The 53714-nt window shown below is 71.2% G+C and carries 64 protein-coding genes and 2 pseudogenes (1 of these 66 only partly in view); 43 read left to right on the top strand and 23 right to left on the bottom strand.

All coding sequences use genetic code 11. The annotated features are described in order from the left end of the window. Both AC0HS0_RS07725 and fliN read left to right on the top strand, forming a co-directional pair. Positions 1–834: flagellar motor switch protein FliM (locus AC0HS0_RS07725; RefSeq protein ID WP_472962917.1), on the top strand; the 834-nt coding region annotated here is incomplete at its 5' end. A 5-nt stretch (positions 835–839) separates the two neighbouring features. Then, positions 840–1556 (top strand): flagellar motor switch protein FliN, encoded by a 717-nt coding sequence (fliN, locus tag AC0HS0_RS07730; protein WP_472962919.1) that lies wholly within the window; start codon positions 840–842, stop codon positions 1554–1556. A 23-nt stretch (positions 1557–1579) separates the two neighbouring features. On the opposite strand, the gene AC0HS0_RS07735 is transcribed toward fliN, so the two are convergent. Further along, entirely contained in the window at positions 1580–2518 is a 939-nt protein-coding gene (locus AC0HS0_RS07735; RefSeq protein WP_472962920.1) for an Lrp/AsnC family transcriptional regulator, read from the bottom strand. Between the two features lie 212 nt (positions 2519–2730). Between AC0HS0_RS07735 and AC0HS0_RS07740 the strand changes: the two genes are divergently transcribed. The 5 genes from AC0HS0_RS07740 to AC0HS0_RS07760 are packed head-to-tail and all read left to right on the top strand — an operon-like array spanning position 2731 to position 9403. Beyond that, positions 2731–4080, top strand: a complete 1350-nt coding sequence (locus AC0HS0_RS07740) for an MFS transporter (RefSeq protein WP_472962921.1) — start codon at positions 2731–2733, stop codon at positions 4078–4080. Between the two features lie 3 nt (positions 4081–4083). Then, entirely contained in the window at positions 4084–5748 is a 1665-nt protein-coding gene (locus AC0HS0_RS07745) for an amidohydrolase (RefSeq protein ID WP_472962922.1), read from the top strand. Positions 5749–5783: 35 nt separating this feature from the next. Then, positions 5784–7406: a thiamine pyrophosphate-binding protein gene (locus AC0HS0_RS07750; protein ID WP_472963539.1), complete on the top strand. Its 1623-nt coding sequence runs from the start codon at positions 5784–5786 to the stop codon at positions 7404–7406. Positions 7407–7449: 43 nt separating this feature from the next. After that, positions 7450–8421: an agmatinase gene (speB, locus tag AC0HS0_RS07755; protein WP_472962923.1), complete on the top strand. Its 972-nt coding sequence runs from the start codon at positions 7450–7452 to the stop codon at positions 8419–8421. Next, positions 8414–9403, top strand: coding sequence for a C-terminal binding protein (locus AC0HS0_RS07760; protein WP_472962924.1), 990 nt, complete (start codon positions 8414–8416; stop codon positions 9401–9403). The genes speB and AC0HS0_RS07760 overlap by 8 nt, the downstream gene beginning before the upstream one ends. A gap of 73 nt (positions 9404–9476) precedes the next feature. Here the strand turns inward: AC0HS0_RS07760 and AC0HS0_RS07765 are convergent, their stop codons facing one another. After that, positions 9477–10226, bottom strand: a complete 750-nt coding sequence (locus tag AC0HS0_RS07765; RefSeq protein WP_472962925.1) for a formylglycine-generating enzyme family protein — start codon at positions 10224–10226, stop codon at positions 9477–9479. Positions 10227–10286: 60 nt separating this feature from the next. Here AC0HS0_RS07765 and fliO point away from each other — a divergent pair, with 60 nt between their 5' ends. From fliO to AC0HS0_RS07820, 11 genes are all read left to right on the top strand, one after another. Further along, positions 10287–10802, top strand: a complete 516-nt coding sequence (fliO, locus tag AC0HS0_RS07770) for a flagellar biosynthetic protein FliO (protein WP_472962927.1) — start codon at positions 10287–10289, stop codon at positions 10800–10802. 56 nt (positions 10803–10858) lie between these two features. Next, positions 10859–11698, top strand: a complete 840-nt coding sequence (gene fliP / locus AC0HS0_RS07775) for a flagellar type III secretion system pore protein FliP (protein WP_472963540.1) — start codon at positions 10859–10861, stop codon at positions 11696–11698. Beyond that, entirely contained in the window at positions 11695–11970 is a 276-nt protein-coding gene (locus AC0HS0_RS07780) for a flagellar biosynthetic protein FliQ (protein ID WP_295125222.1), read from the top strand. Before fliP ends, AC0HS0_RS07780 begins: the two co-directional genes overlap by 4 nt. Next, complete coding sequence (locus AC0HS0_RS07785; RefSeq protein WP_472962928.1) at positions 11970–12731, top strand: flagellar biosynthetic protein FliR; 762 nt, start codon at positions 11970–11972, stop codon at positions 12729–12731. Before AC0HS0_RS07780 ends, AC0HS0_RS07785 begins: the two co-directional genes overlap by 1 nt. Further along, entirely contained in the window at positions 12728–13891 is a 1164-nt protein-coding gene (locus AC0HS0_RS07790) for an EscU/YscU/HrcU family type III secretion system export apparatus switch protein (protein WP_472962930.1), read from the top strand. The genes AC0HS0_RS07785 and AC0HS0_RS07790 overlap by 4 nt, the downstream gene beginning before the upstream one ends. After that, positions 13888–15936 carry a flagellar biosynthesis protein FlhA gene (locus tag AC0HS0_RS07795; protein WP_472962932.1) on the top strand — a complete coding sequence of 683 codons (2049 nt, stop codon included), beginning with the start codon at positions 13888–13890 and terminating at the stop codon, positions 15934–15936. Before AC0HS0_RS07790 ends, AC0HS0_RS07795 begins: the two co-directional genes overlap by 4 nt. Next, positions 15914–16690 carry a hypothetical protein gene (locus AC0HS0_RS07800; protein ID WP_472962933.1) on the top strand — a complete coding sequence of 259 codons (777 nt, stop codon included), beginning with the start codon at positions 15914–15916 and terminating at the stop codon, positions 16688–16690. Before AC0HS0_RS07795 ends, AC0HS0_RS07800 begins: the two co-directional genes overlap by 23 nt. Before the next feature lie 45 nt (positions 16691–16735). Further along, positions 16736–16969, top strand: coding sequence for a carbon storage regulator CsrA (csrA, locus tag AC0HS0_RS07805; RefSeq protein WP_472962935.1), 234 nt, complete (start codon positions 16736–16738; stop codon positions 16967–16969). Between the two features lie 77 nt (positions 16970–17046). Then, a complete protein-coding gene (locus tag AC0HS0_RS07810; protein WP_472962936.1) occupies positions 17047–18075 on the top strand; it encodes a serine hydrolase domain-containing protein in 1029 nt (342 codons plus the stop codon). A gap of 59 nt (positions 18076–18134) precedes the next feature. After that, positions 18135–18539 (top strand): DUF6855 family protein, encoded by a 405-nt coding sequence (locus AC0HS0_RS07815; RefSeq protein WP_472962937.1) that lies wholly within the window; start codon positions 18135–18137, stop codon positions 18537–18539. A gap of 24 nt (positions 18540–18563) precedes the next feature. Beyond that, positions 18564–19139 (top strand): cysteine hydrolase family protein, encoded by a 576-nt coding sequence (locus AC0HS0_RS07820; RefSeq protein WP_472962939.1) that lies wholly within the window; start codon positions 18564–18566, stop codon positions 19137–19139. 47 nt (positions 19140–19186) lie between these two features. On the opposite strand, the pseudogene AC0HS0_RS07825 reads toward AC0HS0_RS07820, so the two are convergent. Beyond that, positions 19187–19612, bottom strand: a pseudogene (locus AC0HS0_RS07825) (NUDIX hydrolase); the annotation flags it as partial. Positions 19613–19637: 25 nt separating this feature from the next. On the opposite strand from AC0HS0_RS07825, the gene AC0HS0_RS07830 reads away from it, so the two are divergent. Both AC0HS0_RS07830 and AC0HS0_RS07835 read left to right on the top strand, forming a co-directional pair. Further along, positions 19638–20267, top strand: coding sequence for a TMEM175 family protein (locus AC0HS0_RS07830; protein WP_472962940.1), 630 nt, complete (start codon positions 19638–19640; stop codon positions 20265–20267). A 16-nt stretch (positions 20268–20283) separates the two neighbouring features. After that, complete coding sequence (locus AC0HS0_RS07835) at positions 20284–20472, top strand: hypothetical protein (RefSeq protein WP_472962941.1); 189 nt, start codon at positions 20284–20286, stop codon at positions 20470–20472. 13 nt (positions 20473–20485) lie between these two features. On the opposite strand, the gene AC0HS0_RS07840 is transcribed toward AC0HS0_RS07835, so the two are convergent. After that, entirely contained in the window at positions 20486–20704 is a 219-nt protein-coding gene (locus AC0HS0_RS07840) for a hypothetical protein (RefSeq protein WP_472962942.1), read from the bottom strand. A gap of 99 nt (positions 20705–20803) precedes the next feature. Here AC0HS0_RS07840 and AC0HS0_RS07845 point away from each other — a divergent pair, with 99 nt between their 5' ends. From AC0HS0_RS07845 to AC0HS0_RS07860, 4 genes are all read left to right on the top strand, one after another. Next, positions 20804–23635: a hypothetical protein gene (locus AC0HS0_RS07845; RefSeq protein ID WP_472962943.1), complete on the top strand. Its 2832-nt coding sequence runs from the start codon at positions 20804–20806 to the stop codon at positions 23633–23635. A 63-nt stretch (positions 23636–23698) separates the two neighbouring features. Further along, positions 23699–25951 (top strand): glycoside hydrolase family 3 C-terminal domain-containing protein, encoded by a 2253-nt coding sequence (locus AC0HS0_RS07850; RefSeq protein WP_472962944.1) that lies wholly within the window; start codon positions 23699–23701, stop codon positions 25949–25951. A gap of 67 nt (positions 25952–26018) precedes the next feature. Next, the gene (locus AC0HS0_RS07855) at positions 26019–26231 is read left to right on the top strand and encodes a hypothetical protein (RefSeq protein ID WP_472962945.1); all 213 of its coding nucleotides are present in this window, start codon (positions 26019–26021) and stop codon (positions 26229–26231) included. Continuing rightward, the gene (locus AC0HS0_RS07860; RefSeq protein WP_472962946.1) at positions 26228–26554 is read left to right on the top strand and encodes a hypothetical protein; all 327 of its coding nucleotides are present in this window, start codon (positions 26228–26230) and stop codon (positions 26552–26554) included. The genes AC0HS0_RS07855 and AC0HS0_RS07860 overlap by 4 nt, the downstream gene beginning before the upstream one ends. Before the next feature lie 107 nt (positions 26555–26661). Here AC0HS0_RS07860 and AC0HS0_RS07865 read toward each other — a convergent pair whose 3' ends face one another. Further along, positions 26662–26862 carry a hypothetical protein gene (locus AC0HS0_RS07865; RefSeq protein WP_472962948.1) on the bottom strand — a complete coding sequence of 67 codons (201 nt, stop codon included), beginning with the start codon at positions 26860–26862 and terminating at the stop codon, positions 26662–26664. A 56-nt stretch (positions 26863–26918) separates the two neighbouring features. Beyond that, positions 26919–27218, bottom strand: a complete 300-nt coding sequence (locus AC0HS0_RS07870) for a hypothetical protein (RefSeq protein WP_472962949.1) — start codon at positions 27216–27218, stop codon at positions 26919–26921. Positions 27219–27307: 89 nt separating this feature from the next. Here AC0HS0_RS07870 and AC0HS0_RS07875 point away from each other — a divergent pair, with 89 nt between their 5' ends. Beyond that, positions 27308–27679 carry a cupin domain-containing protein gene (locus AC0HS0_RS07875; RefSeq protein WP_472962950.1) on the top strand — a complete coding sequence of 124 codons (372 nt, stop codon included), beginning with the start codon at positions 27308–27310 and terminating at the stop codon, positions 27677–27679. Here AC0HS0_RS07875 and AC0HS0_RS07880 read toward each other — a convergent pair. Beyond that, a complete protein-coding gene (locus AC0HS0_RS07880) occupies positions 27676–28326 on the bottom strand; it encodes an HAD family hydrolase (RefSeq protein ID WP_472962952.1) in 651 nt (216 codons plus the stop codon). The genes AC0HS0_RS07875 and AC0HS0_RS07880 overlap by 4 nt on opposite strands. Positions 28327–28413: 87 nt before the next feature. Between AC0HS0_RS07880 and AC0HS0_RS07885 the strand changes: the two genes are divergently transcribed. Then, a complete protein-coding gene (locus AC0HS0_RS07885; protein WP_472962954.1) occupies positions 28414–29232 on the top strand; it encodes an SDR family oxidoreductase in 819 nt (272 codons plus the stop codon). 15 nt (positions 29233–29247) lie between these two features. On the opposite strand, the gene AC0HS0_RS07890 is transcribed toward AC0HS0_RS07885, so the two are convergent. From AC0HS0_RS07890 to AC0HS0_RS07905, 4 genes are all read right to left on the bottom strand, one after another. Then, entirely contained in the window at positions 29248–29964 is a 717-nt protein-coding gene (locus tag AC0HS0_RS07890; protein WP_472962955.1) for a hypothetical protein, read from the bottom strand. A gap of 43 nt (positions 29965–30007) precedes the next feature. After that, positions 30008–30256, bottom strand: coding sequence for a hypothetical protein (locus tag AC0HS0_RS07895; RefSeq protein ID WP_472962956.1), 249 nt, complete (start codon positions 30254–30256; stop codon positions 30008–30010). A 115-nt stretch (positions 30257–30371) separates the two neighbouring features. Then, complete coding sequence (locus AC0HS0_RS07900) at positions 30372–31391, bottom strand: Gfo/Idh/MocA family protein (protein WP_472962958.1); 1020 nt, start codon at positions 31389–31391, stop codon at positions 30372–30374. A gap of 97 nt (positions 31392–31488) precedes the next feature. Further along, positions 31489–32487, bottom strand: coding sequence for a Gfo/Idh/MocA family protein (locus AC0HS0_RS07905; RefSeq protein ID WP_472962959.1), 999 nt, complete (start codon positions 32485–32487; stop codon positions 31489–31491). A 129-nt stretch (positions 32488–32616) separates the two neighbouring features. On the opposite strand from AC0HS0_RS07905, the gene AC0HS0_RS07910 reads away from it, so the two are divergent. Both AC0HS0_RS07910 and AC0HS0_RS07915 read left to right on the top strand, forming a co-directional pair. Continuing rightward, positions 32617–33375, top strand: a complete 759-nt coding sequence (locus AC0HS0_RS07910; protein ID WP_472962961.1) for an alpha/beta fold hydrolase — start codon at positions 32617–32619, stop codon at positions 33373–33375. 82 nt (positions 33376–33457) lie between these two features. Then, complete coding sequence (locus AC0HS0_RS07915; protein ID WP_472962963.1) at positions 33458–33772, top strand: DUF7882 family protein; 315 nt, start codon at positions 33458–33460, stop codon at positions 33770–33772. 3 nt (positions 33773–33775) lie between these two features. Here the strand turns inward: AC0HS0_RS07915 and AC0HS0_RS07920 are convergent, their stop codons facing one another. The 6 genes and pseudogenes from AC0HS0_RS07920 to AC0HS0_RS07945 form a co-directional block, all read right to left on the bottom strand. Next, positions 33776–34648, bottom strand: coding sequence for a hypothetical protein (locus AC0HS0_RS07920; protein WP_472962964.1), 873 nt, complete (start codon positions 34646–34648; stop codon positions 33776–33778). 57 nt (positions 34649–34705) lie between these two features. Further along, positions 34706–34970 (bottom strand): annotated as a pseudogene (locus tag AC0HS0_RS07925) (DUF7218 family protein). 134 nt (positions 34971–35104) lie between these two features. After that, the gene (locus AC0HS0_RS07930; RefSeq protein ID WP_472962966.1) at positions 35105–35836 is read right to left on the bottom strand and encodes a hypothetical protein; all 732 of its coding nucleotides are present in this window, start codon (positions 35834–35836) and stop codon (positions 35105–35107) included. Between the two features lie 79 nt (positions 35837–35915). Continuing rightward, positions 35916–37403, bottom strand: coding sequence for an FAD-dependent oxidoreductase (locus tag AC0HS0_RS07935; protein WP_472962967.1), 1488 nt, complete (start codon positions 37401–37403; stop codon positions 35916–35918). Between the two features lie 22 nt (positions 37404–37425). Further along, on the bottom strand, positions 37426–37698 hold the full coding sequence (locus AC0HS0_RS07940; RefSeq protein WP_472962969.1) for a hypothetical protein: 273 nt from the start codon (positions 37696–37698) through the stop codon (positions 37426–37428). 88 nt (positions 37699–37786) lie between these two features. Next, positions 37787–38125: a hypothetical protein gene (locus AC0HS0_RS07945; protein ID WP_472962970.1), complete on the bottom strand. Its 339-nt coding sequence runs from the start codon at positions 38123–38125 to the stop codon at positions 37787–37789. Between the two features lie 87 nt (positions 38126–38212). On the opposite strand from AC0HS0_RS07945, the gene AC0HS0_RS07950 reads away from it, so the two are divergent. The 5 genes from AC0HS0_RS07950 to AC0HS0_RS07970 all read left to right on the top strand — a co-directional run bounded on the left by AC0HS0_RS07950 (position 38213) and on the right by AC0HS0_RS07970 (position 42122). After that, positions 38213–38845, top strand: a complete 633-nt coding sequence (locus AC0HS0_RS07950) for a flavodoxin family protein (RefSeq protein ID WP_472962971.1) — start codon at positions 38213–38215, stop codon at positions 38843–38845. Between the two features lie 37 nt (positions 38846–38882). Then, positions 38883–39659: a putative protein N(5)-glutamine methyltransferase gene (locus AC0HS0_RS07955; RefSeq protein WP_472962973.1), complete on the top strand. Its 777-nt coding sequence runs from the start codon at positions 38883–38885 to the stop codon at positions 39657–39659. 96 nt (positions 39660–39755) lie between these two features. Then, positions 39756–40598 (top strand): tryptophan-rich sensory protein, encoded by an 843-nt coding sequence (locus AC0HS0_RS07960; protein WP_472962974.1) that lies wholly within the window; start codon positions 39756–39758, stop codon positions 40596–40598. 47 nt (positions 40599–40645) lie between these two features. Further along, a complete protein-coding gene (locus tag AC0HS0_RS07965; RefSeq protein ID WP_472962975.1) occupies positions 40646–41149 on the top strand; it encodes a VanZ family protein in 504 nt (167 codons plus the stop codon). A 52-nt stretch (positions 41150–41201) separates the two neighbouring features. Next, positions 41202–42122 carry an AEC family transporter gene (locus AC0HS0_RS07970; RefSeq protein WP_472962976.1) on the top strand — a complete coding sequence of 307 codons (921 nt, stop codon included), beginning with the start codon at positions 41202–41204 and terminating at the stop codon, positions 42120–42122. Between the two features lie 11 nt (positions 42123–42133). Here the strand turns inward: AC0HS0_RS07970 and AC0HS0_RS07975 are convergent, their stop codons facing one another. Both AC0HS0_RS07975 and AC0HS0_RS07980 read right to left on the bottom strand, forming a co-directional pair. Continuing rightward, positions 42134–42643, bottom strand: coding sequence for a tetratricopeptide repeat protein (locus AC0HS0_RS07975; protein ID WP_472962978.1), 510 nt, complete (start codon positions 42641–42643; stop codon positions 42134–42136). A gap of 26 nt (positions 42644–42669) precedes the next feature. Beyond that, entirely contained in the window at positions 42670–43296 is a 627-nt protein-coding gene (locus tag AC0HS0_RS07980; RefSeq protein ID WP_472962980.1) for a TOPRIM nucleotidyl transferase/hydrolase domain-containing protein, read from the bottom strand. Between the two features lie 53 nt (positions 43297–43349). Here AC0HS0_RS07980 and AC0HS0_RS07985 point away from each other — a divergent pair, with 53 nt between their 5' ends. Then, complete coding sequence (locus AC0HS0_RS07985) at positions 43350–43619, top strand: hypothetical protein (RefSeq protein ID WP_472962981.1); 270 nt, start codon at positions 43350–43352, stop codon at positions 43617–43619. A 19-nt stretch (positions 43620–43638) separates the two neighbouring features. Here the strand turns inward: AC0HS0_RS07985 and AC0HS0_RS07990 are convergent, their stop codons facing one another. Further along, positions 43639–44169 carry a hypothetical protein gene (locus AC0HS0_RS07990; protein ID WP_472962982.1) on the bottom strand — a complete coding sequence of 177 codons (531 nt, stop codon included), beginning with the start codon at positions 44167–44169 and terminating at the stop codon, positions 43639–43641. Next, complete coding sequence (locus tag AC0HS0_RS07995) at positions 44162–44482, bottom strand: TetR family transcriptional regulator (protein ID WP_472962984.1); 321 nt, start codon at positions 44480–44482, stop codon at positions 44162–44164. The genes AC0HS0_RS07990 and AC0HS0_RS07995 overlap by 8 nt, the downstream gene beginning before the upstream one ends. Positions 44483–44581: 99 nt before the next feature. Here AC0HS0_RS07995 and AC0HS0_RS08000 point away from each other — a divergent pair, with 99 nt between their 5' ends. Beyond that, positions 44582–45511, top strand: coding sequence for an aldo/keto reductase (locus AC0HS0_RS08000; RefSeq protein ID WP_472962985.1), 930 nt, complete (start codon positions 44582–44584; stop codon positions 45509–45511). Positions 45512–45616: 105 nt separating this feature from the next. After that, positions 45617–46822 carry a GDSL-type esterase/lipase family protein gene (locus AC0HS0_RS08005; protein WP_472962986.1) on the top strand — a complete coding sequence of 402 codons (1206 nt, stop codon included), beginning with the start codon at positions 45617–45619 and terminating at the stop codon, positions 46820–46822. Positions 46823–46836: 14 nt separating this feature from the next. On the opposite strand, the gene AC0HS0_RS08010 is transcribed toward AC0HS0_RS08005, so the two are convergent. Next, positions 46837–47754 (bottom strand): 5'-3' exonuclease, encoded by a 918-nt coding sequence (locus AC0HS0_RS08010; protein WP_472963542.1) that lies wholly within the window; start codon positions 47752–47754, stop codon positions 46837–46839. Positions 47755–47802: 48 nt separating this feature from the next. Here AC0HS0_RS08010 and AC0HS0_RS08015 point away from each other — a divergent pair, with 48 nt between their 5' ends. Both AC0HS0_RS08015 and AC0HS0_RS08020 read left to right on the top strand, forming a co-directional pair. Then, positions 47803–48252 carry an SRPBCC family protein gene (locus AC0HS0_RS08015; RefSeq protein WP_472962988.1) on the top strand — a complete coding sequence of 150 codons (450 nt, stop codon included), beginning with the start codon at positions 47803–47805 and terminating at the stop codon, positions 48250–48252. A gap of 121 nt (positions 48253–48373) precedes the next feature. Continuing rightward, positions 48374–49210 carry an alpha/beta fold hydrolase gene (locus AC0HS0_RS08020; protein ID WP_472962990.1) on the top strand — a complete coding sequence of 279 codons (837 nt, stop codon included), beginning with the start codon at positions 48374–48376 and terminating at the stop codon, positions 49208–49210. Between the two features lie 48 nt (positions 49211–49258). Here AC0HS0_RS08020 and AC0HS0_RS08025 read toward each other — a convergent pair whose 3' ends face one another. Continuing rightward, entirely contained in the window at positions 49259–49618 is a 360-nt protein-coding gene (locus AC0HS0_RS08025; RefSeq protein ID WP_472962991.1) for a nuclear transport factor 2 family protein, read from the bottom strand. Positions 49619–49672: 54 nt separating this feature from the next. On the opposite strand from AC0HS0_RS08025, the gene AC0HS0_RS08030 reads away from it, so the two are divergent. The 5 genes from AC0HS0_RS08030 to araA all read left to right on the top strand — a co-directional run. Next, positions 49673–50077, top strand: a complete 405-nt coding sequence (locus tag AC0HS0_RS08030; RefSeq protein WP_472962992.1) for an NUDIX hydrolase — start codon at positions 49673–49675, stop codon at positions 50075–50077. An 89-nt stretch (positions 50078–50166) separates the two neighbouring features. Then, positions 50167–51168, top strand: a complete 1002-nt coding sequence (locus tag AC0HS0_RS08035) for a LacI family DNA-binding transcriptional regulator (RefSeq protein ID WP_472962994.1) — start codon at positions 50167–50169, stop codon at positions 51166–51168. Positions 51169–51332: 164 nt separating this feature from the next. After that, positions 51333–52964, top strand: coding sequence for a xylulokinase (locus AC0HS0_RS08040; RefSeq protein ID WP_472962996.1), 1632 nt, complete (start codon positions 51333–51335; stop codon positions 52962–52964). Beyond that, positions 52961–53665 carry an L-ribulose-5-phosphate 4-epimerase gene (locus tag AC0HS0_RS08045; protein ID WP_472962997.1) on the top strand — a complete coding sequence of 235 codons (705 nt, stop codon included), beginning with the start codon at positions 52961–52963 and terminating at the stop codon, positions 53663–53665. Before AC0HS0_RS08040 ends, AC0HS0_RS08045 begins: the two co-directional genes overlap by 4 nt. Further along, positions 53665–53714, top strand: the 5' portion of a protein-coding gene (araA, locus tag AC0HS0_RS08050; RefSeq protein ID WP_472962998.1) for an L-arabinose isomerase. The gene runs 1468 nt beyond the window's last position; 50 of the gene's 1518 nt are visible here — the first part of the coding sequence; the start codon lies at positions 53665–53667; its stop codon lies off the right edge, out of view. Before AC0HS0_RS08045 ends, araA begins: the two co-directional genes overlap by 1 nt.

Below are 53714 nucleotides of genomic sequence, written 5' to 3' on the forward strand. Positions count from 1 at the left end.
GACTTCCGGCGGCCGACCACGCTCGCGCGCGAGCACTCGCGTGTGCTCGAGCTGGCGTTCGAGACGTTCGCGCGGCAGTGGGCGACCCAGCTCACCGCGAAGGTGCGCGTGCTCAGCCAGGTCACCTGCGATTCGGTCGCCATGCAGACCTACGACGAGTACGCGGCCTCCCTGCCGGCGACGACGGCGATGGTGCTGTGCGAACTCGAGGGGGTCGCCCCGAAAGGCGTCATCCAGTTCCCGACCGTGGCGGCGCTCTCGTGGGTGAACGCGATGCTCGGCGGCTCCGGGGTCCCGGTCGCCGAGGAGCGCACTTTCACCCAGATCGAGCACGCGCTGGTGCGCAAGCTCATGGACGACGCGCTGGAGGACCTCCGCTACTCGCTGGGGAGCATCCTGGCGACGACGATCACCGTGGACGCCATCCAGTACAACTCGCAGTTCGCGCAGGCCGCGGCGACCGCCGAGCTCATGATCGTGGCGGGATTCCAGCTGCGCGTGGGCGAGTCCACGGCTCCCGTGACGCTGGCGCTGCCCGCCTCCGTGCTGCTGCCGCAGCTGGGGGAGACCAACCCGACCTCGAGCACCGAGAACGCGCGCGAGCTGGTGGACGCGCAGCTCTCGCGGGTGCCCGTCGACGTGTCGCTACGACTGACCCCGGCCGTCGTGAAGCCGAGCGTGGTGCTCGGCCTGGCGGTCGGCGACCTCCTGCCGATCCCGCATCCGCAACACCGACCGTTCGATCTCGCCGTGGGGGGACACCCCGTGGCCGGCGCAGCACTGGGATCCAGCGGATCCCGGCTCGCGTGCGTCGTCGTCAAGACAGAGGACTGACTCTCATGACCATGACTTTCGCCTCCGGCACAACTCTCTCCCTCGCCCAGGCCCAGGCAGCGGCGGAGGCCCTGGCCGGCGTGCTGCCGACCGGAGCGCCGCTGACCGCGCTGCTGCACACCGCGGGCGGCTTCGCCGGCCGCACGGCGAACGCGGTCGTCGCGACCTTCGTCGGGGCGACGTCCGTCGACCTCGGCGTCGTGCTGCTGGAGGCGCCGGCGCTCGTCGACGAGGGTGCGGACGGCTCGCCCGTCGTCGCCCTCCAGGACGTACTGCAGCCGGCCCTGGAGGCCGCGAGCGACACCTTCGGCGCGGGCGTGCTCGACGACGCCCGGGTGGAGGATGCGGAGGAGTTGTTCGGCGACGGCACTACGACGGTGTTCGAGCTGAGCGGGTCGGCCGGAGTCGTGGGCTGGTTCGCGGTGCGGGGACGCGCGGGCGTGCCGGAGCGTGCGGCCTCCGGTGCGATCGCGGGCAAGCTGGCGCGCATCAGCAACGTGGAGATGGCGCTGACGGTCGAGATCGGCCGCACCCGCATGGCAGTGCGCGACGTGCTCGCGATGGAGCCGGGCGCGGTGATCGAGCTCGACCGGTCGGCCGGGTCGCCCGCCGACGTGCTGCTCAACGGTCGCCTGATCGCGCACGGCGAGATCGTGGTCGTCGACCAGGACTACGCGGTGCGCATCACCAAGATCCTCGACGCGGCCGAAGACCTCGACTGACGCCGAGGGGCGCCGCGCGTGCGCTAGGGCCGCACGATGCGGCCGAGCGTGCGCGTGTAGTCCTCCTTGATGATGTCGAGGTGCGCCCACGTCTCGAGCGACCCGACCTCCGGGAGGGAGCGCAGCTCCTCGATGACCGCGAGGACGCTTCCCGTCGTGCTGCCGACGATCGTCGCGATGGCGTCGTAGGCGCCGTGGGCGTCGGCCGCGAGGTCGACCGCCGGCGTGGCGACGAGGTACCGGTGCACCGGCTCCGCGGGTCCGCGGAGGGCGATGCCGACGCCGACCGCCACACGGTTGCGTGAGAGGCCTCCCGTGTCGATCGCGGCGATCCGGATGACGCCCGCGTCGAGGAGCCGGCGCACGCGGGCACGCACCGACGACGGCGAGAGGCGTACCGTGTCGGCGAGGGTGCGGTAGCTGGCGCGGCCGTCCTCCTGGAGCACCGCGATGAGGTCGTGGTCCAGGCGGTCGAGCCGGGCTTCGTGCACGGAGGCGGCGGTGATGAACTCCTTCAGCAGCGCGTCGTATGTGCTCACGCGCAGCTGCCGCACGCCAGGGATCCCGCGGATGGCGGTGAGGGTGGCGTGCAGCTCAGCGGTGTCGCCGTGGCGGGACTCGAACACCACGGGGGAGGACCCGCTGACCATGGACACGAACACCGTGTCGGCGAGCTCGGCGATGCGATCGGCGACCGGCCGAGCCGGTCCGTCGACACCGACGAGCCCGTGGATGAGGACGTTGAGGCCGGCGAAGCCCGGGTCGAGCGCGGCGACGACGCGCAGCCCCTCCTGGCCGATGAGCGTGCCCAGCCGCCGCGAGACGAGGTCGCGGGACACGCCCAGGGTGCGGGCCAGCTCGTGGATGGTCGCCCGACCGTCCGTCTGGAGGGCGCGGACCAGGCTGCTGTCGAGTGCGTCGGCGTCGCGGTCCTGGCTGGTTCTGTCGTGGCGGATCGGCACATCTCGGAGAATACCCGGATTCGTCAGCTCTCGGGCGCATATCGACGGTGCCAGGTTCTCGCCAGCCGCCGATCACGCTTCAATTGATCCGATCAGCACGCATTACGATTGTCTGTCGCCCCCTTCGACGCCGATGTGCGCTTGCGCAGACCAGTGGACGGGATGAGACTTCACGACGAACTTCACGACAAATACGAGCAAAGGAGCTGTGTGTGTCTGCTACCGCCATCCACCCCGTCGGAGGCCACCGCCGCGCGCTGAGGGCCGGCCTCGCCTCCGTGGTCGGCACGACCATCGAGTGGTACGACTTCTACGTCTACGCGACGGCCGCGGCCATCGTCTTCCCGCAGGTGTTCTTCCCCGAGGTCAACCACGCGCTGGGCACGCTCGCCTCGTTCGGCACCTACGCGGTCGCCTACTTCATGCGTCCGCTCGGCGGCATCATCTTCGGCCACATCGGCGACAAGCTCGGCCGTAAGCGCGCGCTGACGCTCACGCTCTTCATCATGGGCGTCGCGACCGTGCTGGTCGGCTGCCTGCCCGGCTACGCCGCCATCGGCTTCGCAGCCCCGATCCTCCTCATCGTGCTGCGAATCGCCCAGGGTCTCGCCGTGGGCGGCGAGTGGGGCGGCGCGAGCCTGATGTCGGTCGAGAGCGCACCGCCGAAGTTCAAGAACTTCTACGGCGGTTTCACGCAGCTCGGCAACCCGCTCGGTGCGCTGCTGGCCTCCGGCGCGTTCTGGATCCTCGCCGCGGCCGGCGACGACGTGCTGATGACGTGGGGGTGGCGCGTGCCGTTCCTGTTCAGCATCGTGCTCATCGGTGTGGGCATCTGGGTGCGCTACCGGGTGGAGGAGACCCCGGTCTTCGAAGAGAAGATCGAGGGCCACACGCAGTCGACCCCGATCCTCTTCGCCCTGCGCAACAACTGGTTGCCGATCCTGCTGGGCTTCTGCATCATCGCGATGTCGTCCGGCGGCTATGTGATCGCGACGGTCTTCGTGCAGAACTTCGCGACCAGTCCGGAGATCGGCCTCGACGCCGGCGTCATCCTCGGAGCCATGACGATCGCATCGTTCATCGAAGCGCTGGTCACCCTCCCGCTGGCGATGCTCGGCGACAAGTGGGGAGGCAAGCGGGTCATCATCCTGGGGTCGGTGCTGTCCTTCCTGGCCGTCATCCCGCTCGTGCTGGTGATCCAGAACCACCAGGTCGCCCTCATCTACGTGTTCGTCAGCGTCATCCGCATCACGCTGAGCGGTGCGTGGGCTCCGCTGTCCACCGTGATGACCCAGATGTTCCGCCCGCAGGCGCGCTACACGTCGATGTCGCTCTCCTACGGGATCGGTGCGGCCGTCTGGGGCGGACTGTCCCCGGCGATCGCGACCGCGCTCATCGCCCTCACCGGCAGCTTCTGGTCGGCGATCTGGTTCTTCGGGGCGCTCGCGCTCATCGCCGTCATCGGCACCTGGTTCGCCCCGCAGCACTCCGACTCGGCGCCGGTCACGGCCTCGTTCAACCCGCGCGTCGACACCACCGCCATCAAGACCACGAGGATCTGACCCATGCGACACCTGGCCACCTTCGACGCGCGCGACTCGGCGCCGACCATCGTGACGGCGGAGACCATCCTGACCGTCGACGACGGCGCCCCGCGGGCCGAGGCGATGCTCACGGCGGGCGGCAGCATCCTCGCTGTCGGTTCGCTCGAGCACGTGGAGGCCGCGGCCCGCGAGCGCGGCGTCGAGGCGGTGCGCGCCGACTTCCCCGGCGCCACGATCGTGCCCGGATTCATCGACGCCCACGCGCATCCACTGATGTTCGGGCAGCTGCTCACCTGGGTGGACATCAGCCCCGCGAAGGCGGGCACGATCCCCGAGATCGTCGAGCTGATGCGCGAGGGCGCCGAGCGGCTGCCCGCGGGCGTGCCGCTGCGCGGCTACGGGTACGAGCAGCGCAACCTGGCCGAGCGGCGCCACCCCGCCAAGGAGGAGCTGGACGCGATCGCCACCGACCGCGAGGTGTACATCATGAACGCCTCCGGCCACGGGGGAGTGGTCAACACGTTCACGCTCGAGAAGTACGGGATCACGCGCGACACCCCGAACCCGGAGGGCGGCGAGTTCTTCCGCGACGCGGACGGCGAGCTCACGGGTGAGCTGTCCGACGCGGCCTGCAACGTGCTCACCGGCCTTCACGGCGTGAAGATCGGGCACCACGGGCCCAACTTCCACCTCGGCGACGAGCCCGGGGAGCACCAGCGGCAGCTCGACATCGCCCAGCGCGAGTTCCTGTCGGCCGGCGTCACCGCCCTCGGTGACGCGCAGGTCTCCAAGCGCGAGCTCGCGGCGTACCTCGCGATGGCCGATCGCGGCGAGCTCTCGGTGCGGGTCTCGATGTACTTCCTCTCGCACCTGCTCGACCAGGTGGTCGACCTCGGCCTCACAGGACCGTTCGGCAACGCGTTCCTGTCGGTCGCCGGCATCAAGCTCTACGCCGACGGCACGCTCGGCGGCTGGACGGCGTATTTCCCGGAGGGCTACGTGGGCGATCCGTGCCGCCGCGGCCAGCTCTACCACGAGCCCGCGGAGTACGCCGGACTCGTGGCCAAGGCGCACCGCGCCGGCCTGCAGACTGCGACGCATGCGCAGTCGCCGACCGCGATCGCGATGGTCGTGGACGCCGTCGAGGAGGTCTTGACCGAGTACCCGGACGCCGACGCCCGGCACCGGATCGAGCACTGCGGCCTTCCCGCGCCGGAGGAGATCGAGCGAATGGCGCGCCTGGGCATCCGCCCGGTGAACCAGACCCAGCACTACTACAACTGGGGTGAGGGCGTCGAGCAGGCGATCGGCACCCCGGGCGAGCGGTTCAATCCGCTCGGCGAGTTTCTCGATGCGGGCGTCCCGGTGACGATTTCGTCGGACGCGCCGGTCGCCGATCCGCGACCGCTGGAGGCGATCCAGGCGGCCGTGACGCGCGTGACGCGCCGCGGCCATAAGCTCGGCCCCGACTCGCTGCGCATCGGCGCGGAGGCCGCACTGCGCGGGCACACCCTGGAGGGCGCGATCTCGCTCGGCCGCGAGAACGAGCTCGGCTCGCTGGAGGCGGGCAAGCGTGCCGACTTCGTCGTGCTGGGTGCGAACCCGCTCGCGGTCGAGGCGGACGCGATCGCTTCCATCCCGGTGCTCGCGACCTGGGTGGACGGCAGCGCGAGGTACGAGGCGTGACGACGACCGACATCACGATGGAGAGGCGGTCCGGCATGGAGGCACGCGCTGCCCGGACGACCGGGTGGGCGATCATCGAGACGCTCCGCAATTACGGTGTCGACACGGTGTTCGGCATCCCCGGCACCCACAACCTCGAGTTCTACCGGCCGCTGACCGCCCTCGGCGTCCATCCCGTGACGACCAGGCACGAGCAGGGCGCGGGATACGCGGCCGACGGCTGGTCGCTGCAGACCGGCAGGCCGGGCGTGGTGATCACGACCAGCGGACCCGGGCTGCTGAACGCGCTCTCCGCGGCCGGGACCGCCTACTGCGAGTCGCGGCCGATGATCCTCCTCGCACCGGGTCCCGCCCGCGGGCGCGAGTTCGCCGACGTCGGCACCCTGCACGAGACCAAGGACCAGCTCGGCGCGGCTTCGGCGATCGTGGAGTGGGGGCGACGGGTGCAGTCCGTCGAGGAGGCCGTGCAGGCCGTCCACGACGCGTTCGACCTGTTCGCGACCGGGCGCCCGCGTCCCGTCTACATCGAGGTGCCGCTCGACCTCCTGGAGGAGGAGAGCGAGATCCCGGAGGACGTGCTCGGTCCGCGCACTCCGCCGGCGCCGGGCGCACCCGACGCCGGCGCGATCGCCGAGGCTGCACGCCTGCTGGCGGGCGCGCACGACCCGGTCATCCTCGCCGGCGGCGGCTCCCGCCGTGCCGCGCCCGAACTCCGCGCTCTCGCGGAGCGCCTCTGCGCCCCCGTCGTCACGACTCTGAACGCCAAGGGCGTCCTTGACGAGCGTCACCCGCTCTCCCTCGGCTCGAACCTGCGTCTCGCCGCGGCCCGCGACCGGGCGCGCGACGCCGACGTGCTGCTGGTCGTCGGCTCGAAGCTCGGCGAGGCCGAGTTGTGGGTCGAGCGGCTGGAGGCGCGCGGGCATGTCATCCGCATCGACCTGGTCGAGTCGCAGCTGACGAAGAATCAGCCGGTGGAGGTCGGGATCGTCGCCGACGCGGCGGCGGCGCTCGCCGCACTGCGAGAGGCGCTGGGCGACGGTGCGCCGCGGGCCGACACCCGGGAGACCGCCGCCCGGGTGGCCGAGACCCTCGAGGCCGTCGCCTCCGAGTGCGCAGAGCTCTCCGCCGTCAACACGGCCATCGCCGACGCCATCGCCGCCGCTCTGCCGGCCGATGCGATCGTGACCACCGACTCCTCGCAGATCGCGTACGGGGGGCTGCTCAACCGCCTCCAGGTCGCCTCACCGAACTCGACGCCGTACATGGCGACCTACGCCACCCTCGGCTACGGGCTGCCCGCAGCCATCGGCTCCCGCGTAGCGTCGCCGGAGCGACCGGTCGTCGCGGTGGTCGGCGACGGCGCGCTGATGTTCTCGCTGCAGGAGTTGATGACCGTCGTCGAGCAGCGGCTCGACCTCACGGTGATCGTCGTCGACAACGGCGGCTACGCCGAGATCAGGCAGAACGAGGTCGACGCGGGCATCGCGCCCGTCGGAGTCGACCTGGCCCAGCCGAACTGGGCGGCGCTCGCCGACGCGTTCGGAGGCACAGGGCGGCACGCCGGGTCGACCGCCGAGCTGGCGGAGGCGGTCTCGGCCGCGCTCGCGGCCGGAGGCCTCCAGCTCGTCCACCTGCCGCAATCGTCGTTCGCCGACTGACCGCGGCGAACCGACCCAACGAACCAACGCCACGAGGAACACCATGAGCCCCGCATCCACCCCCATCGGCCCGTCGGACGCGTCCAAGACGCCGCGGTACGCCGGCCTCTCGACGTTCGCCCGGCTGCCGCGGCTGGAGGACGTCCCCGCCGTCGACCTCGCCGTGGTCGGCATCCCCTTCGACACCGGCGTCAGCTTCCGTCCGGGTGCGCGCTTCGGTCCGGAGCACGTGCGCGCCTCCAGCCGGCTGCTGCGGCCGTACAACCCGGCGCAGGACTTCTCGGGCTGGGAGGCGGTGCAGGTGGCCGACGCCGGCGACGTCGCCGCGAACCCGTTCCACATCGACGAAGCGGTGCGCCAGATCGCAGAGGCGGCCACCGAACTGGGCGAGCGGGCCCGGCGCATCCTCGCGATCGGCGGCGACCACACGATCGCGTACCCGCTCCTGAAGGCGATCAGCGCGAAGCACGGCCCGGTCGCCGTGCTCCATTTCGACGCGCACCTCGACACCTGGGACACCTACTTCGACGAGCCGATCACGCACGGCACACCGTTCCGTCGCGCGTCGGAGGAGGGCTTCCTCGACCGCACGGCCTCGGTGCACGTGGGCACCCGCGGCCCGCTGTACAGCAAGCAGGATCTGGAGGACGACGAGCGGCTCGGCTTCTCGATCGTGTCGAGCGAGTACATCGAGGAGAACGGCATCCCTGCGGCGCTCGATCGCATCCGCCGCCGCGTCGGCGACAAGCCGCTCTACATCTCGATCGACATCGATGTGCTCGACCCGGCGCACGCACCCGGCACCGGCACGCCGGAGGCCGGGGGCCTGACCAGCCGCGAGCTGCTCCGTCTGCTGCGCGGCCTCACCGACTTGAACATCGTCGGCGCCGATGTGGTGGAGGTCGCTCCCGCCTACGATCACGCGCAGGTGACCGGGATCGCCGCCGCGCACGTGGCGTACGAGCTGATGACCGCGATGGCGCAGGTGATCGTGCGGGAGGCCAGGGATGAGTGACGCGCGCCGGCCGGTCGCGGTCTACACCGATGTGGAGGACACCGATCCGGCGCCCGGGATCGCGCTGCTCGAGTCGCACGGCTTCGAGGTGCGCGTGCTCGGCACGCGCGACCCGGAGGCGATCATCGCGGGCGCTCAGGACGCCGACGCCCTCCTGCCCGGCTACGCCGCCATCACGCGTGAGGTGATCGAGACGCTTCCGCGGCTGAAGGTGATCGCGCTCATGTCGATGGGCTTCGACTACGTGGACGTCGACGCGGCGACCGAGTGCGGCGTCTGGGTGACGAACGTCCCGGGTGCGGCGACGGAGGAGGTGGCGACCCACGCGCTCGCGCTGCTGCTGGCGAGCGCTCGGCAGCTGCCCTTCTACACGGCCTCCGCGACTTCGGAGCGCTGGAACGAGCGCGCCGCCGTGCCGCCTCCGCGGCTCAGCGAGCAGACGCTCGGCATCGTCGGGCTCGGCAGGATCGGCCGGGAGTTCGCCCGGCTCGCCGGCCCGCTGTTCGGCCGCGTGCTCGGGTTCGACCCTCTGCTGCCGGACACCCCGGAGGCCGCCGCCGACCTCGCGTCGCTCGGGATCGAGCGCACGACGCTCGAGGAGGTGCGGCGCGGGTCGAACACCCTCTCGCTCCACCTCCCGTTGACGAACGAGACCGCTCGCATGGTGGACGCGGCGTTCCTCGGAGAGCTGCCGGAGGGCGCGATCCTGCTCAACGTCTCGCGCGGCGGTCTCATCGACAACGCGGCGCTCGTCGCCGCGCTCGACTCCGGGAGGCTGTCGGGAGCGGCGCTGGACGTCCTCGACCAAGAGCCTCCGGGGCCCGGACACCCACTGGTCGGCCGGGATGACGTCGTGCTCACCCCGCACATCGCCTACTTCTCGCGGTTCACCGAGGTCGAGTACGTCCGCGTGCAGGCGCAGAACGCCGCCACGGCACTCGCAACCGGCGTCCCCGAGTCCCCCATCAACACCCTCCACTGACGCCGAGGGGCACGTCGTTGTCACTTTCGCGCCCCGAAAGTGACAACGACGTGCCCTTCGGTGGTCGGTGCGCTCAGCGGCGCGGGGTCCAGCCCGGCGGGAGGGGGTAGACGAGCGCGGCGCGCTCCTCGTCGGCCTCCGCCGACCAGCCCTGGGCCGCGCCCTCGGCGTCGAAGCCGCCACGCGCCACCCGGAAGCCGAGGTCCTCGTGCTGCGTGCGCGGCGACCCGCCGCGGCGCACGGAGGCCCGAACACTCCAGGCGTCGTCGGCGTAGCCGCCGCCGCGGAACACCCGGTAGTCGTCGTAGCGCGCGGGATCGAGGTGGTCCCAGCACCACTCCCACACGTTGCCGAGGGTGTCGAACAGTCCGTGGAGGTTCGGCAGCCTCCCGCCCACGTCGTGCGGAGCCGAGAGGCCGTCGGCGCTGGTCCAGGCGACCTCCGCGAGCGGCCCGTAGTGCGGGCCCGTGGAACCGGCGCGGCACGCGTACTCCCACTCGGCCTCCGTCGGCAGGCGATAGCCGTCGGCGTCCACGTGCCAGGTCACGTCCTCGCCGTCGAACGAGTAGGCCGGGTCGAGGCCCTCCCACTCGGAGGCCGCGTTGCAGAACCGGATCGCGCGCAGCCAGCTGATCCGGGTCGCCGGCCGACGCGGATGCGAGGCCGCCTCGCCGATCAGCTCGGCGACCTGCTCCTCGGTGACGGCGAACCGGCCGATCTCGAACGATTCCAGCTCCACCGTCCACCGGCGCTTCAGCCGGGCGTCGTGGAGCTGCACGGTGCCGGGCGGGATGTACGCCAGCTCGATCTCCGCACCCTCCACGGCTCCACCCTGCCACACCCGCGCCTAACGGGGAGGGGAGGGCGGCCGATAGTGCGATCCGTGGAGACCCTGTTCGTCGCCCTCCGGGTGCTCGTCGTCCTCGGCGTGATCGTCGGGCTGCTGTGGTTCGTGCAGCGCCGCGTCACGCGCGGGCGCGGTGCGCGGGGCGGCCGCACCCGTCGCGGCAACGCCGTGTCGGTGGTCGGGCGCCAGGGGGTCGGGCCGAAGGCGTCGGTCGTCGTCGTGGATGTGGACGGCAACCGGTTCGTGCTCGGCGTGACCGAACGACAGGTGAGCGTGCTGCACACCGGTGCCCGTCCGCAGGAGGCGGACGCCGAGGTGACCCCTCTGGTGCCGGTGCGGAGGACTTTCGCGAAGGACATCGACGCGGCCGGTGCGGCCGCTGCGACGGCCGGAGCGGCAGCCGGGGCTCAGGGATCCACGGACACCAGGCAGGATGCCGACTTCCTCACGGCGCAGGGACGCGCCTCGCACTTCGACGAGGCACTCAAAGGCTCGATCCTGTCACCCGCCACCTGGCGGCAGGCGAGTTCGGCGGTGCGGCAGAAGAGGTGACGGCGACGCGCGCCGAGCTGCGCGCACCTCTCCGCGGCGCCCCCCTCCGCGCCGACCTGCGCGCCGCCCTCGGCCGGGCCTCCCACCTGCTGCCGCGCCTCGCGGTGGCCGGCGTTCTGGTGACGCTCATCGCCGCCGCGTTCGTCCTCCTCTCGGCGACCGCCGCGCACGCGGTCCCGACACCCGTGCCGACCCCGTCCGGTCCGGCCGGCCCGGGAGGCGCCGGCGGGATCACCCTGGACATCAACGGTCCCAACGGCACCCCGAGCACCGCCATCCTCACGCTCGTCGGCATCACCGTGCTCTCGGTCGCGCCGGCTCTGCTGCTGATGATGTCGTCGTTCACCAAGATCTTCGTCGTGCTGGCGATCACCCGGAACGCGCTGGCCCTGCCCTCCATCCCGCCGAACCAGGTGCTCGCGGGGCTGTCGCTCTTCCTCAGCCTGTTCATCATGAGCCCGGTGCTCGTCGACATCAACACCACCGCGGTGCAGCCCTACCTCGCCGGGCACATCGACTTCACGGCGGCTCTGCACGCGGCCGAGGCGCCGCTGCGGCACTTCATGTCGTCGCACACGCGCGAGGAGGACATCGCGCTGATGACCCGCGCGGCCGGGCGGCCCAACCCCGACTCGGCGGCGTCCGTGCCGCTGCTGACGCTCATCCCGGCGTTCATGATCTCGGAGCTGCGGGCGGCGTTCATCATCGGCTTCGTCATCTTCGTGCCGTTCCTCGTGATCGACATGGTCGTCTCCGCCGCGCTCATGTCGATGGGCATGATGATGCTCCCGCCGGTCATGATCTCGCTGCCGTTCAAGATCCTGCTTTTCGTGCTCGTCGACGGCTGGGGCCTGATCATCACGAGCCTGATCACGAGCTATCGGGGTGGCGGATGAACGCGAACGCTGTCCTCGACGTCGCGATGCAGGGCCTCCTGATCACCGCCAAGCTGGCGGCGCCGATCGTGGTCACCGCGCTGGTGGTCGGCTTTGCGATCTCGCTCATCCAGTCGATCACGCAGATCCAGGAGGTCACCCTCTCGTTCGTGCCGAAGGCGGCGGCCGTCGCCATCGCGCTGATCATCTGCGGTCAGTGGATGATCTCGGAGCTGATCACCTTCACGCACGTGCTGTTCGAGAAGATCCCGACCCTCCTCGGGGGCGGCTGATGTCCATCCCGATCGATCTCTCCGCCATCGAGGCGGTCGCGTTGGCGTCGCTGCGGATGGTCGCGTTCCTGGTGATCGCGCCGCCGTTCTCGTACAACGGGTTCCCCGCCCAGGTGAAGGGGATGCTCGCCATCGGGCTCGCGGTCGCCGTCGCACCGCGCGTCGGGGCGGGATACCACTCCGGTGACCTCGGCGCGTTCCTGCTCGACATGGTGCGCGAACTCGCCGTCGGCGCCACGCTCGGCTTCCTGGTCTTCGTGGTGTTCGCCGCCATCCAGTCGGCGGGCAGCTTCATCGACCTCTTCGGCGGCTTCCAGCTGGCGCAGGCGTTCGATCCGCAGGCGATGATCAACGGCGCGCAGTTCACCCGGATGTTCCAGCTGACCGCGCTCGCATTGCTGTTCGCCTCCGGTGGCTACCAGCTCATCATCGGCGGGCTGGTGCGCACGTTCGACGCCGTGCCGCTGGCTGCGGGGATGGACCTGGCCGATCCGGCCAAGGCCATGGTCTCCGGCGTCACGCAGATGTTCCTCTCTGCCCTGCAGATCGCGGGGCCGCTCATCGTCGTGCTGTTCATGGCCGACATGGCGCTCGGCCTCCTCACCCGCGTCGCGCCCGCGCTCAACGCCTTCGCACTGGGCTTCCCGCTGAAGATCATGCTGACCGTCGTGCTCTCGGCGGTGGTGTTCGTGGCCCTGCCCGGGATCGTGAACTCGCTGACCGACACGGCCGTGAAGACCATGCTGGGGGTGACCCGGTGAGCGACGCGCAGGAACGCACCGAACAGGCGACCGAGAAGCGCATGAAGGAGGCCCGCTCCAAGGGCCGCCTCGCCAAGTCCACCGACCTCACCGCCTGGGTCGGCGTCGGCGCTGCGGCGATCATGCTGCCGTTCACGCTGCAGAAGGGCAGCGACGCGGCGGTCGACCAGCTCTTCTCGGTGCGGTCGGTGATCGAGAGCCCCGACCCGGCGAAGGCGCTGGTCGCCCTGGGCGACGGGCTCGGCAGCATCATGGCCACGATCGGTCCGCTGCTGGCGGTCGGAGCGATCGCGGTCATCGGTGCCGCGGCCGCGCAGGGCGGCATCCATTTCAAGAGGTTGTCGCCCAAGTTCGAGCAGTTCAACATCGTCAGCGGCGTCGCCCGGGTGTTCGGCATGCGCGCGCTCTGGGAGGGCGCGAAGACCCTGCTCAAGTCGGCCGTGGTGGGCATCGGGCTGTTCCTGGTCGTCCAAGGTCTGATGCCGGTGCTGCTGACCTCCGGGATGATGCCGATCTCCGCACTGCTGTCAGCGGCGGGAGCCGGCGCGACCGGCCTGCTCCAGGCGGCGATCGGCGCGGGGCTCGTGCTCGCCGGCCTCGACGTGCTGGTCATCATGCGCCGCAACCGCAAGCACACCCGAATGACGAAGCGCGAGGTGCGCGACGAGCACAAGAACTCCGACGGCGATCCGCTGATCCGTTCGCAGCGGCGGTCGCGCCAGCTGGCTATGAGCCGCAACCGCATGATCGCGGCGATCGGCCAGTCGGACGTGGTGCTCGTCAACCCGACCCACTACGCCGTCGCGATCGTCTACGAGCCCGGCAAGTCGGCGCCGCGCGTGGTCGCGAAGGGTGCGGGCGCGATCGCGCTGCGCATCCGCGAGAAGGCCGAGGAGGAGCGGGTGCCGGTGGTCAAGGACATCCCGCTCACCCGCGCTCTGCACGCCGCCTGCCGGCTCGGCGACGAGATCCCGGTCGAGCTCTACAACGCGGTGGCGCGGGTGCTGGCGTTCGTCATGTCGCTCAAGGCGCGCGGCGCGGCCGCCGGCGTGCACACCATGCTGACGCCGTCGCAGATCCCCGCACCCGCTCCCGCACGTTCACCCGCACCCGCACCCGCACCAGCACCCGCACCCGCACCCGCAGGAGGTCTCCGATGAAGTCCACGGCGAGCAAGGTCGCGGTGCCGATCGGCGTCGTCGGCATCATCATGCTGCTCGTGGTGCCGGTGCCGGCCTGGCTCCTCGACACCCTCATCATCGTCAACATCATGCTGGCACTGGTGATCCTCCTCACCACGATGTTCGTCAAGAAGCCGCTCGACTTCTCGGTGTTCCCGTCGCTGCTGCTGGTCGCGACGCTGTTCCGGCTGGGACTGAACGTGGCCTCCACCCGGCTCGTGCTCGGCGACGGCTATGCCGGGCAGGTCATCCAGGCGTTCGGTCACGTGGCCGTCGGCGGGTCGATCATCATCGGCGCGGTCGTCTTCCTGATCCTCATCGTCATCCAGTTCATCGTCGTGACGAAGGGCGCCGAGCGCGTCGCGGAGGTCGGCGCCCGCTTCACGCTCGACGCCATGCCGGGCAAGCAGATGGCCATCGACGCCGACCTCAACGCAGGCCTCATCACGGAGGAGCAGGCGCGGGCCCGCCGTGCGGAGGTGTCGGCGGAGGCCGACTTCTACGGCGCGATGGACGGCGCGAGCAAGTTCGTGAAGGGCGATGCGATCGCCGGCATTCTGATCATCGTCATCAACGTGGTGGGCGGCATCGCGATCGGCATGATCCAGCGCGGCATGCAGCTCGGCGACGCGGTCAACTCCTACACGCTGCTGACGATCGGCGACGGGCTGGTCACGCAGATCCCCGCGCTGCTGATGGCCGTCTCCACCGGCATGATCGTGACGCGGTCCAACGCGGAGACGGAGATCGGCACGACCGCGAGCAGCCAGCTCGGTCAGTCGCGCAACGCGCTCACGATCGCGGGCTGCGCGGCCATCGTCATGGCGCTGATCCCCGGGATGCCTCCCATCCCGTTCGTGCTCGTCGGCGGGTTGCTCGTGCTCGCTGCGCAACGGATCAAGACCACGCAGGCCGCCGAGAAGAAGGCGAAAGCGGCCCAGGCGGCCGTGCAGAACGCGGGCAAGTCCGAGACGACCGAGGACCTGATCGACCAGATGCGCGTGCACGCGCTCGAGATCACGCTCGCCCCCGACCTCGTCGACATCGTGAGCGGCGCCTCCGACGACCTGCTGGCCCGCGTGCGCGCGCTGCGCCGCAAGATCGCGCTCGAGCTCGGCCTGATCGTGCCGCCCGTGCGCACCCGCGACAGCGCCGAGCTGCCGCCCTCCACCTACGTGATCAAGATCGCGGGTGTGGAGGCCGGCCGCGGCCAGGCGCCCGGCGGCCGCGTGCTCGCCCTCGGCGACGCGCTCGACGGCCTCCCCGGCACGCCGACCGTCGAGCCGGTGTTCGGCCTCCCCGCCAAATGGATCCCGTCGGAGATGCGGCACAGCGCCGAACTCGGAGGCGCGACGGTGATCGACCGGGTGTCTGTGCTGATCACCCACCTCTCGTCGATCATCACCTCCAACGCCGCGCGCCTGCTGACCCGTGAGGACGTGCGCCAGCTCACGGAGGCCGTGAAGCAGGTCAACGCGCCGGCCGTCGAGGAGCTGGTGCCGAACCTCCTGTCGCTGGCGGAGGTGCAGCGCGTGCTGCAGGGGCTGCTCGCAGAACAGGTGCCGATCAACGACCTCCCGCGCATCCTGGAGGCGCTGGCTCTGCGGGCCAAGCTGTCGAACGATCCGGAGGGTCTGGTCGAGGCGGCGCGGGCGGCGCTCGGGCCCGCGGTGGTCGCGCCGCACATCGACGGCGGCACGCTGCGCGTGATCATGATCGACCCCGGGTTGGAGCAGTCCATGTTGGAGGGCCTCCGCCCGGGTGAGGGCGGCATGCAGATCGTCATGGACCCGTTGCGGCTGGAGGCCGTGCTGGCCTCCGTGCGGCAGACGGCGGCCCAGCTCGACGAGGCGAACGTGTCGGCGGTGCTGGTGTGCGCGCCTGCGCTGCGGCCGGCTATCCGACGGTTGGTCGCGGGCCAGCTCTCGGGGCTCGCGGTGCTGAGCTACCAGGAGGTCGGGGCGGCGCAGGCGGCCATCGAGACGGTCGGGGTGGTGAGAGGTGCGGAGTCGATCGCGGCCTGAGTGGCTCGGTAGCGACCTCGGCGGCCGCGAGGGCGAGGTGCTGCCGGCCGTCTCGACCTCGTCGCAGGCCTTCGCGGCCATCCTCGACGACCTCGTGCGCGCCACCGACCCCGACGCTGCCGTCTCCAGCGCGCCACCTCCCCCCAGCTCTTCCCCGAAGGGCACGTCGTTGTCGCTTTCGGACCCCGAAAGCGACAACGACGTGCCCCTCGAGCGTCGAGGTTCGCGCGGTGCGGGTACTGGGGGCGTGCTCGTGCAGCGGGCCGCCCCTGCGCGGCTCCGCGGCAAGGGCGACCTGACGCTGGTCGTCGGCTTGGGCGAGGACGCTCAGGCGGCCGCGGCGATCCTCGCGGCCTCGGCCGACGCCGACGTGCTCGCGGTCGCCGATCGGCGGGAGGCGCTGGCCGCGCGTGCGGAGGGCGTGCGACGCGAGTGCCCCATCGTCGGCGTGGTCGAGCTGCCGCGGGTGGATGCCGTGCCGGCGCTCGCCGCCTCCCTCGCCGCGATCGAGCCCGACCAGGTCTGGGTTGCGGTCGACGTCAGCCGAAAGCTCGACGACACCGTCGTGTGGGTGCGGGCGATCGACACCGTGCTCGCCGTCGACGGGATGGCCGCGCACGGCGCCGCGCTCACCGCGTCACCGTGGGCGGTCGGCGCCCTCGGCCTCCCGCTGCTCTGGCTGGACACCCCTCCCGGGCCGCCCTCGACGGCGTCGACGAACGGGCAGGACACACCGCCTCCGGCCTCCCGCTAGCGACAGGTTCTGCCAAGCGGCGGCGGGGCCGGATAGGCTGGTCCAATGCTGGTATTGACGCGGAGAATCGGGGAGCGCGTGCTCATCGGCGACGACATCGTCGTGACCATCCTCGACGTCCGCGGCGACGGCGTGCGCGTCGGCATCGACGCCCCGCGCGGCATCCGCATCCAGCGCGACGAAGTGGTGCAGGCGGTCAGCGAAGCCAACCAGGAGGCCCGCGAGGCCGCCGCCACCGACGACCCCGAGTCCCTCATCAAGAAGTCCCTCGGCCTCTGACCGACCCCGTCCGTGCGCGACGGTCCGCCGCGACGCCGGTCCTTGCACGGTCTCCGGTCGCGCGCGAGGATGCGAGCATGCCCGACTTCCGCCGCGTCACCGATCTGGTGGACGCGCGCGGAGGCGCCTCCTGGCTGACCGTGCTGCAGGGCGGGGAGGTCCTTCTCGACCGCCGCACCGGGTGCGGGCCCGACGCTCTGTTCTACACGTTCTCGGTGAGCAAACCCTTCGTGGCGCTCGCCGTGCACCTTCTCGCCGAGCGGGGGATGCTGCGCCTCGACGACCCCGTCGCCGCCCACTGGCCGGCCTACGCCCGCGGCGGCAAGTCCGACATCACCATCCGGCATGTACTCTCGCATCGCGCGGGCGTCCCGTACTCCACGGGCAGCCTCCTGGGCGACACCGTGCGGCTGACGGACCCGCTGCGGTCGGTCGTGGCCGCGGAGGACGCCCGGCCGCGCTGGCCGGCGGGGGAGGTGGTCGGGTACCACGTGCTCAGCTTCGGCTTCATCCTCGGCGAGCTGGTCCGACGCGTCAGCGGCGTGCCGGTGGAGCGGTTCATCGCCGAGAACCTGCTGCGGCCGGCTGGGCTGACCGAGTCGACGCTCGGCCTTCCGGAGGCGCATGCCTCCCGCGGGGTGCCGCTGCGCGCACTCAGTGCGCCCGAGCGCGCCAGGACGCTGCTGTTCAACCGCCCGCGCACGCGTGCGGTCCCGGTTCCCGCGGCCGCGCTCAGCACCAACGGACGCGAGCTCGCGGAGTTCTACCGGTTGCTTCTCGCTGGCGGCGAGGGCGTGCTGCGGCCGGAGACGATCGCTGCGGCGAGGGAGGTCTCGAGCGACGGCGAGCCCGACCGCATCATGGGTCACCCGGTGCGCTGGTCGTTCGGCTTCCAGCTCGGCGGCCCGATCGGGTTGGCCCGGCCCACCGGCTCCCGTGCCGACCCGCGGACGTTCGGCCACAACGGCAGCAGCATCTGCAACGTCTGGGCCGATCCGGTGCGCGACCTCGTCGTGGCGTACCTGACGAACACGGCAGACGAGCGCCGACGCGCGCTGCGCCATCTCAGCGACGTGAGCGACGCGGTACTGGTGGCCTGCGGCTGAACGGTCCACACTTTCGGCAGGGGCCGCGGGAGGCCGGCGGCCCGGGACCGGAGGACGTCATGAACGCCGGAACGAAGGACGACCCGTGGCGGCTGACCACGGCTCCCGGCACCTCGGAGTACACCATGTACCGCGACGACGCGGCCGACCCGCCCGCGCTGGTCTGCCAGGTGGGCACCACGCGACTGAGCTACCGGGCGAGCGCCGTCGATGATCTCGTGGCTTGGCTTCGCGAGCAGGGCGACTGGGTGCCGCTCGGCGCCGCGGACGAGAACAAGCCTGCCGCCGACGGGACGATCGAGGCGTGGGGGCGCGACCCGGCCAACCCGGCCGGCGGCTGGTACGGCCTGCGCAAGGGGTATCGCGGCCGATTCGGGATGTACCTCCCGCCGCTGCTGGAGGCGCTCGGGCTGATCGAGCTCACCCACGACGCCCGCAACAACAGTGCGCGGGCGAAGCAGTAGGGCGCTACGAGGTAGTTTATCCATGTGAACGATCTCGTTGTGAACCCGTCGACCACCGCGCTCCTGCTCATGGACCTCCAGCCCGGAATCCTGGAGCGCCTGCCCGACGCCGACGCATTCCTCGCCGGACTCGCCGGCGCACGTGAGGCCGCACGCGCGGCGGGCCTCACGGTCGGTTACGTGCGCGTCGCCGTCACCGAGGAGGAGGCGGAGAGCATCCCCGCCACCTCCCGATTCGCCGGAGCGGCCGAGCGACTGAACGCCGCGAGCCCGCACACGCAGATCGACCAGCGGATCGCGCCCGCCGACGGCGAGATCGTGGTGCGCAAGAAGCGCGTCGGCGCGTTCAGCACGACCGACCTCCACGAGCAGCTCGCCGCCCGGGGCATCGACACGCTCGTGCTCACGGGTGTCGCGACGAGCGGGGTCGTGCTGTCGACCGTGCGCGACGCGTCCGACCGCGACTACCGGCTGGTCGTGCTGGAGGACGGCTGCTGGGACTCCGACCCGGAGGTCCACCGGGTGCTCACCGAGAAGGTGTTCGCCCGCGGCGGCGTGATCGTCACCAGCATCGACGCCTTCATCGAGTCGCTCGCATAACGGGCCACCTCGGCCAGCCCGGGTGCGAGGTCGCCCGGCCCGTCCGGGCCGCCCAGCGCATCGACGGGCAGCCAGTGCAGCTCCTGCGACTCGCCCTCGCCGGGGCGGCCGGCCGGGTCGGAGTGCGCCACGAACGCGTAGACCAGGTCGGTGTGGAAGTGGTCGGCGCCGATCGGGTGCACATCGACGCACAGCGGTGTCGGCAGCACGGCGATCCCCGGAGCGTGGTCGATGCGGTGCACGGGCTGCAGGAGGAGCAGCTGCTCCAGGTCGTAGCCGGACTCCTCGCGCAGCTCGTGGGCGACAGCGGCCCACGGATCCTCCGTGCGCTCGACGTGGCCTCCCGGCTGCATCAGGAGGCCGAGCTTGCGATGGCGGTGCACCAGTAGGCGAAGGCGCCCGCCGAGCTCACGGAGGATCAGTGCGCTGGCGGTCAGGTCGTACTCGCCTGGCCCGGTGTTGAGGTGCGGCATGCATGCAGTCTGGCACTATGGGCGCATGGCGGTGATGCGTACGCAGCGAGGGTTCGACCGATTGGTCAACTTCTCCGACGCCACGGTGGCGATCGCCATCACCCTCCTGATCCTCCCGCTCGTCGACGCCGGCCCTGACGTGGCGAAGGAGGGGATCGTTCCGTACTTCTCCGAGAACCTCTGGCAGCTGCTCGCGTTCGCCATCTCGTTCGTCGTGATCGCGCGACTGTGGATGGTGCACCATCAGGTGTTCGGCTGGACCGACAGCTACACGCCCGGCCTGATGTGGCTCAACATCCTCTGGCTCGCGTCCATCGTGTTCATCCCGTTCACGGCGAACGTGCTCTCGGACAGCCCCAGCGGACGTCCCGAGGTCTACGCGCTCTACGTCGCCAACCTCCTGCTGACGACCCTCACGATGCAGTTCATGGAGTTGCTCATCGTGCGCACACCCGGCATGCTGCTGCCCGAGGCGGAGGGGCAGAGCGACCTCCTGCGCGGGTGGACCTTCGTGATCCTGATGACGCTGGCGCTGGTACTGGTGGTGCTGCTGCCCGACGTCGGGATGCTCTGGCTGCTGATCCTCTTCCTCTCGCAGCCGCTGCACCGGGTGCTCGCGAGACTGCGGCGGGGAGCTTCCCAGAAGACCGGCTGAGGGTTATCGTCGCGGCATGCGACCCAAGACATTCCTCGTGCTCCTGATCATCGCCGCCGCCTACATCCTGGGAGCGCGGGCAGGCCGGGAGCGCTACGACCAGATCGTCGACTCGCTGACCGCATTCTGGAACAACCCGGACGTCAAGAAGGCGCGCAAGAGCGCCAAGAAGCAGGCCCTGAAGGCCCGCAAGAAGTATTCCTGACCGGCCCGGCTGCTCAGGGCTCCCGGTAGTCGCCTTCGGTGTACTCGCCTTCGGGGGCGTCGGCCGGTTCTTCGGCATCGGTGTAGGTTCCCTCGACGGCGGGGTCGGGGCCCGGGTCGCCCTCGGTCTCGGTGTACTGACCGTGGACCGTGCGCTCGTGGGGTCCTTCGTCGTCGGACTCGGTGTAGCTGCCCTCGAGGTTCTCGCGGGCGTCGCCTTCTGGGGTGCTCATAGCGCGAGCGTACGCTGTCCGGGGCCGCGCGACCAGAGGCCTGTGCGGCTCCGCAGACCGGCGTAGCCAGCGCCCTCCTGCCCTCGGTATGGTTCGGGCATGGCGCGGTCGCCTTCTGTCTTCGCGAAGCGCGGTCCGGCGGTCCTCGAGCTGAGGATCCACGGGATCAAGAACACGCCGCCGGGGGAGATGCTCGGCGTCGCGCCCGGCGACGTGCGCGCCGATCAGGCCGACGAGAACGGCGGCTTCTACGTGCCGACCGTCGATCCCGTCGACCCGGACGACCCGGCGACTCCGCCGACCGTGATCCGCCGCGAGGGCTACTCCTGGGGGATGCTGGCCCGCTACGGCGGCGGGGCGCTGGTGGCGATCGGGCAGTTCTTCGTACAGCTCGCCTGGCTGCTCATCCTCCCGTTCGGTCTGTGCAACACCGCGTACTGGACGAGGCTGATCCCCGACCAGACGAGGACCGGCGAGTGGCACGCGGGTCGCGGTGCGGCCTCCCTGCGGGTGTTCGCTCTCGGGCTCACTCTGCTCTACGTGTGTGCGCTGGCATCGGTGAGTCTGGACCTGATCGGCACGCAGTGCCTCGCGCGGCCGTCGCTGTGCCCGGCCCTCCCGGGCTGGGTGACCGGTTTCTTCGACGCGCCGGGCTTCGACCACCGCGGCATCCGGGTCGCGCTTCTCTCGCTGGTGCCGATCGCGGGTGTTCTGCTGCTGTTCTTCGTCTCGCACCAGGCGCGCACGCGTTACGAGGCCGGGATCTTCGGCACCGTCGCGAAGATCCGCACGGCGAGCGACCTCAGCGGCGTCGCGGCCGGGCAGCCCGGCGCGCCCCGCCGGCCGCTCGCGACCGACGGCTTCTGGGGGATCACCCGCGTCAAACTCCCGAGCGAACTGCTCCACGTGACTGCCGCCTTCTTCTTGGTGTCGCTGCTGATCGGGTGGGACGGCGTCTTCGGCTCCTGCGCGCCTGCGGGGCTCGACCTCCCGCCCGCGTGCCTCGACCCGTCGACGTCGCCGCTGTTCGCACGGTGGTGGCTGACCGTCGGGGCGGCGCTCGCCGCGGTGGGGCTCGTGGTCGTGGTCGCGCTCGTCGTGCGGCAAGCCGACACGACGGTGGCCGGGCGGGCCGAGCACGCGATGGAGGGCCTGGACCCGTCCGAACGCGACGAGCGCCGGCACGCGATCATCCGTGCGAAGCTGCGGCGCAGGGAGGGCATCGCCGGCTGGATGCTGCTCGTCTCGGCGGCCGTGTACCTCGTGGTCGCGGTGTCGGTGGCGCTGCCCGACGCGGCGCTGGACCGGCACGCGCCCGCCTTCCTCGGGCTGGTGATCGCCCCCTCCATCATCCTGGGCGTACTGCTCGCGATCGCCCTGTCGGCGCTCGGCTGGCGCCGCGGTGTGCCGCGCTGGCTCTCGGTGATCGTGGTGGTGGTCGGCGGCGTCTCGCTGCTGGTCGCCGTCGTGTCGACGCCGGGCGACCTCCACGTGGCGCCGCTCACCACCGCAGCGTACGGGATCGCCGCCGTCTGCGCCGTGCTGCTGGCGGTGCTGGTGATCTTCTGGCCCATGGGCCGTCGTCGCAGTCACGCGTACCAGGGCTGGCGCGGCACCGGGCCGGGGGTCGTCATGCTGCTGTCGCTCGGGGCGGCGATGCTGCTCTCCACCCTGCTCGTGCTCGGCACCCAGTGCGCCCTCGCGTCGACGGGCTCGACTCCGGTCTGCCCGCTGACTCCCGGCGGGCTCACGACGCCGGTCGCGTACCGGAACTTCGGGGGGACGGTCCCGGTGCTGGCGGTGCTGCTGGCGGTGTTCGTGCTTGTCATCGCGCTGCTGCGGATGCGGACGACTCCGCGGCTGACGACGCCGGAGACGGTCGGCGGCCGCGCCCTCCGAGAGCCGCTGCGCACCTACCGCGACGGGCGGGTGCCGCAGGTGAAGTCGGCGGGCAAGCTCGACTTCCGGATGCTGCGCGCGCGGCGCTCGGCCGCGCTGTTCCACCGCGGCGAGCCGGTGCTCGGTGCGCTCGCCGCGCTGCTCGCGCTCGGCGTGATCGTCGCGATCGCGCTTCCGCAGCCGCTCCGGCCCGCACTGCTCGACCTCGCGCTCCCCGCGCTGGGACTGATCGCCGTCGTCGCGGTGGTGACGATCGCCGAGAACGCGCTGACGACGAAGGAGCGCCCGATCGGGGTGATGTGGGACCTGATGTGCTTCCTCCCACGGGCCGGACATCCGTTCGGGCCGCCGTGCTACGCCGAGCGGGTCATCCCGGAGCTGCGCGACCGCATCGTCGCCTGGCTGGAGGCCGACATCGCGCCGGGCGCGGGCGGCGTGGAGGATCGCCGCACGGCCGAGCAGCGCGCGCGCGACGAGTTGCGCGCGCTGACCACACGCCAGCGCCGCAAGGTGATCGTGAGCGCGCACAGTCTCGGCGGCGTGCTCGCGGTCTCGACGATCTTCACCCTCGGCGCCGACACCGTCGACGGCCTCAGGAACGTCGGACTGCTCACCTACGGCACGCAACTGCGCGCCTACTTCGGGCGGTTCTTCCCGGAGCTGTTCGGCCCGGCGGCGCTGGGCGGCCTCCCGAGCCGCGGCCCGTCGCTGTGGAAGCCCGACCCCTGGCTGCGGCAGGTGGTGGAGGACCACCGCACCGACGGCTCCGGAGGTCGCGACCCGGAGCTGCGCGACAAGCCGACGCTCCGCGAGCTGCTGACCCAGCCCGACGGCCAGGTGGCGTGGATCAACCTGTGGCGCCGCACGGATTATCTCGGCTTTCCCGACGCCTCCTTCAAGGACAACGAGATCGACCGGGGCGCCGACGAGTTCGGGCCTCCCCTCTACCTCGTCAAGGTCGCGACGCACCCGGGCTACCAGTCGTCGTCGCAGTACATGCGCGCCCTCCGCGACCTGATGCGCCGCCTCTGACCCGAATAAAAACCGAGTGGTGTAAGGTATTGCCCGACCCGCGACCGTCATCGAAGGAGAATCATGGTCGACCGCCTCACCCGCGCATCCGAATTGACCGTCGAAGAGAAGGCGTCGCTCACCAGCGGTCGCAGCTTCTGGGAGACCGAACCCATCGACCGCGTCGGCATCCCGTCGCTCTACCTCACCGACGGCCCGCACGGCGTGCGCAAGCAGGCGCAGGGCGGTGACCATCTCGGCATCGGCGACAGCGTGCCCGCCACCTGCTTCCCGCCCGCGGTCGCGCTCGGCTCGTCGTGGGACGCCGAACTCCTCGAGCGCGCCGGTGCGGCGCTCGGCGAGGAGGCCAAGGCCGAAGGGGTCGGCGTGCTGCTCGGCCCCGGCATCAACATCAAGCGCTCGCCGCTCTGCGGGCGCAACTTCGAGTACCTCTCGGAGGACCCGATCGTCTCCGGACGGCTCGGAGCGGCGCTGGTGCGCGGCCTCCAGTCGCAGGGCGTCGGCGCGTCCCTCAAGCACTTCGCCGCCAACAATCAGGAGACCGACCGCCTGCGTGTGAGCGCAGACGTCGACGAGCGGCCGCTGCGCGAGATCTACCTGCGCGGCTTCCAGCACGTCGTCGAGCAGACCCAGCCGTGGACGGTCATGTGCTCGTACAACCGCATCAACGGCGTCTACGCCAGCGAGGACCCGTGGCTGCTCACCTCCGTGCTGCGCGACGAGTGGGGCTTCGAGGGCCTCGTCGTCTCCGATTGGGGCGCCGTCAACGACCGCGTGAGCGCGCTCGTCGCGGGCCTCGACCTCGAGATGCCGTCGAGCGGAGGCGTCACCGACGCTCAGCTGGTCGCCGCCGTGCGCGACGGCTCGCTCGACGAGTCCGTGCTCGACACCGCCGCGAACCGCGTCATCGACCTGGTCGAGAAGGCGCTCGCCGGCGCGGACGCCGACGCGACCTACGATGCCGAGGCGCACCACGCACTCGCGAGGGAGGTCGCCGGCCGCAGCATCGTCCTGCTCAAGAACGACGACGTGCTGCCGCTCTCCACCGCCGCCGGCCGCTCGATCGCAGTCGTCGGCGAGTTCGCCCGCACACCGCGTTACCAGGGCGCCGGCTCCTCCCAGATCGTCCCGACCCGCCTCGACAACGCGCTCGACGAACTCGTCGCGCTCGCGGGTGACGCGACGGTGACCTTCGCCGCCGGCTACGGACTCGGCGACGCCACCGCCGATGCGGACGCTCTCACGGCGGAGGCCGTCGGCGTGACCGCGGACGCCGACGACGTCGTGGTGTTCGTCGGCCTCCCCGGCGAGGACGAGTCCGAGGGCTTCGACCGCGAGCACCTCGAACTGCCTGCCGCACAGACGGCTCTGCTGGAGGCCGTGATCGCCGCCAACCCGCGCGTGACGGTCGTGCTGTCGAACGGCGGTGTGGTCCGGGTCTCGGGCTGGGCCGACCGTGTGCCCGCGATCGTGGAGGGCTGGCTGCTCGGCCAGGCCGGCGGCGGTGCGATCGCCGACGTGCTGTTCGGCGTCGTGAACCCGTCCGGACGCCTCGCGGAGAGCATCCCCGTGCGGCTCGAGGACACCGCGTCGTACCTCAACTTCCCGGGCGAGAAGGGTCACGTCCGCTACGGCGAGGGGCTGTTCGTGGGCTATCGCGACTTCGACGCCCGTGGCACGGCCGTCAGTTTCCCGTTCGGGCACGGTCTCTCGTACACGACGTTCGCGTTCGGTGCGCCGGCCGCGACACCGGCGGCCGACGGCGGCATCCGCGTGTCGGTGGAGGTCACCAACACGGGTGAGCGCGACGGCCGGGAGGTCGTGCAGGTCTACGTATCGGTTCCGACCTCCCGGGTGCAGCGCCCGGTGCGCGAGCTCAAGGGCTTCGCGAACGTCGCCGTGGCGGCGGGAGCGACCGAGACCGTCGTGGTGGACCTGCCCGCCTCCGACCTGGCGTACTTCGACACCGAGCTCGGCGGCTGGTCGGTTGAGGGCGGCGACTACGTGGTGGAGGTCGGCGCGTCGTCCCGCGACCTCCGCGGCTCCGTCACCGTGACCCTGGCCGGCGACGGCCGCGCCGCGCCGCTGTCGGTCGACTCGACGCTCGGCGAATGGCTCGAGCACCCCGTCGGGGGCCCGATCCTGATGGCCGCGCTCGCCCAGAGCGCTGAGGCCGAGGGGATGGGCGCCATGCTGGCAGATCCCGGCCTGCGCCGGATGGCCGAGTCCATCCCGCTGATCCGCGCGGCGGCGTTCCCCGGCAGCCCGGTCACCCGCGATCAGCTGGACCAGCTGGTGGCCGCGGCGAACGGCTAGCGTACGCCGCTTTGCAGCACGGTGAACCCCCTTGCGAGAGCGAGGGGGTTCGGCGTTCTGTGGCGTCATGAGCGACAAGCGTGAGGAACAGGACGCGGTCACCGGTCACGACCCGACCAACGGGCTGGCGGGCGACCTCGAAGGGGACGACGGCGGCGCCGAGGTGCCGACCGCCGACCAGAACGTGATCCAGGACGTGATCGCCGATCTCGACCCCGACCGACCGGTCGACGAGGACGACGACTCCGCCACCTCGTACAGCGAGGAGGGCAAACCGTGAGCGACACGAGCGGACTTCCGAACACCGACGCGCAGGGCGTGCCCGCCGAGGACGACCCTGAGCGGTTCGATCAGGGCGGCGTGGGCGCCGGCGACGATCGCGACGCCCAGGCATCGGAGCCGGCCGAGACCGAGCAGGGCCAGGGTGGCGACGACACGGGCCGCACCGCACCGGAGGGTGCGGAGGATGTGACGAACGCCCAGACGCAGAACGCCCCGGCGACGGACTCGCAGGGCGCTGAGCCGCCTCCTGCCGACTTCGACCCGGCTCAGCAGCCGTCGAACCCCGACATGGTCAAGAACGTCGAGCCCCCGGACGAGTGAGTCCGTGCCTGATGCGCGCGAGAGTCCGGGCGTTCGCCCAAAACTGCGGCCCCGTCCTCGTCATCCCGGGCGGGGCCGCTCTCTGTCCGGCGTAGGCCCCGAAGAGCTCAGCGCGCGCCGGAGCTGCGGTTGGCGTACATCCACACGGCGCCGGTGGCGAGCCCGATCAGAAGCATCCCGATGCCGATGCCGAGGATCGGCGCTCCTCCGGTGCGTGGAACGATCAGGCCGAGCACGAACAGCACCGCACCGAGGTTGAGCAGCACGGCGGCCACCCAGCCGAGCGTCGTGCGCAGCGCTGCGTTCATCCCCGGTATCGTAGCCCGCTGCGCGGCGGCCGGCGTGTGCGTCAGGCCGCTGGAGCTCAGGCTTCGCCCTGGTTGCCCGTCGCGGCGGTCTCCTCGTCGAGCGCCTCGTTGATCAGCGCGGCGACGAGGAACTTCCAATCCGAGCCCTCGTGCAGCGTCTCCGTGTAGCCCAGCGGGATGGCGCCGAAGACCGGCTCGTGCTCTTCACCTTCGACCGACACGCGCACGAGCCGACCGAGCTCCGCGTGCGACTCGTCGAGGACGACCCACTGGCCCGGTGCCTTCTTCTCGATGTGGAAGATGCGCTCGCGGTACGGGTAGCGGACGCTCGACATCTCGAGTTCGCTGGCGGACATGGTCATCCCTTCCGTCGGTTGACTCCCTCACCGTGCATCAAACGCCCGAAGGCGTGTGCTTGGCAAGATGCGCCATCTAGGCTGACGCCATGAGCGGCACCGTCCACAACCTCCTCGAAGCGTTCGCCCTCGTGCCCGAGCCGTGGCAGCCGCACCGGCTGACCAGCGTCAACGACTACGACGTCAAGGTCGCCCGGCTGCGCGGCGAGTTCATCTGGCACACGCATCCCGACACCGACGAGTTGTTCCTGGTGGTGTCGGGCCGGCTGACCATCGGCCTGCGCGACGGAGACGTCGACCTCGGGCCGAACGACGTCTACGTCGTGCCGAAGGGGGTGGAGCACCGTCCGCGCGCCGCCGAGGAGGCGCTGGTCGTCATGATCGAGCCGAAGGGCACCGTGAACACCGGCGACCAGCCCGGCGAGCGCACCAGCGAGCTGCGCGAGCTGCCCGGCGACTAGAGCACGTCGTCGAGCGCGGCCAGCAGCGCCGCCGGGTCGTCGTGAACCGCCCGCGCGCCGGAGTCGAGCAGCTCGCCCGCGCCGACCCCGCCGCACAGCACTCCCAGCGACCGGACGTGCGCGCGGGAGGCGGCCGCCATGTCCCAGATCGAGTCGCCGACCATGAGCGCATCGGAGGCCGTCGCGCCCGCGCGGCTCAGGGCGACCTCCAGGATGCCGGGGTCGGGCTTGGCGGTCTCGACGTCGTCGGCGGACGTCACAGCATGGATCGCGTCGTCGGCGTCGAGGGCCTCGCGCAGCAGGGCGAGCTCGTCCTCGGGCGCAGAGGTCGCGAGCACCACGCGCACGCCGCGCGCGGCGATCGCACGCAGCAGGCCCGCGGCCCCGTCGAAGGCGCGCAACCGCGGAGCCAGCATGCGGTAGTGCTCGCTGTGCAGCGACTTCGCGCGGTCGTTCCAGGCCTCGTCACGCTCACCGGCGACGCTGCGCAGCAGCCGGGCGGAGTCCTGGCCGATCGCGCGATGGATGCGCCAGGCGTCCACAGCGGTGTCGAGGTCGGCGAACGCGCGCTGCCACGCGTCGATATGGAGGTAGTTCGAGTCGACGAGCGTTCCATCGACGTCGAAGAGCACGGTGGTGACGGTCATGCCTCCCGGTGTACACCCGGTCTGCGCAGACGCCCACCGCGGGCGGCCCCCTTCTCAGGAGGGCGACCTCGGCGGACCATTCCCCGCATGGCCGACAACCGACGTCCCGAACTGACCGACCCCCGCACCGCGATCGTGACCGGCTCCGACTCCGGCATCGGCAGGGCGACGGCGATCGCCCTCGCCCGGGCCGGGCTCGATGTCGGCGTCACCTGGCACTCCGACCAGGAGGGTGCGGAGGAGACCGCGCGCCTGGTGCGCGCCGAGGGGCGTCTGGCTGTGGTGACGCGGCTCGACACCACCGACGCCCCGGCCTGCGCCGACGTCGTCGATGCGCTCGCCGACGAGCTCGGCGGCTGCGACGTGTTCGTGAACAACGCCGGCCTCAACGGCGGCCCCGCGTTCTTCGACACCGACTGGGACACCTGGCGGAAGACCCTGCTGGCCGACCTCGACGGGCCGTTCGCGTGCATCCAGCGCATCGCGCGACGAATGGTGGCGGCCGGGCGCGGCGGCCGCATCATCGGGGTCACCAGTGTGCACGAGCACCAGCCGCGGGTCGGCTCGGCCGCATACGACGCCGCCAAGCACGGGCTCGGCGGCCTGCTCAAGACGCTCGCCCTCGAACTGGGCGAATACGGGATCACCTCCAACGCGGTCGCGCCCGGCGAGATCGAGACGCCGATGAATGACGCGGAGGACGTCGACCCGCACAGCGTCGATCGCCCGGGCATCCCGCTCGGGAGGCCCGGCGCACCCGAGGAGGTCGCGGCCGTCGTCGCGTTCCTCGCCTCGCCGGCGGCCTCCTATGTCACCGGCGCCTCCTGGACCGTCGACGGCGGAATGCTGCAGATGGGCCCGCAGGCGGGATCGCACCTCACCTCCCACGACTGGCGCCGCAACTGACGCAGCCGCCGGGCGTCAGCCGATCAGCGAGACCGCCCGGGCGATGACGAGCGCGAGCAGCACGAAACCGGCGAACGACTCCAGCGCCATCAACAGCTTGGCGCGGTGTGTCAGCGGCATGGTGTCGGTCGGGCTGAAAGCCATCGAGTTGGAGAGCGAGAAGTAGAAGTAGTCGATGTAGTTGGGTACCCAGTCCATGACCTGGCTGGAACCGCGGCGGACTTCGTCGACGTCGTCCTCGTCCTCGTCCTGGGGGAAGCGGAAGTCGGCGAGCGGGAGTTCGGTGCGCTTCAGGGTGATCCGGGCGACCGGGCCGCCGCGGTCCATCGTCCAGTACACGAGGCCGAACGCGATCACGTTCGTGATCCAGACCTGCAGGGAGGCGAGCAGCAGCTCGGAGCCGTTACCGTGCTTGTTCAGCAGCCTCACGATCGTCTCGACGAAGGCGACCTGGTTCGCGGCGAGGATGAGCACCGACAGCGAGATCTCGGCCCGCCGCGACCACTTCGACTCGCGCGTCAGGTGGTGCGGGTTGTAGACGACCAGCGCCACCAGCGTCAGGACGCACACCCCGACCACTGCCCAGCGGGCGATCGGCGGCACGACACTGGGGAGGAAGGCGTATGCCCCGAGGGCGACGACGGTCCCGATCACGGCGGGCCAGCGGTGCTCGGGCGCGACACGTCGTGCCCGTTTGTCGTCGGAGGTCGTCTTCGAGTCCGTGTCGTTCACGCGACGGACAGTACGCCCGCACATGAGGCTTCGGAATCCGGTCTCAGTTGAAGATGGCCCACTCGGATCGGCTGATCTTCGCGCGCTGGCCGTTGATGACGAGGTACCAGCTCTCCTCGTCGCGGTGGAGGTATTGGGCGAGCATCGTGGTGTAGCGCCATTCGCCGTTGACCTGAGTCCAGCGGATCAGCGAGATGAGCTGGCCTTGACGCAGGTAGGGCACCGCGACGAAATCGTCATGTCGCGGGTGCTCGGGACCGCTGATCTGGCCCCCCGCCCTCGGAGTGCTCATGCGTCACTTTAACCCCAACGCGCACCCTTTGGGAACAGAGATGCAGCGGGAACGGGTCCATGGCAGGAGGCTGCGCCCGGGCCGCAGCGGGGATGCCGCCACGGCCCGGGGGTGGTCAGCGCGTCGTGCTCAGCGCAGGGATGGCCGCGACGGAGCGGGTGCGGGCGGACTCGTAGGCGCCGAGGATGATGCCCAGCACCTCGATGCCCTCCTTCTGCGTGTGAAGGGGGCGCGTGCCGTCGAGGATGCTGCGCGCGAAGTGGTCCAGCTCCTCGCCGAACTGGTGCACGGGCTCCAGCTCGATGACGGTCGCCTCCGCCTCGCCGCGCTTCTTCAGGGTCAGCGTGGTGCCGTCGCTGCTCAGGCTTCCGAGCTCGCCGACCGCCGAGAACTTCTCGGTGCCCGGAGCTGCTTCGTACGCCCAGCTGGTGACGACGGTGCCGATCACGCCGTTGTCGAACCGCACGAGCACGGTGGCGGAGTCCTCGCCCTCCATGAACGCGAGCCGGTGCGTCGCGAGCATCGCCGTGACCTCTACGGGAGCGCCGCCCGCCAGGTGCAGCAGCAGGTAGGTCGGGTGGTAACCGGTGTCGATCAGCTCGCCGCCGCCGGAGGTGGAGGCGTGCGCGCGCCAGCCCATGTTCGCCGGGTCGAAGTCGTTGAAGAACGAGTCGGTCGTGCGCACCTCGTACACGCGCCCGAGCTCGCCGGCGTCGATGAGCTCCTTGGCGCGGGCGACCGCCGGGAGGAACAGCTGGTTGTGCGCGCACATCAGCGTGACCCCGGCCTCCTCGACGGCGGCGGACACCTCGGCGGCCTCCTCCGGCGTCAGGCAGAGCGGCTTCTCGCACAGGATGTGCTTGCCCGCACGGGCGGCCGCCACGATGGCGTCCTTGTGGAGGTGGTGCGGGAGGCAGATGTCGACGGCGTCGATGTCGGCCTCCGCGAGCATGGTGCGGTAGTCGGCGTAGATGGCCGCGCCCGTGCCGTCGGCGCGCTTCTCGGCGCTCTCGCGCACCGGATCGGCGACCGCGGCGAAGGTGATCGTGTCGGGGTTGCGCAGGTAGCCCTCGAGGTGGGCGCCGGCGATGCCGCCGGCGCCGATGAGGCCGATGCGAACAGTGTTGCTGGACATAACGGAAGTCTCCAAAGAATTCGAATGATCGAGGGGCGCGCAAACGCCCCCAAAAGCCGGTTTTAGGGGCGTTTAGGTGCCCCTCGGCAGTGGATGGTCAGCGCGAGGCGACCGGGAGGGCGGGCGTCACGGCGGCGTGCGCCGCCGCTGAGGCGTTCGCGGCGACGACCGTGCGCGTGAGTGCGAGCGCGTGGTCGAGATTCGCGTCGGCCCTGCTGCCGTCGTGGATGCGCCGCACCCATTCGTCGAACGCGCCCGGCTCGTCGTCGGGCAGCGGCAGTTCGCGCCAGCCGTCGCCGGTGTCGACCAGGAGGCCTCCACCGGCCGCGCCGTACGTGAGCGCGCCCTGCGTGCCGCGCAGCTCGATCGTGAAGTCGCCCTGGCCCTGCACGAGGCTCGCCTCGAACACGCCGATCCGGCCGCCGTCGAACTCGGCGGTGACCACCGCGTTGTCCTCGACCTCCCGGCCGGTGACGCTGCCGTAGGTCGCGGTGATGCGCGTCGGCTCGCTCCGGTGGAAGAGCCGGGTCAGATAGGCCGGGTGGCAGCCGAGGTCGGTGAGCGCACCGCCGATGGCCTCCGCGGGATGGCCGAAGCGGTCGGGCAGCCAGCCGGCGATCCACCCGTCGTGGGCGAGCCGGACCCGGCTGTACGCGAGCTCGCCGAGCGTGCCCTCGTCGAGCACGCGCTGGATGGCGAGCGTGTAGCCGTGGTACAGCCGCGGCAGCGAGACCACGAGCGACACCCCGGCCGCGTCGGCGGCGGCGACGAGCTCGTCGGCCTCCTCGACGGTCGGTGCGAGCACCTTCTCGGTGAAGACGTGCTTGCCCGCCGCGATCGCGCGGCCGATGACGTCGCGGTGCTGATCGGTGGAGGTGGTGACGGTGACGGCGTCGAGCCCGTCGCGGGCCAGCAGCTCGTCGAGATCGGCGACGAACTCGACGCCGAACTGCTCGGCGGCGGCCCTACCGCGTTCGGGATCGTCGTCCCAGATGGCGACGAGGGTGGTTCCGGGATGGTTCTGAGCGGCGCGCGCGTAATCGCCCGCGTGCACGTGCCAGAAACCGATCGCAGCGACAGCGAGTGGATGGGACATGACCTGTGAAGGCCTCCTTGCCTGGTATTCGATGCGCGCGAACGCATCCAGCCTAACCACTTCGCAGCGCGTGCCGAAGGCCTTTTGCCGGATTGCCAGCAGAAGTTCGCGAGGGGTAGCGTCTGGCAGGTGACACGCATCCGACTGCACCGCGAGTGGCATGGCGACGAGGACTCGCCGCACCCTCCGCTGCTGCTCATCCACGGCGGCGGCTCCACCATCCCGTCGAACTGGGGGATGCTGATCCCTCTGCTCGAGCGGAGCCGTTCGCTGCTCGCCGTGGAACTGCAGGGGCACGGCCGCACGGCCGCGGGTGACCGGGAGCCGTCGTTCGAGGAGTCGGCCGACGACGTCGCGGCGGTGCTCGACGAACTGCGGCTCGCGCCCGTCGACGTGCTCGGCTTCAGCAACGGCGGCCAGGTGGCTTTGCAGCTCGCCGCACGGCATCCGGCGCGGGTGCGCCGGCTCGTCCTCGCCTCCACGCCGGTGCGCCGGGAGGCTATGGTCGACGGCTTCTGGGAGGGGTTGGAGGCCGGTCGCTTCGAGGACCTGCCTGCGGTGTACGCGGAGGCGGATGTCGCCGTGAGCCGGGACCCCCAGCACGCGCGGCGGATGTTCGAGCTCGACCGGCAGCTGATGCTCGGTTTCGCCGACTTCCCCGACGAGTTGATCGCGTCGGTCTCGGCGCCGACCCTCGTCGTCGGCGCCGACGCCGATGTCGTCCGGACCGGGCATTTCGTCGACCTGGTCGAACTGCTACCGGATGCGCGCCTGCTGATCGTCCCCGGCGTCCATGGCGACTACCTGGGCGAAGCGTTGGCGGCCGCCGGAGACGACGGCGCGCTGCGCGCGTTCCTGCCTCTGCTGCTGAGATTCCTCGAAAACTGAAGCAATATAGGCGTTTGGCATCGGTGTCAATCCCCTTTCTTCATCTGCGCAGAAGGACCATGCGTAAGGCACTATTGGGGTCATGGGAAAACTCCTCTACGGCGCAGGTCAGGAATATGACCTCGACGACCGCGTGCTGAGTCACGTCAAGCTCGCGATCGTCGCCAAACTGCGCAGGCACGAGAGCTTCCTCCTCAACTGGGATGTGCCTGTCGAGCAGGGCTCCGGGCGCGTCTCGCTCTGGATCAGCCGCGAGATCCCGCTCGCGTTCCAGTTCTCCGGTAGCCGGCCGCCGGCGATCAACTCGCAGTGGCTGGAGGCGCTCATGCACACGTCGCAGCGCACCGGAGGCATGGTCGTGATGTCCGAGGACGAGGTCGGTCACCACCTGCCGTAGCGGTCAGTCGCCGCGGGCCTCGTCAAGCGCGCGCTCGGCGTCGCGCACCGCTCTCTGCAACTCGGGGATGCGTTTCCTCAGCTGCCGCTCGGCTGCCTTCGACTCCGACAGCTCCGCCTCGGTGCGTTGCAGCCGGCGGTCGAGGTCGGCGCGCTCCGCCTCCAGGTCGGCGCGACGGTCGACCTCCTCGTCGAGTTCGTCGTCGAGGGCGTCCGCTTCGCCGCGCGCGCGTTCGAGCGCCCGCTCCGCCGCCCGGATAGCGCGCTGACGCTCCCGGCGGTCGCTGGCGGATTCGGCGGGCCCGGGCTCCGGCGCCGATTCGGCCTCGGGTTCGTCCTTCGGCTTCGACGCCGCTCGGCGCGGCGCGGCCTCCACGACCGGGGCCGGCCGCGCAGCCAGCTCCGATTCGTCGAGCGGCACTGCAACTGCCTCGGAGACGTCGACCGATTCCACGCCCGTCGACTCCAGCGCGCGCACGAGCATCCCGCTGCGCACCGCCGCCGCCGCTGCAGGATCGATGACGGCGGCCTGGAGGGTCTCCTCGACCTCCCTGGCCACAGTCGGGCTGGCGTCGAGGTCGCGTAGTGCGGCCTGCAGGAGGCGCTGCCGTTGTCGCGTCACCTCGCGGATGGCGTCGCGATCGCGGGCGGCGAACGCGTCGCGCATGCGGTCGCCGAGGGCGAGGAGGTGGTCGATCAGCGGCGGGTCCCTGCGCGTCAGCGCGTTCACCGCGGCAGCGGAGGCGGTCGGCTTGCGCAGTGCCTTGATGTCGGCGCGCAGCTCGCGATCCGCGCCGGAGGCCGCGGCAGCCCGTGCCGCGACGAACTCCGCGGGAGCGACCCCGTACAGGTCCGCGGCCACGTCGCGCAGGTCCATGGCGCGAGTGTACGCGTTCCGGGCGCCGCCGGCGTGGCCGCGGGGCACGGGCCGCGGTCAGTGGTTGCGGAGCTCCTTCACGAGTTCCGCCTTGTTCTTCTTCGAGTAGCCGCTCAGCCCCAGCTCCTTCGCGCGCTTCTTGAGCTCGGGCACGGTCCAGTCGTCGTACGATCCGGATTCGCCGCCCTTGCGGCCGACCGCTTTGCGTCCGCGGGCGGCCGCTGCGTTGGAGATGCGTGCCGCTTTCTCCCTTCGAGTCGCCCTCGTCGCGGAGCTTCTCGTAGAGTTCCTGGTCCTTCAGCGAGGATTCCCGTCCGGGCATGGTGTGCTCCTTCCGTCGTGCAGCCCGCACGGTACGCCCCCGCCGGCTTCTGGTCAGGGGGTGCCGACCTCGGTGAATGCCGAAGGACCCGCGGCCTGATGGCCACGGGTCCTTGGTGAGCAGTGCGCGGTGGATTACGCGCGCGGCGCCTTGGATGCCTTGATCGCGGCGAACCATGCGCTCGACGGGCGCAGCCACATGAGGATGACGGCGACGATCGAGAGGATGACCTGCAGGGCGCCGACACCGAACGAGGTGAGGACGTTGAGCAGCGAGAGCGCGGTGAGCACCGTGAGCACGATGCGGGCCCAGTTGGCTCCCCGCCGCATGAGGAACGCGAAGAGGACGAACACGATCGCCCAGAAGATCAGCGTGACGATCGACCAGCCGATCGCGAACGCGATGAAGGCGTTCACGAGCTGCTCGGCGCTCTGGCCGTGCAGATCGGTGCCGGAGTTCTGCAGCTGCTGGATCGCGGCGGCGCGGTTGCTGCCGGCGGTGGTCACGGTGATGATGCCGCCGACGACGGCGAGCACGGCGCTGGCGATGTACAGCCAGAACGCCGCGTTGACGGTCGTCGGGATGGTGGTCGGGCGCTCCACGGGCGCGGTCGGCGCCGCACCGTATGCCGGGAAGGCCCCCGGAGGCGCGGGAGGAGCGGCAGGGAAACCGCCGGCGGGAGCGGCCGGTGCGGCGGGCTCGGGCGTGACAGGCGGCGCGGGAGGTGCCGGCGGCGCGGGAGGCGCGGGCGGCGCGTCGCTGACCGGCTCCGCGGGCGTCGCGGGCTCGGACGCCGGCGGGATGGCGCCGTTCTGGTCGCCGCCCTCTGCGGGCCGCGGCGTGTTCTCGTCCTCAGGATTGCTCATGCCCGCGACGATACTGGATGAGAGGTGGTCAAGCTATAGCCGCTCGCGCGCGGCGTGAGGATCGCTCGGGGCGCAGGCGTCACGCGTGGCCCAGCGGCTCGACCGCCGGACCTTCGAGAACGGCGCCGTCCGGCGCGAACCGGGAGCCGTGCAGCGGGCAGTCCCACGACCGCTCGGCGTCGTTCCAGCGCACGATGCCGCCGAGATGCGTGCAGACCGCGCTGAGCGTGCACGTTCTGCCGTCGACGGTCGACGCGGCCACCGGCGCGACGCCCCGCCGGCCGACGACCCCCGTCCCTTCGGCCGGAGCCGCCTCCCCGATCGCGCCTGCGGTCTCGGCCGCCGCCCAGCCCTTCGCCGCCTCCAGCCCGACGGACGCGTTCGCGCGAGCGCCGTCGACGAGGTCGATCGGGCGCGTGACACGGTGGTGCAGCGTCCTCGCCCACTCCGGAGGCTCGGCCCCGGTCAGGTCGGCTGTCAGGCTGAGAGCGGCTGCGGCCGCATTGGCCAGCCCCCACTTGTCGTATCCGGTCGCCAGGAAGATCCGGCCCCTCCCGCGCGGCAGCCAGCCGACGAACGGCACGCGGTTGGCCGACCGGTAGTCCTGCGCCGCCCACCAGGTCGTCCGCTCGGCGCCGGGGAAGGTCAGCTCCGCCCACGAAGTCAGATCTGCGAGGTGCCCGGCGGTCGAGCCGCCACGGCCGGCCGGATGGCCGTTCCCTCCGACCAGGAGGAGTTCGCCGTCGTCGTCCCGGGCCGTCCGCAGCGACCGTGAGGGCGTCTCGGCCGACAGGTGCATGCCCTGCGGGATCGGGCCGGGCACGCGGAACGCCGCGACGTACGACCGGTGCGGTTCGACCTTGGCGAAGTAGAGACCGCGGTCGAGGATCGGCGTGCCCGTCGCGAGGACGACGGCATCCGCGGTCGTGCGTCCGGAGGTGCTGGTCACGACCACGGGTTCGGCCGCCGAGACGTCGGTGACCCGTTCGCCTTCGACGATGCGGCCTCCCCGCTGCCGCAGTTCGCCGGCCAGAGCGGCCAGCACCCGCATCGGGTGCACCTGGGCCTGGCCGCGCAGGATCAGCGCGCCCTCCACGGCGAAGGGCAGCTCGCACACCCGTTCCTCCGACACCGGCAGGCCGGCCACGCGGGCGGCGCGCAGTTCGGCGTCCAAGCGGTCGAGACCGTCGAGCGTGGTCGCGTAGGTGTACGCGTCGCGCACCTCGTACGGCACCCGATAGGTGTCGAGGGCGTCGAGGAGCCAGCCCCGCCCTGCCGTGTTGCCGTCCACGTAGGCCGCGAGAACGCGCTCGGACGAGAACCGAAGGATCTGCGACAGCTGCGTGCCCTGCAGCAGGCTGATCTTGCCCGTCGTGTTGCCGGTGGTCACCGCACCGACGGTGCGCGCCTCGAGCACGCACACCCGGGTCCCGCCGCGCGCGAGCATGACGGCGGTCGCGAGTCCGGTCAGTCCCGCACCCGCGATCACGACGTCGTACGCGCCGTCCGGCTCGAACGGGTCGCTCGGGATGTCGGGGGCGGATTGAAGCCAGAGCGAGGTGGACATGATCCGAGGTTGGGGCGACCCCTCAGGTGAGGGAGTCGAAGTCGAACCAGAAGGAGTCGTCCTCCTCGTGCTCGCTCGCGGCGACCGGTTCTCGGGGGATGCTGGCGGTCTCGATGCGCACGCGCGTCTGGCTGGTCACGAAGATCTCACTCGGCGGCCGACTCGATTGAGTGATCGCAACGAAGTCGCCTGCGCTGCGGCTGGCCTCGATGATGCGCCGCTTGAGTTCGTCGACCGGCTCTCGATCGACGAACGTGAAGCGCAGCTCGTCGATGTAGACGTGGAACACCTGCATGCTCAACTCCCCGGAATCTCGCCCTCTGGCCGAATAGTACGCGGCCCTCGGTATTGCGCCAGTGCACAGCTGGATCGGGCCGAGGACTTCACAGCAGGTCGATATCGAGCCCTTCGACCTCTTCTGTGCCCTCGTGGACGAACGTCGCCCGTCGCGGACCCAAGGCGGCCATGCGCTCGTCGAGGTCGGTCACGAAACCGTCCGCGCGCAGTTCCGCGCCGTCGTACGCCTCGGTCTCCGCGAGGATCTGGCTGGCAGGACCGAGAAGCATCAGGGCCTCCCCGACGTCGCCGTTGTCGAGGATCGCGGGCGCCCGGACCTCCGCTGCCGTGGAGTTCTCTGCGAGCGTGGCCGCGTATCGTATGACCGCGTCCGCGATGTCGTCGCCGGTCAGCAGCGAGCCGCTCGCGTAGTGGATCCGCTTCATATCCCATTCGTACGGGGCGAGCCGCGCGCGGTCAAGGTCGGGCGAGGGGGGTTGCTTTATCGGGCTTTGCCGGGTTGCGTGCGCGCCATGGACGAAAGCAGCGCAATCCGGACCGACAGGCTGAGCGCTCTCGCGCTGGTCTGCACCCTCAAACCGTCTCCTGCGGAGTCGAGCAGTCAGTTGCTGGCGCGGCAGCTGCTGGACCAGCTCGCCCTCCACGAGGTGACCGGCACCGCCGTCCGCCTCGCCGACTACGACATCCGGCCGGGCGTCACGCTCGACGAAGGAGACGGCGACCAGTGGCCGCGCATTCGGGAGCAGATCGTGTCGTCCGACATCCTGGTGCTGGTCACACCGACCTGGATGGGGCATCTCTCATCGGTCGCGCAGCGTGCCCTCGAGCGGCTCGACGCCGAGCTGTCCGAGACCGACGAGCACGGGCGCCCTCTTGTCGAGGGCAAAGTCGCGATCGTCGGCGTGGTCGGCAACGAAGACGGCGCGCACGCCATCGTCGCCGACCTCTACCAGGCACTGGGCGACGTCGGCTTCAGCATTCCGTCGCAGGGGTCCACGTATTGGAACGGCGAGGCGATGCAGACCGTCGACTACAAGGATCTCGACGAGACGCCGGAGGCGGTCGCGAGCGCCACGGCCGCTGCGGCTCGCAATGCGGCGCACCTCGCGCGCCTGCTCTCGGCCTCCCCGTATCCGGCGTCCTGAGCACCGCGTCTCTCGGTGCGAGCCCTAGCATGAGGGCGTGAGCGGAGGCGGCGAGAACGAGGCGATCGTGACACGGCTGCGGTCGGCCGGCTGTGTCTTCGCCGAGGACGAGGCCGCGCTGCTGGTGGAGGTCGCGCGCACGCCGGAGGAGCTCGAAGCGCTGGTCGCGCGCCGCGTCGACGGCGAGCCGCTCGAGCCGCTGCTCGGCTTCGCGGAGTTCGGCGGCATGCGCATCCACGTCGACGCCGGTGTGTTCGTGCCGCGGCGGCGCACCGAGCTGCTCGCCGCCCAGGCCGCGGGGCTCGCACAGCCCGGCGACATCGTGCTCGATCTCTGCTGCGGCGCCGGAGCGATCGGCGCTGTCGTCGCTGCACGGGTTCCCGGCGTTGTCGTCTATGCGGCCGATGTCGATCCGGCCGCTGTGCGCGCCGCCCGGGCGAACCTCCCGCCCGATCGCGTGTTCGTCGGCGACCTCTTCGCGGCGCTCCCGGACGCTTTGCGCGGCGGGATCGCGGTCGTCGCGGTGAACGCGCCGTACGTGCCGACCGACGCGATCGCACTGATGCCTCCGGAGGCCCGTCTCTACGAGCCTGCCGTCGCACTGGATGGTGGCGCGGACGGCCTGGACCTCCATCGCCGCATCGCCGTGGAGTCGCGGGGATGGCTCGCCCCGGCAGGCGCGGTCGTGATCGAGACGAGCCGTGAGCAGTCGGCGCGCACCGCTGCGCTCTTCGACGCCGCAGGGTTCACCGCACGCGCCGTCGAAGACGACGACCTCGACGCCACCGTCGTCATCGCCACCCGGGCCCCCTGACCGGCCGATTCGTGCCGACACGCCGTCGGGACGGCCGCCGTCGCGGCGTGTCGGGACGGATGGATGCGCGAGCGCAACGGGGGTACCGTGTGCGCCATGACCAGCCTGGCCCGAAGGCTGCCGCTCGGAACGACGCGTCCGACCGCCGCCGACCGCGTGCGGCAGAGCGGAGTGATCGCCGCGATGGTCATCGCGCTCGCGGGTGCCGCGTACGGCTCGGGGCTCGCGGGAGGCCGACCGATTCCGGAGGTCGCGGGCGGCGCGCTCGCGTCCGACGCGACGCTGGTCGCGCCGGCCGGCGCGGCTTTCGCGATCTGGTCGGTCATCTACGCCGGGCTCGCCGGCTACTCGATCTGGCAGGCCCTCCCCTCGCAGGCCGCACGCCGCCGCCAGCGCGCGGTGGGCTACTGGATCGTCGCCTCCCTGCTGCTGAACGCCGCATGGATCCTCAGCGTTCAGGCCGGGCTCCTCGCCCTGAGCGTGCCGGTCATCGTGGTACTGCTCGTCGTGCTCGCCGTCGCCTTCGCGCGACTCCGTCGCGACCCGGGAGAGACCACCGCCGACGCGGTGCTGCTCGACGGAACGGTCGGCCTCTATCTGGGCTGGGTGATGGTGGCGACCGTCGCGAACATCGCCGCCTGGCTCCCGACGGCCGGCTTCACCGGTTTCGGCGTGAGCCCGTCGCTCTGGGCGATCGGGCTGCTGGTCGTCGTCGCCCTGCTCGGGTGCGCGCTCGCCATCTGGGATCGCGGCCGGCTCGCGCCCGCGTTCGCCGCGGCGTGGGGACTCGTCTGGATCGCGGTCGCGCGTGCACAGGGCGGCCTCCAGGAGGACGTCGTCGCGGTCACCGCGCTGGCGGCGGGGGTCCTGATCCTGCTGGTCGCCATCGCTGTGCGCGTCGCACGCGGCGGCCGGATGCGTCGGGGGTCGAACATCTGAGGTCTGACGCACAGGAATCCTGGATGCCGTGAACGTAGTCTGTCCAGATGCCACTCGACCGACGGATCCGGGCCGGAGCGATCGTCGCGTTACTCGGCTACTCGGCCTTCGTCGCCGTCATCGGGCTCTGGCCCTCCCCGGTCGACAGGCCCTTCGATCGGGCTCTGGTCCGCGTTCTGGTCGCTCTGAAAGGGTTCGGGGTGCGCCCGATCGACGCCTACAACGTGATCGAGTTCACCGCGAACGTGGCGTTCTTCGTCATCCCGGCCGTGCTCGTGGTGCTCATCGTGGGGCCGAGGCGCTGGTGGGTCGCCCCCATCGTCGGCCTCCTGTGCAGCGTCGCGATCGAAGTCGCCCAGCATTTCTTCCTCCCCGCCCGGTTCGCCACGATCGACGACGTGATCGCCAACACCCTCGGAGCGCTGATCGGCACCGGGATCGGCGTGCTCGTGCTCTCCGCCCGGCGGAACGGCGGCGCCGTCGCGGCACGCCGGGGACGAGCAGCTCGCGGTCGGCACCGCGCGGTGGCGCGAGATCCACGGAGTTCTTGACAGGATCGACGGAGACGGGTCCACAGGGACTGCGAGAGGAGACCGCGCCGCGATGGCTGGAGTGCTGACCGGATTCGGGATCATCGCCTTCGTCATCCTGGTCGGCTACATCGCAGGGAGGTTCGGCGTCGGCGGTCCGGCCGCTCCGTTCGTCCTCAACCGGATCGCGTTCTTCATCACCAACCCGGCGCTGCTGTTCGTGACGCTGGCGCACGCCGATCTCAAGGTCGTCTTCTCGACCCAGCTGCTGGTGGCGGCGATCGCCGCCGTCGTTTCGGCGGGCCTGTTCGTGCTGCTCTCCCGGCTGTTCTTCCGCCGGCCGGCCGCGGAGACGACCATCGGCACCCTGGGCGCCGGCTACGTCAACGCCAACAACATCGGCCTCCCGGTCGCCGTCTACGTGCTCGGGAGCGCGTCGTTCGTGGCACCCGTACTGCTGCTGCAGCTGATCGTCTTCGCGCCGATCGCGCTCACCGTCCTCGACGTCACCAGCCGCGGCACCGTCTCGGTGTGGTCGATCGTCACCCAGCCGGTGCGCAACCCGATGATCATCGCGTCGGTGCTCGGCATCCTCGTGGACGTGTCCGGCGTGCACCTGCCCGATGCCGTCTACCAGCCGTTCGAGCTGATCGGCGGGGCGGCGGTGCCGCTCGTCCTGATGGCCTTCGGGATGTCGTTGCACGGGTCGCGTCCGTTGCAGGCCGGTCAGGGCAGGGCCGAGATCGTGTCCGCCGTGGCGCTGAAGGTCGTCGGCATGCCGCTGATCGCGTTCCTGGCGGCGAAGTACGCCTTCGGGCTGGAGGGTCACGCGCTTTTCGCGGCCGTGGCGCTCGCCGCTCTGCCGACCGCGCAGAACGTGTACAACTTCGCCGCGCGCTACGAGCGCGGGATGCCGATCGCGAGAGACATCGTGCTCCTCACTACGCTCTTCGCGGTTCCTGCGCTTCTGATCATCGCGGCGCTCCTCGCCTGAATCCCGTCAGCCTAGGCGCGGTCGAGCGAGCGGAGGTACCCGGCGTTGCCGCGCACAGCGGCTTCGTAGCGCAGCAGGTCAGGGGTGCGGATGCGGTCGGCCGCCAGCTCCATGAGCTCGGCGACCGCGGCGTCGCTGCGTCCTGCGGCGTGCAGCGAGAGCGCGTGCCACACCTGCACCGACTCGGAGTCCGGGAACTCGCTGCGGGCGCGGTCGAGTACCGTCAGCGACTCGTCGAACCGGTCGAGGTTGCGCAGCGTGCTGCCGTACTGCAACAGGCACTTGCGGAGGGTGTCGCCTTCGAGGCCGGCTGCCAGTGCCCGCGCGTAGTAGCCGGCCGCGGTGTCCTCCTCGCCCGCGGTGTCGTACGAGCCGCCGACTTCGTAGAGCACATGGGGGTCGTCGGGATGCTCGTCGAGCACCTCCAGGAGGGCCGCGACGGTCGGCGCCATGTTCTCGCGGTCGCGCGCGGCGAAGAGCAGCGCGAGCCTGTCGAGCAGCTCGGGAGGAGTGGAGACCATGCCGTCCACCCTAAGGGCCCGACGCGTCAGAGGCCGGCGAGCGCGTCGCGCAACGGCGTGGGGAGCTCCGGCGCCGCGAGCTCGGCGGTGAGCAGCCGGCCGTACAGTTCCTTGCGACCGGAGGTCGTGCCCAGGAAGCGGTGCAGCTGGGCTGTCACCTCACGCCCGCGCTGCGCCGGCTGGCGCTGGAACGTGCGAAACAGCCCGAGGTCGCCTCGGCGTGCGAGCACGGCCTCCACCCGTTCGATTCCGAGCGCCCTCAGCAGCTCGCCCTCGAGATCCGGCCGGCACACCGCGATCTCGTCGTCGTGGAGCCCGGCGCGGCGGAAGAACCCCGCCTCGCCCTCGTCGCACAGGCCGTGGAGGCGAACGCCGGCAGGCGCCAGGGCGCCGACGAACCACCGCACGCTCATCGCGCCACCCATCGGCAGGATGGCGACGCCCGCCGCCGCCGGAACGAGACCGAGGGTCTCGGCCGCCGCATGGAGCGCGGCAGCGTCGCTCGCGCCCTCCACCAGCACGGCGGCGGTGACCTCGGCGGGCGGGGACTGCAGCTCTGCACTCCTCCGACGCTCGCGACGGGCGGTCCAGGCCGCGACAGCGCGCTCGAAGCCGGTCACGGCGTCGCTCTCGCCCGTCATCGGTCGCGTCACGAGCCTCATTCTGCCCCTGTCGCGCTCGCCGTGGCGCGCGTACGGTGCTGCGCATGAAGCTCATCATCTTTGTTGCGGGAGTCGCCGTCGGGTTCGTGATCGGGTCGCGCGCCGGCCGCGGCGCCTACGAGAACATGCGGCGCAAGTGGCAGGGATTCTCCGACTCCGACCCGGTGCAGAAGGTGGCGGGTGACGTTCGCGACCTCGCCGGGCGCGCCGCGTCCGACCTCGGGGACAAGGTGTCGGAGGCCGTGGGCAAGGCGTCCGACAAGCTCGACGAGGTCACCGGGAAGAACACCGGCACCACTCCGACGGAGGCCTGAGACCGGAGGGCGGAGGCGGTCAGGCGCCGTCGGGCGGGTGGGCGAGCAGCTCCACACGCTCCGCCAGGTATGAATGGAAGTCGACGGTCTGTGCGGAGGCGGCGCTCCAGCGCACGAGCGGCCTCCCGTCGTGCAGCAGCAGCGGCCCGGCCGAGCCGCGCAGAGCATCCACGGTCAGCTCGATCCCCGGGGCGTCGAAGTCGACGGTCTCGCCGTCGCGGAAGTGCCCGCGCTCTGCCGCCGCGCGATAGGCGCGACGGGTCTCGGCCGACACCGACACGTACTGCGTGCGCCCGGGAGGCGTCGCCCGCACGAGCTGGCCGGTGGCGTACAGAGCACGGTCGGCGCCGAGCAGCAGCACGCCGAGCCTCCAGACCCGGCCCAACGGCTTGAGCACCGGTTCGCGCGGGATGCCGAGCGTACGCCTGCGCGGCACGAGCACCCCGAGCGCCTCGTCGCGGGCGCCGGCCTCCGCGAGGCGCCGCGCGGCGACGTCGAGAGCGCTCCGGATGCCGGCTACGGCCTCCTCGTCGGCGCGCTGGTCATCCACGCATCCGAGGATACGACGCGGGCGCGAGGCCGTGATCGACCGGTGTCGCCGGACGGATGGAGAACGACCGGTCGTCGCTCACCATCAGCAACTCGACGCCGTGCGCATGCCGCAGCACCACCAGCGCGGAGGAGTCCGTCTCCACCAGCCTCTCGACCTGGTGCAGGAAGATGCGTGCCATCTCGTCGCTCACCGTGAAGTCGCGCCCGAGGGCGTGCACCACGAAACCGTGGTTCTGCGGAGGCCGCTTCCCGAGCTGCGTCTCCTGCCGGAACCCGTCGACCGCTGTCCTCGCCGCTGCCGTGATCGTCATCGGTCCCCTCCTACCAACTGCCGGGCCCGATCCCGGACTATGGACGCTAGTCTCATCGTCCAACCTTTCCAGGGGGTTGACGAGGGGTTAGATGGAGGCATGAAAACGCTCAGGCTCCCGAACGTCCCCATCCCCGCCTCCAACGTCATCCTCGGCCTGATGCGGATCACCCCGCTCAGCGATGAGGAGATCCGGACGCTCGTCGGAACGGCGCGCGACGCGGGCATCACGATGTTCGACCACGCCGACATCTACGGCGACGAGCGGCACGGGTGCGAGACCCGGTTCGGCGACGCGGGCGCCATCCCGGCGTCGCAGCGCGATCAGGTGATCATCCAGTCGAAGGTCGGCATCCGCGACGGCTACTTCGACTTCTCGCGCGAGCACATCCTCGCCACGGTCGACGAGTCGCTCGCCGCCCTCCGCACCGATTACCTCGACATCCTGCTGCTGCACCGCCCCGACACCCTCGTCGAGCCCGAGGAGGTCGCAGCGGCGTTCGACGAGCTGGAGGCCGCGGGCAAGGTGCGCGCCTTCGGTGTCTCCAACCAGACCCCCGGCCAGATCGAGCTGCTGCGCCGCTGGGTCCGGCAGCCGCTCGGCGTCGACCAGGTGCAGCTGAGCATCACGCACTCGCCGATCATCGCCCAGGGCGTCGCCGCGAACATGGTCGCGCTCGACCAGTCGATCGACCGCGACAACGGCATCCTCGACTACGCGCGCCTGCACGACATCACCCTGCAGGCCTGGTCTCCGTACCAGAAGGGCTCCTTCGACGGCGTGTTCCTCGGCGACCGCGAGAACTATGCCGAGCTCAACGACGCGATCGACGAGCTCGCCGCGCGCTACGGGATCACCCCGACAGGCATCGCGACCGCCTGGATCACCCGCCACCCGGCGAACATGCAGGTCGTGCTCGGCACGACGAACCCGGGCCGGGTGCAGGAGGCCGCGGCCGGCTCGGACGTGCCGCTCACGCGCGAGGAGTGGTACCGGTTGTTCCGCCTCGCCGGCCACATCCTCCCGTGACGTCGCCGCAGGCCCGCCGGGCTGCGTGAACGTACCTGTCGGTATGTCCGCGCAGCACCGGCGGGGTGCTACCTCCACGACGCCGACCGGGATACGGTCGATCGAGTGGAGGACGTCCGGCTGAGCGCATCACGGCGGCTCGCCGCGCGCCTCCGGCTGCTGCGCGTCGGCGGCGTGCGCCAGGGGCTGGCACGGCCGGCGGACTCCCCGCAGGCGTTCGTCGCCGGGCGCGCGAGCCTGCGTGTGCTGCTCGCGGGCTCCGGCCCGGTGGTCGGCTGGGGCGTCGGCAGCCACGATCTGGCGCTGCCGGGCGCGGTGGCACGTGCGGTGGGTGCGACGACCGGCCGCGGCGTGGTCGTCGACGTGGTCGCCGACCCGTCGGCCGGGGTGCGCAGACTGGCGCGTCTGCTGCGCTCGGCGGAGGTGGGACGCTACGACGTCGTGATCCTCAGTGCGGCGGTCTCCGATGCGGTGCGGATGGTGGAGCCGACGCACTGGGGCGCCCGGGTCGAGGCGCTGATCCGGGAGGTCCGTGCGAGCGGCGTGCCCCTCGTGGCGTGGCTGGGCGCACAGCCCATCCGCTCGCTGCCGCCCTACGACGACGAGTTCCGCGCCTTCGTGCAGGCGCACGCCGAACGCCTCAACCGCGCCGCCGCGGACGCCTGCGTCGCAGCGGGCGCGACCTTCGTCCCGCTGCCCGCGTCGCCCCAGACCGAGGGCGGCCGCCATCGCAGCCCCGCCGACTACCTCTTCTGGGCGCGGCGGATCGCCGACACGCTCGCGCCCGCGCTCATCGGTCACGAGATCGAGGAGGAGCATCGCACCTCCGCGCCCGAGGACCGCGTTGCGGCGATCGAGCGCCTCCGGCTCGCCGAGCACAAGCGCGACGGCAGGCTGACCGGGCTGGTCGGCACCGCGCAGCGAACCCTCGGCGCCGAGATCGCCATGTTCACGGTGCTGGACGACCGCACCGAGTGGCCGCTCGCCGCCGTCGGAGCATCGCTCGCCGAGATCCCGATCGAGCAGTCGGCGTGCCTGCACACCCTCCAGTCGCCCGACGGGATGGTGGTGCCCGACGCCGAGCACGACGAGCGCTTCGCGTCGAGCGCGCTCGTCACGGGTCCCGCGCACCTGCGCTTCTACGCCGGCTACCCGGTGGAGGCGCCCGACGGAACGCGCATCGGCGCGATGTGCGTCTTCGGCCGCACCCCCCGGCGGCCGGCCGAGTCGGAGGCCGACCTCGACGTCCTCCGCGAACTCGCCCTCCTCGCCCAGCGCGAGCTCTGGCGCTGGGATCCGACGGCCCAGTAGCCGCGTCGGCCCGATCAGCCGGCGGCGGAGGTGAGCGCGGTGAGGGCGCGGTCGAGGGAGCCGCCGAGCGCCCACCGCTCGGCCAGGGCGTCGAGAGTCGCGCGCTGCTCGGCGGTCGGCACGCGCAGGCGCGCATCGACGGCTCCGAGAGGGAGGTCGCGCACGACCTCCACGACAGTCGGCGCCACAGCGAGGTAGTCCACAGCGGCGGCGAACCGCGCTCGCAGCGCCGGCTTCATGGCCGACGCGGGGTCGGCGGCGGCCGCCTCGATCCCCGTGAGGTCGCCGTACTCGGTGAGCAGTGCGGTCGCGGTCTTCTCGCCCACCCCGGCCACTCCGGGCAACCCGTCGGACGTGTCGCCGCGCATCACCGCGAAGTCCGCGTACTGCCGCGCGTGGATGCCGTACTTCGCGACCACGACCGCGTCGGTCAGCACCTCCAGATTGCTCATTCCGCGCGCCGTGTAGACGACGCGTACGTCCGCCTCGTCGTCCACCAGCTGGAACAGGTCGCGATCACCGGTCACGACGTCCACAGGCCCTGCGGCGCCGGTCGCGAGCGTGCCGATCACGTCGTCGGCCTCAGCCTCGGCGGCGCCCACGATCGGAATGCCGAGAGCGCTGAGCACCTCGCGGATCACCGGGACCTGCGCCACCAGCTCGGGCGGCACCTCCTCGACGTCGATCCCGCCCGGCACCTCCTGGGCGACGCGGTGCGCTTTGTAGCTGGGGATGAGGTCGACGCGCCAGCGCGGCCTCCAGTCGTCGTCCCAGCAGGCGACCAGCGAATCCGGGCCGTACTCGGTCACCAGCTTGGCGATGATGTCGAGCAGCCCGCGCACCGCGTTGACGGGCGTGCCGTCCGGTGCGCGCACCGTATCGGGAACGCCGTAGAAGCCGCGGAAGTAGAGGGATGCGCTGTCGAGGAGCATCGTTCGCCCGGTCACAGCCCGATCATGCCATGCCGCTAAGGTGTGCGCATGGCCGGAACCGTCATCGTCGAGCGCACCGACACGATCCGTGCGCCTCAGCAGGCCCTGCTGCCGCTCATCGCCGAGCTCCCGAGCTGGGTGGAGTGGTCGCCGTGGGAGGGCACCGACCCCGCCATGAGCCGGGAGTACACCGGCACGCCCGGCACAGTCGGCTCCACCTACAGCTGGAACGGCAACCGCAAGGCCGGGGCCGGCAGCATGCGGATCGAGGACGTGCAGCACGACGGCGTCAGCATCGACCTGGTCTTCACACGCCCGTTCCGGTCGCACAGCCTCATCCGGTTCTCGCTCACGGTGGAGGGCGAGGGAACCCGCGTCATCTGGCGGATGGAGAGTCCCAAGACGTTCTTCAGCCGCATCTTCAACCTCGACAGGCTCGTCGGCGGCGACTTCGAGAAGGGCCTACGGCAACTGAAGCAGGTCGCGGAGGATCGTTAGCCCACCGTTCGGCAGAACGTCCTAGACAGGAACGTGGAGCCCGCGAGACGCTGTCGGAGTCAGCAGACGAACCGAACGGTCGTGCCGTCGTGCTCGGTGCGACATGAACCTGGAGACTGAGATGGCTTTCGTGACCACGGATGACGGCGCAGAGATCTTCTACAAGGACTGGGGCAGCCACGACGCTCAGCCCATCATGTTCCACCACGGCTGGCCCCTGTCCTCCGATGACTGGGACGCCCAGATGCTGTACTTCCTCGCAAAGGGCTATCGGGTGATCGCCAGTGATCGGCGGGGCCACGGCAGGTCGTCGCAGATCGGCACGGGCCACGACATGGACCACTACGCCAGCGACGCATCAGCGGTCGTCGAGCATCTCGATCTGCGCAACGCCGTCCACATCGGTCATTCGACCGGCGGTGGCCAGGTCGCGCGCTACGTCGCCCAGTACGGAGAACCCCAGGGGCGCGTCGCCAAAGCGGTACTCGTCTCCGCGGTGCCGCCCCTGATGGTGCAGACCGACGCCAACCCGGAAGGCACCCCGATCTCGGTGTTCGACGGGTTCCGCGACGCGTTGGCCGCGAACAGGGCCGAGTTCTTCCAGGGTGTGGCCGCGGGTCCGTTCTACGGGTTCAACCGCCCTGGCGCCACCGTCTCCGAGCCGGTGGTCGCCAACTGGTGGCGTCAAGGGATGATGGGCAGCGCGCTCGCCCACTACGAGGGCATCAAAGCCTTCTCCGAGACGGACCAGACGGAGGACCTGAAGGCGATCTCCGTGCCGGTGCTGGTCATGCAGGGCGATGACGACCAGATCGTGCCGTACAAGGATGCGTCGCTGAAGCAGGCTGAGCTCCTCCCGAACTCGACCCTCAAGATCTACGAGGGCTACCCGCACGGAATGCTGACGACCCACGCCGACGTCATCAACCCCGACCTCCTCGCGTTCATCCAGCAGTGATCGCCCTTCCGGCCGGCGGCGCACCTGGGCATGACCCGGGTGCGCCGTCTAGGCCGCCAGGTACGTCCCGTGCCCTCGGGCGATCCGTTCCCCGTCGAACTCGAGCACCTCGCAGACGACTCCGCCGCTCTGGTTGCGGTAGCGGATGACGATGGTGCTCGCGCCGACGTAATGGTCGAGCACCTCGAACCGGAGGTCGGGCAACGCGGCCAGCCCCGCCGTCCAGTACGTGCGCAGCGCGTCCTTGCCGCGAGCCACCCATTCGCTGCCGGGCAGCAAACGCTCCGCGAGCGGAGACGTGAAGACGACGTCGTCGGTGTAGTGGCCGAGGAGGGCCTCCAGGTCGTGGGCGTTCCAGTCGGCAAGCCACTGCTCGACGAAGCGGTGGGCGAAGTCGGCACTGATCATCCCCACAGCATGGCATCGCGGGTGGTGCGCGTGCGCCATCGGTAGCGTGGAGGCATGACCTTGCCTCCCCTGCTGGTGTCGGCCATCGCGCTCGTGCGCGACCGACGGGTGCTCATGGTGACTGCGCGCGGGCGGGAGGTCCACTACATGCCGGGCGGCAAGATCGACGCGGGCGAGTCGGCGGCGGAAGCCGCGGCCAGGGAGGCGCGCGAGGAGGTGTCGCTTGTCCTCGATCCCGCCGATCTCGTCGAGCTCTTCGAGGTGCGTGCGCTGGCGCACGGCGAGCCCGACGGTCGGATGGTGCACATGGCGGTCTTCCGCGCCGAGACCGATGCGGAGCCGCAGGCGTCGGCCGAAGTGGGCGCGCTCCACTGGGTCACCACCGTCGACGCCGATCGCTGCCCGCCCGCCGGCCGTGCGGTCCTCGAGCGCCTCGCTGCGCTCGACCTCATCGACTGACGCGACCGACTGACGCGCCCGACTGACGCCGAGGGGCACGGGCGCGTCCGCGATGAGGGCTCCGGGAGGGCGGCCGTTAGGGTGTGGATGTGAGTGAGAGCGGGCGGGCGCCAGGCGTGCGCGAGGTCGCGGCGGCGGCCGGCGTGTCGCGCCAGACCGTGTCGCGCGTGCTCAACGAGCACCCGAGCATCCGCCCGGAGACGCGAGAGCGCGTTCTGAACGCGATGGCCGCCCTCAACTTCCGGCCCAACCGCGCCGCCCGCATGCTGACCACGGCACGCTCACGCACCATCGGGGTGCTCGCCGCGTCCGCGTCGTCGCTCTTCGGCCCGGCCTCGAGCATCGACGCGGTCGAGCAGGCCGGCCGGGAGGCCGGCTACTTCGTGACGGTCGCGCACGCGGCCTCCCTCGACCGCGCCGAGCTCGCGGCAGCCATCGACCACCTCGGCGCGCAGTCCGTGGAGGGCGTCGTGGTGATCGCCCCGCAGCGAGCGGTGCAGGATGCCATGGCCGCGCTGTCGCTGTCCGTCCCGTCGGTGACACTGCACGGAGCAGGCGTGGCCGGAGACGAGGGCGTGTTCGTCGACCAGTTCGAGGGCGGCCGCATCGCCAGCCGCCATCTGCTCGACCGCGGGCACACGCGCATCGCGCACCTGAGCGGGCCCGGCGACTGGTCGGAGGCTCGCGCCCGGCGTGACGGATTCGTCGCCGAGCTCACGGCCGCCGGGCTGGAGGCCGCGGTGTCGCGGGAGGGCGACTGGACGGCCGCCTCCGGTGCGGCCATCGGCGCCGAGCTGCTCGCGCGCCCGGACGCCCCCACCGCGATCTTCTCGTCGAACGACCAGATGGCGCTCGGCGTGCTGCACGCATCCCGGCAGCTCGGGCTCCGGGTGCCGGAGGATCTTGCGCTCGTCGGGTTCGACGACATCCCCGAGGCCGCCTTCTTCGCGCCGCCGCTGACGACTGTGCGGCAGGACTTCCCCGAGCTGGGCCGCCGCTGTGTCGCGCGGCTCGTGGCGCTGATCGAGGGCCGCGAGCTCGCTTTCGCCGCGCCTGTGGCGCCCGTGCTGGTGGTCCGCGACTCCGCCTGATCGGTCTTCAGGGCCGCCGAAGGGCACGCAAACGCCCTTTCCGGCGCGCTTGAGGGGCGTTTACGTGCCCCTCGACGGTGGGAGGCGCGCACGTGACCTCCGACGCCTGCGCGTGTATGCTCGTTCCCAGCAATGTGACCGGTCACAAGGAAGTGGGAACGACCATGGCAGCCGACTCCGCCACCCGATGGCACGACGCGATCCTCTCCGGCCGCACCGCGCTCGGCATCGAGTTCGGCTCGACCCGCATCAAGGCGTGCCTGGTCGACGCCGGCGACCCCGCGACCGTACTGGCCGTCGGCGCCCACGACTGGGAGAACCAGTTCGTCGACCGGATCTGGACCTACTCCCTCGACGCCGTGTGGTCCGGATTGCAGGCCGCCTACGCCGACCTCCTCGCCGACGCCGAGCGCCGCCACGGCGCAGCGCCGCAGACCTTCGGCGCGATCGGCGTCTCCGCGATGATGCACGGCTACCTCGCATTCGACGCCGACGGCGAGCTGCTGGTGCCGTTCCGCACGTGGCGCAACACCACCACCGGCGCCGCGAGCGCCGAGCTGAGCGAGCTGTTCGGCGTCAACATCCCGCTGCGTTGGTCGATCGCGCACCTCCACCAGGCCGTGATCGACGGCGAGGAGCACCTGGCCCGGCTGCACTCGATCACCACGCTCGCCGGGTACGTGCACTGGCGGCTCACCGGTCGCCGGGTGCTCGGGGTCGGCGACGCGTCCGGCATGTTCCCGATCGACGCGACGACGGCCACCTACGACGCCGACCTGGTCGCCCGCTACGACGCGCTCGCACACACGCGCACCGACCTCCCCGCACTCGCCGACCTCCTCCCCGAGGTGCTCGTCGCCGGCCGCCCCGCGGGCGAGCTCACCGCCGAGGGCGCCGCCTTGCTCGACCCGACCGGTGCGCTCCGGCCCGGCATCCCCCTCTGCCCTCCGGAGGGCGACGCCGGCACCGGAATGGTCGCGACGAACTCCGTCGCCCCGCGCACCGGCAACGTCAGCGCGGGCACCAGCATCTTCGCGATGGTCGTCCTGGAGCGTCCGCTCGAGCAGGTGCACCACGAGCTCGACCTGGTCACCACCCCGGCCGGCGACCCGGTCGCGATGGTGCACTGCAACAACGGCGCGAGCGAGCTGTCTGCCTGGGCGTCGCTGTTCGGACGGTTCGCGGAGGCCGCCGGAACCCCGGTCGCGCCCGACGCCGTCTTCGAGACGCTGTTCCGGGAGGCTCTCACCGGCGAGTCCGACGCCGGAGGCCTCCTCGCCTACAACTACCTCGCCGGCGAGCCGATCACCGGTCTCGAGGAGGGCCGCCCGCTGGTGGTCCGCACCCCGGACAGCCGGCTGACCCTCGGCAACTTCGTGCGCGCCCAGCTCTACGGCGTATTCGGCACGCTCGCCCTCGGGATGCGCGTGCTCGACGGTGAGGGCGTCGCCCTCGACCGGATGTTCGCGCACGGCGGCATGTTCCGCACCGCGGGGGTCGCCCAGCGCTTCCTCGCCGGCGCCCTCGACGCCCCGGTCTCGGTCGCCGAGACCGCGTCGGAGGGTGGGGCCTGGGGCATCGCGGTGCTCGCCGCCTACCTCCCCGCGGCGCAGGACGGAGTGACGCTCGACCGCTACCTGCACCGTGACGTGTTCGGCGGATTCGTCTTCGAGACGACCGAGCCGCACCGCGATGACGTCGCCGGCTTCGCCGCCCACCTCGACCGGTACCGCGACGGCCTCGCCGCCGAGCGCGCCGCCGTCGAGTCGATCGCTCTGAAGGGAGCCGCCCGATGACCACCGACCTCGAGACCCCCGCGGTCCGCCGCGTGCGCGAGCAGGTCGCCGAGCTGCACGCCGAGCTGGTGCGCTACGGCCTCGTCGTCTGGACCGGCGGCAACGTCTCCGGGCGCGTCCCCGGTGAGGACCTGTTCGTCATCAAGCCGAGCGGCGTCGACTACGACCACCTCGCGCCGGAGAACATGATCCTCTGCACCCTCGACGGCGCGGTCGTGCCCGGCTCGCTCGGCTCCGAGCGCTCACCCTCCAGCGACACCGCGGCGCACGCGTACGTCTATCGCCACCTCCCGGAGGTCGGTGGCGTCGTGCACACCCACTCCACCTACGCCACGGCCTGGGCCGCGCGCGCCGAGTCCATCCCGTGCGTCATCACCGCGATGGCCGACGAGTTCGGCGGCGAGATCCCGGTCGGCCCGTTCGCGATCATCGGCGACGACTCGATCGGCCGTGGCATCGTCGCGACGCTGCAGGGCCACCGCAGCCGCGCGGTGCTCATGCAGAACCACGGCGTCTTCACGATCGGGCGCGACGCCCGCGACGCCGTCAAGGCAGCGGTGATGGCGGAGGACGTCGCCCGAACCGTGCACATCGCCCGTCAGGGCGGCCCGCTCGTCCCCCTCCCGCAGGAGGCCATCGACAGCCTCTTCGACCGCTACCAGAACGTCTACGGACAGAACCCGGAAGGATCCCTCTCCTGATGCCGAAGCTCTCCAACTCACTCGACGGCTACGAGGTCTGGTTCCTCAC

Source organism: Leifsonia sp. PARNA 1/14, assembly GCF_055720965.1.

Bases quoted from the DNA above. Each gene is read 5' to 3' on its own strand.
- fliN (WP_472962919.1), top strand. From the start codon at position 840: ATGACCATGACTTTCGCCTCCGGCACAACTCTCTCCCTCGCCCAGGCC.
- AC0HS0_RS07745 (WP_472962922.1), top strand. From the start codon at position 4,084: ATGCGACACCTGGCCACCTTCGACGCGCGCGACTCGGCGCCGACCATC.
- AC0HS0_RS07750 (WP_472963539.1), top strand. From the start codon at position 5,784: ATGGAGGCACGCGCTGCCCGGACGACCGGGTGGGCGATCATCGAGACG.
- speB (WP_472962923.1), top strand. From the start codon at position 7,450: ATGAGCCCCGCATCCACCCCCATCGGCCCGTCGGACGCGTCCAAGACG.
- AC0HS0_RS07760 (WP_472962924.1), top strand. From the start codon at position 8,414: ATGAGTGACGCGCGCCGGCCGGTCGCGGTCTACACCGATGTGGAGGAC.
- AC0HS0_RS07780 (WP_295125222.1), top strand. From the start codon at position 11,695: ATGAACGCGAACGCTGTCCTCGACGTCGCGATGCAGGGCCTCCTGATC.
- AC0HS0_RS07785 (WP_472962928.1), top strand. From the start codon at position 11,970: ATGTCCATCCCGATCGATCTCTCCGCCATCGAGGCGGTCGCGTTGGCG.
- AC0HS0_RS07795 (WP_472962932.1), top strand. From the start codon at position 13,888: ATGAAGTCCACGGCGAGCAAGGTCGCGGTGCCGATCGGCGTCGTCGGC.
- csrA (WP_472962935.1), top strand. From the start codon at position 16,736: ATGCTGGTATTGACGCGGAGAATCGGGGAGCGCGTGCTCATCGGCGAC.
- AC0HS0_RS07810 (WP_472962936.1), top strand. From the start codon at position 17,047: ATGCCCGACTTCCGCCGCGTCACCGATCTGGTGGACGCGCGCGGAGGC.
- AC0HS0_RS07815 (WP_472962937.1), top strand. From the start codon at position 18,135: ATGAACGCCGGAACGAAGGACGACCCGTGGCGGCTGACCACGGCTCCC.
- AC0HS0_RS07830 (WP_472962940.1), top strand. From the start codon at position 19,638: ATGGCGGTGATGCGTACGCAGCGAGGGTTCGACCGATTGGTCAACTTC.
- AC0HS0_RS07835 (WP_472962941.1), top strand. From the start codon at position 20,284: ATGCGACCCAAGACATTCCTCGTGCTCCTGATCATCGCCGCCGCCTAC.
- AC0HS0_RS07840 (WP_472962942.1), bottom strand. From the start codon at position 20,704: ATGAGCACCCCAGAAGGCGACGCCCGCGAGAACCTCGAGGGCAGCTAC.
- AC0HS0_RS07845 (WP_472962943.1), top strand. From the start codon at position 20,804: ATGGCGCGGTCGCCTTCTGTCTTCGCGAAGCGCGGTCCGGCGGTCCTC.
- AC0HS0_RS07850 (WP_472962944.1), top strand. From the start codon at position 23,699: ATGGTCGACCGCCTCACCCGCGCATCCGAATTGACCGTCGAAGAGAAG.
- AC0HS0_RS07855 (WP_472962945.1), top strand. From the start codon at position 26,019: ATGAGCGACAAGCGTGAGGAACAGGACGCGGTCACCGGTCACGACCCG.
- AC0HS0_RS07865 (WP_472962948.1), bottom strand. From the start codon at position 26,862: ATGAACGCAGCGCTGCGCACGACGCTCGGCTGGGTGGCCGCCGTGCTG.
- AC0HS0_RS07870 (WP_472962949.1), bottom strand. From the start codon at position 27,218: ATGTCCGCCAGCGAACTCGAGATGTCGAGCGTCCGCTACCCGTACCGC.
- AC0HS0_RS07875 (WP_472962950.1), top strand. From the start codon at position 27,308: ATGAGCGGCACCGTCCACAACCTCCTCGAAGCGTTCGCCCTCGTGCCC.
- AC0HS0_RS07880 (WP_472962952.1), bottom strand. From the start codon at position 28,326: ATGACCGTCACCACCGTGCTCTTCGACGTCGATGGAACGCTCGTCGAC.
- AC0HS0_RS07885 (WP_472962954.1), top strand. From the start codon at position 28,414: ATGGCCGACAACCGACGTCCCGAACTGACCGACCCCCGCACCGCGATC.
- AC0HS0_RS07895 (WP_472962956.1), bottom strand. From the start codon at position 30,256: ATGAGCACTCCGAGGGCGGGGGGCCAGATCAGCGGTCCCGAGCACCCG.
- AC0HS0_RS07900 (WP_472962958.1), bottom strand. From the start codon at position 31,391: ATGTCCAGCAACACTGTTCGCATCGGCCTCATCGGCGCCGGCGGCATC.
- AC0HS0_RS07905 (WP_472962959.1), bottom strand. From the start codon at position 32,487: ATGTCCCATCCACTCGCTGTCGCTGCGATCGGTTTCTGGCACGTGCAC.
- AC0HS0_RS07915 (WP_472962963.1), top strand. From the start codon at position 33,458: ATGGGAAAACTCCTCTACGGCGCAGGTCAGGAATATGACCTCGACGAC.
- AC0HS0_RS07920 (WP_472962964.1), bottom strand. From the start codon at position 34,648: ATGGACCTGCGCGACGTGGCCGCGGACCTGTACGGGGTCGCTCCCGCG.
- AC0HS0_RS07930 (WP_472962966.1), bottom strand. From the start codon at position 35,836: ATGAGCAATCCTGAGGACGAGAACACGCCGCGGCCCGCAGAGGGCGGC.
- AC0HS0_RS07935 (WP_472962967.1), bottom strand. From the start codon at position 37,403: ATGTCCACCTCGCTCTGGCTTCAATCCGCCCCCGACATCCCGAGCGAC.
- AC0HS0_RS07940 (WP_472962969.1), bottom strand. From the start codon at position 37,698: ATGCAGGTGTTCCACGTCTACATCGACGAGCTGCGCTTCACGTTCGTC.
- AC0HS0_RS07945 (WP_472962970.1), bottom strand. From the start codon at position 38,125: ATGAAGCGGATCCACTACGCGAGCGGCTCGCTGCTGACCGGCGACGAC.
- AC0HS0_RS07950 (WP_472962971.1), top strand. From the start codon at position 38,213: ATGGACGAAAGCAGCGCAATCCGGACCGACAGGCTGAGCGCTCTCGCG.
- AC0HS0_RS07960 (WP_472962974.1), top strand. From the start codon at position 39,756: ATGACCAGCCTGGCCCGAAGGCTGCCGCTCGGAACGACGCGTCCGACC.
- AC0HS0_RS07965 (WP_472962975.1), top strand. From the start codon at position 40,646: ATGCCACTCGACCGACGGATCCGGGCCGGAGCGATCGTCGCGTTACTC.
- AC0HS0_RS07970 (WP_472962976.1), top strand. From the start codon at position 41,202: ATGGCTGGAGTGCTGACCGGATTCGGGATCATCGCCTTCGTCATCCTG.
- AC0HS0_RS07975 (WP_472962978.1), bottom strand. From the start codon at position 42,643: ATGGTCTCCACTCCTCCCGAGCTGCTCGACAGGCTCGCGCTGCTCTTC.
- AC0HS0_RS07985 (WP_472962981.1), top strand. From the start codon at position 43,350: ATGAAGCTCATCATCTTTGTTGCGGGAGTCGCCGTCGGGTTCGTGATC.
- AC0HS0_RS07995 (WP_472962984.1), bottom strand. From the start codon at position 44,482: ATGACGATCACGGCAGCGGCGAGGACAGCGGTCGACGGGTTCCGGCAG.
- AC0HS0_RS08000 (WP_472962985.1), top strand. From the start codon at position 44,582: ATGAAAACGCTCAGGCTCCCGAACGTCCCCATCCCCGCCTCCAACGTC.
- AC0HS0_RS08010 (WP_472963542.1), bottom strand. From the start codon at position 47,754: ATGCTCCTCGACAGCGCATCCCTCTACTTCCGCGGCTTCTACGGCGTT.
- AC0HS0_RS08015 (WP_472962988.1), top strand. From the start codon at position 47,803: ATGGCCGGAACCGTCATCGTCGAGCGCACCGACACGATCCGTGCGCCT.
- AC0HS0_RS08020 (WP_472962990.1), top strand. From the start codon at position 48,374: ATGGCTTTCGTGACCACGGATGACGGCGCAGAGATCTTCTACAAGGAC.
- AC0HS0_RS08025 (WP_472962991.1), bottom strand. From the start codon at position 49,618: ATGATCAGTGCCGACTTCGCCCACCGCTTCGTCGAGCAGTGGCTTGCC.
- AC0HS0_RS08030 (WP_472962992.1), top strand. From the start codon at position 49,673: ATGACCTTGCCTCCCCTGCTGGTGTCGGCCATCGCGCTCGTGCGCGAC.
- AC0HS0_RS08040 (WP_472962996.1), top strand. From the start codon at position 51,333: ATGGCAGCCGACTCCGCCACCCGATGGCACGACGCGATCCTCTCCGGC.
- AC0HS0_RS08045 (WP_472962997.1), top strand. From the start codon at position 52,961: ATGACCACCGACCTCGAGACCCCCGCGGTCCGCCGCGTGCGCGAGCAG.